The organism is Paracoccus benzoatiresistens (assembly GCF_026913015.1).
Lineage (GTDB): Bacteria > Pseudomonadota > Alphaproteobacteria > Rhodobacterales > Rhodobacteraceae > Paracoccus > Paracoccus benzoatiresistens.
Window position 1 is genome coordinate 1 of the sequence record NZ_JAPTYD010000021.1, and the last position, 55,460, is coordinate 55,460.

The following is a 55,460-nucleotide window of genomic DNA, read 5'->3' on the forward strand; positions in this document are numbered from 1 at the left end:
GGTGCGACTGGCGGGACTTCAACCGGCTGACGTCATTCAGGCGTCCTGAGAGACCAACACGATATGCGGACATCCCCTAAAAAAAACCGGCCCACCAGGGGCCGGTCAGTTGCGCGTGCAGGGGGATTGACGGACGCACAGGCGTGGCGCCGTCATCGCAACGCGGGGCAGAGTTCAGGCCTGCAGGATCGCAGGCAGCCACAAGACGATCAGGGTCGTGGTGGCAAGGGCAACAACACCAAGCAGGTCAGAAGCAAATTCGAGGGACATGGGCAACTCCTGTTTGTTGCCCTTTTGTTCTCATATTTCTGGCGTTCTGTAAAGAACATTTTAAGAACATTAGCCGACCGAGATCAAGCGGACCGCTTCATCCTGGCTCATCAGCCACATCAGCATGCGAATGGCCTGCCCCCTGGGGCTTTCCAGCGCGGGATCCCGATCCAGCAGCGCACGCGCATCCTGCCGCGCGACCGCCATCAGGCCGGCCTGATGTTCCAGATCCGCGATCCGGAACCGCGGCAGACCCGATTGCGCCGTGCCGATCACGTCGCCCGCGCCCCGCATTTCCAGATCGACCTCGGCAATGCGGAAGCCGTCTTCGGTATCGCGCAGGGTGGTCAGGCGCCGCGCGCCCGATTCGTTCAGCGGCGGATGATACATCAGCAGGCAGGTCGAGGCGCCTTGGCCCCGCCCCACCCGCCCGCGAAGCTGGTGCAACTGCGCCAGGCCGAAGTTCTCGGCGCGCTCAATCACCATGATCGTGGCCTGGGGCACGTCCACGCCTACTTCGATCACCGTGGTCGCGACCAGCAGTTGCGCCCTTCCGCTGGCAAAGTCGGCCATGGCCGTATCGCGCTGATCGGGCGGCATCTGGCCGTGGATCAGGCGCACCACCTCTCCGAACTGGGCGCGCAGCGACTGGAATCGCGCTTCTGCGGCGGTGAGGTCGCTGACTTCGCTTTCATCGACCAGAGGGCAGACCCAATAGGCGCGCGCGCCCTGGTCCAGCACCCGCCGCAGCCGCGCCGTCACCTCATCAAGACGCTGGTCGCTGATCATCACCGTGGTGATCGGCTGCCGCCCCGGTGGCTTTTCGTCCAGGATCGAGATGTCGAGATCGCCATATTGCGTCAGCGCCAGGGACCGGGGGATCGGTGTCGCGGTCATGATCAGCATGTCGGGCGGTACCTGTCCCTTGGCCGACAGCTCCAGCCGCTGCGCCACGCCGAAGCGGTGCTGTTCGTCGATGATCGCCAGCCGCAGATCGTGGAAATGCACGTCCTTCTGGAAGACAGCGTGGGTGCCGACCAGGATGTCGATGCGTCCTTCTGCCAGATCCTCCAGTAGTTGGGCGCGCAGCTCGCCCCGGTCGCGGCCCGTCAGCGCCGCCAGCCGGATACCAGCCGCACGGGCAAGGGGTTCCAGCGCACGGGCATGCTGGCGGGCGAGAATCTCGGTCGGGGCCATCAGCACCGCCTGCCCACCCGCCTCGACCGCGACAAGCGCGGCCAGCATCGCCACCAGCGTTTTGCCTGACCCCACGTCGCCCTGCAGCAGCCGGTTCATGCGGTGGTCGCTGGCCATGTCGGCCGCGATCTCCTCGACCGCGCGCCGCTGCGCGCCGGTGGGCGGCCAAGGCAGGCTGGCTAGAACCGCGCGACGCAGCCGTCCGTCGCCCTGGCTGGGCCGCCCCTTCAGGCGGCGCCTTTCCCGGCGAACCAAGGCCAACGTCATCTGGTGGGCGAGGAATTCGTCATAGGCCAGCCGCGCCCGTGCCGGCGCGTCGGGCGACAGGTCGCGCATCGATTGCGGATCATGCGCCTGCCGCAGCGCAGTCGCATGATCCGGCCAGCCGCGCTGCGCGACAAGCTGCGGGTCGATCCATTCCTGCAAGGGTGGCAAGCGGGTCAGCGCCGCCTCGACCGCCTTTGCCATGACCTTGCGCGTCAGCCCGGCCGCCAGCGGATAAACCTCCTCAAACTCGGGCAAGGAGGGCTCGTCCTCGCGCAGGATGTGGTCGGGATGGACCATCTGGGCCATGCCGTCGAACAACTCGATCTTGCCGCTGACGATGCGGCGCGCGCCGGTCGGAAGCTGGCTTTCGATCCATTCCTTGCGAGGGTGAAAGAAGACCAGCGTCAGATCGCCCGCGCCATCGCTGCAATGGACACGCCAGGGGCGGCCCTTGGCCAGGGGCGGATGGTGGCGGCCAACTGTGACGGCGATGGTCACTATTTCGGGCGGGCGGGCATCGCCGATGCGGGCGATGCGGCGGCGGGTGATGCCGCTTGCGGGCAGGGTCAGGATCAGGTCGCGTGGCCGTTCGATCCCCATCTGCGACAGCGCCGCGCGGCCTTTCGGACCCACGCCCGGCAGGGTATCGACGTCGGAAAACAGCGGGAAAAGCGCCGGCGGGCGCCCCTTGGGCTGCGTCATGCGCTGCCCGCGAGGCGCAGCCACTCATCCTCGTCGATGACCTTGACGCCCAAGTCGGCGGCCTTTGTGGCCTTGGACCCCGCGCCCGGCCCTGCGATCAGCAGATCGGTCTTGGCGCTGACCGATCCGGCGACCTTGGCGCCCATCGCCTCGGCCCGCGCCTTGGCCTCGGCCCGCGTCATGCGTTCCAGCGTGCCGGTGAAGACCAGGGTCTTGCCGCTGATCGCGGTTTCCCGGGCCTGGCGAGACTCGGCGGGAACCACCTCGATCCGGGCAGTCAGGCGGTCGATGCTGGCGCGTTCGGCTTCTTGCGTCAGGGTGGTGACAAGCGACTGCACCAGGACCGAGCCGATGCCGTTGATGGTCGTCAGTTCCGACCAGTTCGGGCTATCGGCCATCACCGCGCGTCGGGCCTTGTCGTCGGCCACAAAGGCAGGCTCCTGCGCCGCTGCATCCACCGCGGCGACAAGCGCGTCCCAGGTTCCGAAATGGCGTGCAAGTATGCCTGCCGCGACTTCGCCCACATGGCGGATGCCAAGTGCGAAGATCAGCCGCCCAAGGGGGATGCGGCGCTTGTCCTCGATGGCGGCGAACAGCTTTTCTGCGGATCTTGCGCCGAATCCCTCGCGATTCTTCAGTCTGGCAAGGTTGCGCGCGTCACGTTCGGCCAAGGTGAAGATATCGGCGGGTTCGCGGATCGGCAGGGTGGCATCGGTGAAGAACATCTCGATCTGCTTGGCGCCCAGTCCCTCGATGTCGAAGGCGGCGCGGCTGACGAAATGCTTCAGCTTCTCGACCGCCTGCGCAGGGCAGACCATGCCGCCGGTGCAGCGGCGGACCGAATCGCCCGGCTCGCGGATCGCGGCGGATCCGCACTGCGGACAGGTTTCGGGAAAGGCGTAAGGCTGGCTTTCCCCGGGGCGTCGGGCCAGATCCACGTCTGCGATCTTGGGAATGACATCGCCCGCGCGATAAACCTTGACCCAGTCCCCCTCGCGGATGTCGCGACCCTCGCGGATTGGGGCGCCAGTGCTGTCGCGTCCCGCGATGTAATCCTCGTTGTGCAGCGTCGCGTTCGAGACGACGACGCCGCCCACCGTCACCGGCTCCAGCCGGGCGACAGGGGACAGCGCGCCGGTGCGGCCGACCTGGATCTCGATCCGGTCAAGCCGTGTCCACGCTGTTTCGGCCGGGAACTTGTGCGCCAAGGCCCAGCGGGGCGTGGTCGAGCGATAGCCAAGCCGGGTCTGATAGGACAGATCGTTGACCTTGTAGACGACGCCGTCGATGTCATAGCCAAGCGTCGCGCGCTGCTGTTCGATCTCGGCCCAGACGGCGATCATCTGGTCGGCGTCATGGCACAGCCGGGTCAGAGGGTTGGTCTGGAAGCCAAGGGCCGCGAGGCGCTCGACAGCGCCGATCTGCGTATCAGCCAGCGGTTCGCCGAGCTGGCCCCAGCCATAGGCGAAGAAGCGCAGCGGGCGCGAGGCAGTCACCGCCGGGTCGATCTGGCGCAGCGAACCTGCAGCGGCATTGCGGGGATTGGCGAAGACGCGGCCACCCTCGGCGGCGTTCAGACGCTCGAAATCGGCATGGGTCATGTAGACCTCGCCCCGAACCTCCAGGATGGCCGGAACGTCGCCCGTCAACCGATGGGGAATGTCGGCGATCGTGAGGGCGTTGGCGGTGACATTCTCGCCCACGGTGCCGTCGCCCCGCGTGGCGGCCTGGACCAGCGCCCCGTCTTCATAGCGCAGGGAAAGCGACAGCCCGTCGATCTTGGGTTCCGCCGTGAAGGCGGGTGTCTCACGCAGCCCCAGAAAACTGCGGACACGTGTCACGAAATCGCTCACATCCTGGGCGCTGAAGCCGTTTTCCAGCGACATCATGCGTTGCGCGTGAACGACCTTGCCAAACCCTTCGGCCGGTGCGCCACCGATCTTTTGCGTGGGACTCTCGGGTCGGGCAAGCTGCGGAAAGGCCCGCTCAAGGGTTAGCAGCCGAAGTTTCAGGGCATCGTATTCGGCGTCGGACAGGACCGGGGCGTCGAGAGTATGATATTCCTCGTTCGCCTGCGCGATCCTGGCCGACAGATCCGCAATTTCATCGGCAGCGTGCCTGCCGTCCAGCGCAGCCACATCCGGCCGCGCTTCTGTGTCTTGCTCCTGTTTGCCGTCCGTCATCGCTGCCTCCGCCTTCGTCTGTCCGTTCTATACGACGTTTGGCAGAGGATTTTACAGAGGCCGCAGCTGCGCGCCACGGCCCCGCGATTTCAGGCGCCGATCGCCAGGCGTTCTGCATTCGGCATGGGTTCGCGCAGGACATAGCCCCTGCCCCAGACCGTCTCGATATGGCTGTCGCCGCCAAGCGCCTCGGACAATTTCTTGCGCAACTTGCAGATGAAGACGTCGATGATCTTCAGCTCGGGTTCGTCCATGCCGCCGTAAAGGTGGTTGAGGAACATTTCCTTTGTCAGGGTCGTGCCCTTGCGCAGGCTGAGCAGTTCCAGGATCTGGTATTCCTTGCCCGTCAGGTTCACCGTCTTGCCCCGCACCTCGACCGAACGCGCGTCAAGGTTCACGACAATCTCGCCCGTCTTGATGACCGCCTGGCTGTGGCCCTTGGACCGGCGGATGATCGCCTGGATGCGGGCCTGCAATTCCTCGCGATTGAAGGGCTTGGTCATGTAGTCGTCGGCACCGAAGCCGAAGCCGCGCAACTTGCTTTCGGTGTCGTCCGAACCGGTCAGGATCAGGATCGGCGTGTCTACGCGGGCCAGGCGCAGATGGCGCAGGACCTCCATCCCGTGCATGTCGGGGAGGTCCAGATCCAGAAGGATCAGGTCGTAATCGTAAAGCTTGGCAAGGTCGATCCCCTCCTCGCCCATGTCCGTGCGAAAGACATTGTAGCTTGCCGCAGTCAGCATCAGCTCGATGGCGCGCGCCGTACTGGGATCGTCTTCAACCAAAAGAATTCTCATGAAAGTTCACCCCGATTCTCAACTAACCTGGTCCAACCATCCGGCCATAAGGTTAATATGTGGTTACCTTATGACGAATTCGGAACATTGCAATCTAAGGTTGCCGGAATCGCTGAATTGCGGTCACTTTCAATGCGGCGCGACCGTGTTTCTGGACGGCTTTCGTCCAGCCATCGAACTCCTCCTCGGAGAGGCCGTAGCGGCGCAGGGCTTCCTCCTTGCGGATCAGCCCGTGCAGGACGGCGTTGACAACCGTTTCCTTGCGGCTGGCGACCCATCTTGTATCCTCCGGCGGCAGATCGGCCAGGCTCAGGACCCTGCCGTCGGGCAGCATCGCGGTTCGAGGAGCATCGGTTTTTTTCAAGAACATCCTACCTGTCCTATGTCGCGTGGGGCGACAGTGAGGGAAAGCCGTTAATCCTGAATTGAGCTTCGCAGCTTTTCAGCCCGCTGGCGTCTTGAGAATAGGCAGCATTTGCTTATATTTGGACGTATTCATCACCCGAGACCTGCCATGACGCTTCACCACCGCGCCTCGGCGCGCGCTTCCGACTTGAACAGCCTGGGTTTTGCCAAGCCTCCCGCGCAGACGCGGGTGGTGGTGGCGATGTCTGGCGGCGTGGACAGTTCCGTCGTGGCAGCCAAGCTGAAGGCCGAGGGCTATGACGTGATCGGCGTCACGCTGCAGCTTTACGACCACGGCGCGGCCCTGGCCAAGAAGGGCGCCTGCTGCGCCGGGCAGGACATCCATGATGCGCGGCGCGTGGCGGAACGCATGGGGTTTCCGCATTATGTCCTCGATTACGAGAACAAGTTCCGCGAATCGGTCATCGATGAATTTGCCGATGCCTATCTGGCCGGGGCGACGCCCGTGCCCTGCATCCGCTGCAACGAGCGGGTAAAGTTCCGCGACCTGCTGGAAACCGCGCGCGACCTGGATGCCGATTGCATGGCGACGGGCCATTATATCCAGCGCAAGGATGGCCCCGCCCGGGCAGAGCTTCACATGGCTGCCGATCCGAACCGCGACCAGAGCTATTTCCTGTTCTCGACCACGCAGGAACAGTTGGACTTCCTGCGCTTTCCCCTGGGCCATCTGGCCAGCAAGGCAGAAACGCGCGCCCTGGCCGCCGAATACGGGCTGGCGGTGGCGGACAAGCCCGACAGCCAGGACATCTGCTTCGTGCCGAACGGCAACTATGCCGCCGTGATCGAAAAGCTGCGCCCCGGCGCGGCGGATCCGGGCGAGATCGTGGATATGGACGGCAATGTCCTGGGCCGGCATCGCGGCGTGATCCACTATACCATCGGGCAGCGTCGCGGGCTGGGGATCGGGGGCCTGGGCGACCCGCTTTATGTGGTGCGCCTGGACCCTGACCAGCGCCACGTGGTGGTCGGACCGAAATCGGCCCTGGCCACGACCATCGTGCCGATCAGCGAGGTGAACTGGCTGGGCGACAAGCCTTTCGCGGGCGAGATCCCGGTGATGGTCCGCATCCGGTCAACCCGGCCACCCCGGCCGGCGATCCTGCGCGCCATCGACGCGACCCGGGCCGAAGTCGAGTTGCTGGATGCCGAGGAAGGCGTCAGCCCCGGCCAGGCCTGCGTGTTCTATGAGCCGGACAGCACCCGGGTTCTGGGCGGCGGCTGGATCACGCTGCGGCGGAGGAAAGCTGCCTGATCCGCTGGACCATCGCCCGCAGCCCGTTCGAGCGCTGCGAGGACAGGTGTTCGTCCAGGCCGAGCCGCGCCAGTTCGGCCTGTGCATCGATCCTGCCCACCTCGGCCACCGGAACGCCGGAATAGAGCGCGTGCAGCACGGCGATCAGGCCGCGCACGATCATCGCATCGCTGTCGCCCTGGAAATCGAAGCGGCCATTCTCGATCCTCGGCATGATCCAAACCTGGCTGGCGCAGCCCTCGACCTTTGTGGCGGGGACCTGCAGCGCCGGATCCATGGGCGGCATGGCCTTGCCAAGTTCGATCACGTGGCGATAGCGGTCTTCCCAATCGTCCAGAAAGTCGAAGGTGTCGGCGATGTCTTCGAAGGCTTGCGTTGCCATGGCGGGATCCTTTCGGCCTGTAGCTAGCGCGCTTGGGCGGCAAGGTCAAAGTGCCTTTATCCCCACGCGGTTTTCGCCTAACAGGACGAAAACGCCCAAGGGATGGTGACATGAGCAAACTGACCGCGCCCCTGCTGATCGCGACGATGGCCCTGGCATCATGCGGAGGCGGCGGCAGCGGCTGGAATCCCCTGTCCTGGGGCAGCCCGCCTGCAAGAACCCTGGAGCCCGAGGGGGGCTATTCTCAGGTTTCGGACAACCGCCCCGACATCCCGCAGATCACCTCGGCCCGGTGGGAGCCCTTGAACGAAGGTCGGCTGCTGGTGGTGAACGGATTTGCCCCGGTGCGCGGCTATTCCTCGGTCGCCTTGGTCACGGCGCGTCCGATGCCGGGCGACCGGATCTCTCCCGATGCCGATGGCGTCCTGCGCCTGCGCCTGGTTGGCGTCCCGCCCGCGCCCGGCAACGCAGCCGTCCTGCCCGCCCGTCCCGGCGTTGACGAGATCACGGCGGCGATGTCGCTGTCCCTGGTCCAGTTGGCGCGGATCACGGCGGTCGAGATCACCAGCGCCAGCAACGTGGTGACGCTGCGGCGGTGATCGCCGCAGGGTGCCTGATGTCACGCACCTTTGCGGAGTGCTGCGCGCGTGCGAGCACCCAGTGGAAAAGTTACTCCAGGTAACCAGCGCTTAACGTTTTCCTGTCACGAGAGGAAATCGCTTACCGCAGGAAACGGACATGCACCTGGACACTCAGCAACAAATCCTCATCGAACAACGTATTCAGAACGACGCCAAATCGCCCGTCGTGGCCTATCTGCTGCTTATCTTTCTAGGCATGATGGGCGCGCATCGGTTCTACCTTGGCAAGACAGGGACGGCCGTGACGATGCTGATCCTGACGATCCTTGGGATCGCAAGCCTTGTCGTAGCCGTCGGCGTGTTCCTGTTGGCTGCCGTCGGTATCTGGACCCTTGTCGACATCTTCCTGGTTCCGGGACTTATCCGGGAGGACAGGGAACAGATGCGTCAGCGTTTGACCATGGAGTCGATCAATCGCGGCGTTGCGCTCGCCGCATGAGATATGTCTGGGCCACCGGTTGGGTGGCCCTGCCTTACCGGCTCAGACCACCCGCCACACTCGGCACATCCCCCGCTGCAAATCCATAATGCCGCAGCCACCGCAGATCGCTTTCGAAGAACGCGCGCAGGTCGGGGATGCCGTATTTCAGCATCGCGACGCGGTCGATGCCCATGCCGAAGGCAAAGCCCTGCCACTGGTCGGGATCGATTCCCCCGGCGCGCAGGACCTTGGGATGCACCATTCCAGAGCCCAGGATCTCCAGCCAGCTGTCGCCTTCGCCGATCTTCAACTGGCCGCCCTCCCAGGAGCAGCGGATATCCACCTCGGCCGAGGGTTCCGTGAAGGGAAAGTGGCTGGCGCGGAAGCGCAGTTCGACCTCATCGACCTCGAAGAAGGCGCGGCAGAATTCCTCGAGCGTCCATTTAAGCTGGGCCATGCTGATGTCGCGGTCGATGGCCAGACCCTCGACCTGGTGGAACATGGGGGTATGGGTCTGGTCCATGTCCATGCGATAGACGCGGCCGGGGCAGATCACGCGGATCGGCGCCCCGTGGTCCTGCATCGCCCGGATCTGGACCGGGCTGGTATGGGTGCGCAGGACATGCGGCGGGCGGTTGTCGCCCGGCGCGCGGTGCATGAAGAACGTATCGTGCTCCTGGCGCGCCGGGTGTTCGGGCGCGATGTTCAGCGCGTCGAAATTGTACCAGTCGGATTCAACCTGCGGCCCTTCGGCGACCGAAAAGCCCATGTCGGCGAAGATCGCCGTCACTTCCTCGGTCACCTGGCTGATCGGGTGGATGGTCCCCTGCGGGCGCGGACGACCGGACAGCGTCACATCCAGCCACTCGCCCGCCAGACGGGCCTCCAATGCCGCATCCTCCAACGACAGCTTGCGGGCGCGCAGGGCGGCGTCCAGTTCGTCGCGAAGCTCGTTCAGCGCGCGGCCGGTAGTCTGGCGTTCCTCGGGCGTCATGCGGCCCAGTTCGCGCATCTTCAGGCTGATCTCGCCCTTCTTGCCCAGAGCGGCAAGGCGCACCTCCTCGATGGCGGCCGGATCGGCAGCGCCGTTGATGCGGTCAAGCCATTGCTGGCGGAGCGGGTTCAGGTCGTCCATCTTCATGCCTCGGGCGTGCTTGTCGGGTCTTGCGTTAGCACTTGTGGCGCCAGGGGGAAAGCCTTCAGCGCGGCGCGACATCCAGCCAGACCCCGCCATGCGGCCGCAGGGTCAGGATCATGCGGGGCTGCGGGTCGCGGCTTGCACCTGCGCTGAAGCGGAACCGCGCCAGCAGCGTCGCCAGGATGATGCCGGCTTCCTGCAGGGCAAAGCTGGCGCCGATGCAGATGCGAGGCCCCCCGCCGAAGGGCAGGAAGGCATAACGGTCGGGGGTGGTCAGGAAACGGTCGGGATCGAAGGTATCGGGGCGATCCCACAGCAGATGGTGACGGTGCAGCGCATAGATGGGCAGCATGATGGTGTCGCCCGGCAGGACCTCCCGGCCGCAAAGCCGGTCCGCGACCTGCGCGGTGCGCGACAGGAAGGCGGCGGGCGGATAAAGGCGCAGCGCCTCGTTGACGATGCGCTGGATCAGGGGCAACCTGTGCAGATCGGCCACCACGGCGGCGCGGTCGCCCAGCACGTGCCGGGCCTCGGCCGCGGCACGGTCCTGGACGTCGGGATCGAAGGCGCAGAGATACAGGGCCCAAGCCAGGGTCAGCGCCGTCGTCTCGTGCCCGGCCACGATGAAGGTCAGCAGGTTATCGCGCAGTTCGTCGCGGGTCATGGCCCGCCCGGTTTCGGGATCGGCGGCATCCAGCAGCAGATCCAGCAGATCCGGCGCCCCTTCCGTCCGGGGATGGGCCGCCCGGGCGTCGATGGCGCTGTCCGCGATCTCCTTCATCCGACCGAGGCCGGGGCGGGAAAACAGCCGCCGCGGTCGCGGGATCCAACCCGGCAGGCCCAGCACGTCCAGCAGCGAGACCTTGGCCGCCTGTTCGATATAGACATCGATGGCGCGATGCACCGCGTCGCGGTCAAAGGCCCTGTCGCCCGAAAAAGTCACGTCCGAGATCACGTCGAAGGTCGCGGCTACTGTCTCCTCGTACACATCGACAGTATTTCGCGCCAAGGCCAGACGGCGGGCCGATGCCTCGGCTGCGGCGGTCATGATCGGCCCAAGCGCCTCGACATGGCGCAGGGCGAAGGCGGGCGCCAGGGCGCGGCGCTGCCAGCGCCATTGCGCGCCTTCGGCCACGAACAGGCTGTCCCCGACGGCCGGTTCCAGGATCAGCTTGGTAACGATGGATTTCGGATAATCCTCGACACGCTCCTTCAGGATGTGGCGCAGCGTGGCCGGGTCCATGACCATGTGGAACCGCACCCCCGTTCGGCCCGAAACGATGGGCTGGCGCGTGGCGATCTCGGGGATCAGTTCCAGCAGGTTCCGCTGCGCGGTCAGGGCGGTGCCGATGATGCCCAGGGGCTTCCGCGCCAGCGCGACCTTGACGGGTTCGCGGGGGGGACGGCTGCCGGATGAGGCGGATTTAAGGCTGCGCATTCCAGAAGGATAGGAACGGCGCCGCCCGCAGGCAACGGGGCGGCGATCACAAGCGGGAAGGCGCCCACGAAAAAGGCCAGCGCGTCTAAGACGCCCTGGCCCTGAAGGTCGTGCTGCCCGAAGGATCAGGCGGCGGCTTTCGCCTTTTCCACGATCGCACCGAACGCTTCGGGTTCGTTCACGGCCAGGTCGGCCAGAACCTTGCGGTCAACCTCGATCCCGGCTTTCGCCAGCAGGTTGATGAAGCGCGAATAGGTCATTTCCGCATCGACCAGACGGACGGCGGCGTTGATCCGCTGGATCCACAGCGCGCGGAAGTTGCGCTTGCGGTTCTTGCGGTCGCGGGTGGCGTACTGGTTCGCCTTGTCCACGGCCTGGGTGGCGGTGCGGAAGTTGCGCGAACGGTTGCCGTAATAGCCTTTCGCCGCGTCAAGAACCTTCTTGTGGCGGGCGTGGGTGACCTTGCCGGATTTAACTCGTGCCATTGTTCAGTCCTCGCGATCAGCGGTTATAGGGCATGTATTTCTTGACGATCTTGGCGTCAGCGTCCGACAGGACGGTGGTGCCGCGCGCGTCGCGAATGAACTTCGTGGTCCGCTTGATCATGCCATGGCGCTTGCCGGCCTGAGCGGATTTCACCTTGCCCGAAGCCGTGAACGAGAACCGCTTCTTGGCGGCCGACTTGGTCTTCATCTTCGGCATTTTCATCTCCTTCATCAGAGTGAACGTGCGACTCGGCAATGCCATCTGGCCGGACACACGGGTAGGAAGCGCGCGGTATAAGCGCGCCTTGCGGTTTTGGCAAGGGTTCAGGGTGCGGTGGCCGCGCCGCCCGTCACACGCGCCCAGGCCTGCGGGATCTGTTCCAGGCTGAAGGGCTGCGGGCCCAGATAGGCCGCCGCGAAGATGCCGACGATGCCCAGGATCAGCAGGATCGCCGCCGCGCGTGGGGGGCGCGTCTGCAACAGCTGCACGATGGCCACGAGGACCGAGATCAGGCACAGCGCAATGCCGCCAAGCAGCAGAAGATCAGACATGGAAGTCCCCGTAGTGGTTTGCCTGATCCGCGCTTATTCTGGATCGGATGCGAAGATCAAGCGTTCGTCGCAAGGCGCGATGCGGACGATGTTCGTCGTTCCCGGCACGTTGAAAGGCACGCCAGCCATCACCACCACCTGCCGCGATTCGTCGGCAAAGTGGAACTCGCGCGCCGCGCGGGTCGCGTTCACCACGGCCTCCTTGAAGCGCGACAGTTGCGGCGTGATCACGCAGTGCGTGCCCCAGGTCAGGCACATGCGCCGCAGGACCGATTCGATGGGCGTCAGCGCGATGATCGGCACGCGGGGGCGTTCGCGGGCGATCAGGCTTGCGGTCTTCCCCGACTGGCTGAAGGCGCAGATCGCGGCGATGTCCGTGGTTTCGGCAATCTCGCGCGCAGCGGTCACGATGGCGTCCGCGATGCTGTGCCGGCTGATCTGGCGCGAGGCCTCGATGATCGCGCGATAGTTGCTGTCGGCCTCGACCGAGCGGGCGACGCTGTCCATGGTGCGCACGGCCTCGATCGGATAGGCGCCGGCGGCGCTTTCGGCGGACAGCATCACCGCGTCGGCGCCCTCATAGATGGCGTTCGCCACGTCGCTGACCTCGGCCCGCGTCGGCATGGGGCTTTCGATCATCGATTCCAGCATCTGGGTCGCGACGATCACCGGCTTGGCGGCGGACCGGCATTTGCGCACCAGCCGCTTCTGGATCGGCGGAACGGAATGGATCGGCAGTTCCACACCCAGATCGCCGCGCGCCACCATAATGCCGTCGGAGGCCGCAAGGATGTCGTCGAAGGCATCGACTGCGGCGGGCTTTTCGATCTTGGACAGGATTGCCGCGCGGCCCTTGGCCAGGGCGCGCGCTTCCTCGACATCGGCGACGCGCTGCACGAAGGACAGGGCCAGCCAGTCCACCCCCAACTCGCAGGCGAATTCCAGGTCCGAGCGGTCCTTGTCGGACAGCGCCGCCAGGGGCAGCACCACGTCCGGCACGTTCACGCCCTTGCGGTCGCTGATCGTGCCGCCGACCGTCACGGTGCAATCGGCGAAATCCGGTCCGCATTCTTCGACCCGCAGACGGATCTTGCCGTCGTTGACCAGAAGGTTGCTGCCGCGCACCAGGGCCGCGAAGATCTCGGGGTGGGGCAGTTGGACCCGCTGCGAATTCCCCGGCGCCGGGTCCAGGTCGAAGCGGAAGCGGTCGCCTTCCTCAAGGTCGTGGGCCCCTGCGGTGAACTGTCCCACCCGCAGCTTCGGCCCCTGAAGGTCGGCAAGGACCGCGATGGGGCGGCCGGTCTCGGCCTCGACCGCGCGGATCGCGTCATAGCGCGCGCGGTGGTCGGCATGGCTGCCATGGCTCATGTTCAGGCGGAACACGTCTGCTCCGGTGTCGAACAGCGCACGGATCATGTCCTTGGTGCTGGAGGCAGGCCCAAGTGTTGCCACGATCTTCACGTTGCGATGTCGTCTCATCCTGTCGCCCTCTTCAGCTTTAGCGCTAACTATGGTCCAGATCGCCAGCAGCCGCAACTGGCGTCCGGCGGCACCATGTCATAGACATTGGCAGAGATGAAAGACGACCGACCCATAACAGAGCGCGCCTTCTGGACCGAGGGTGGGGACCGACCGTCCCGCTGGCTGATCACCTGCGACCACGCGACGAACCGCGTGCCGGCCTGGGTCGGCGGCGGAACCCTGGGCATCGCCCCCGAGGACATGGCCCGCCACATCGCCTATGACGTGGGCGCGGCAGGGCTGGCCTCTCGCCTCGCGGCGCTGATGGATGCGCCGGCAATCTTTTCCGACTTCTCGCGCCTGGTAATTGATCCGAACCGGGGCGAGGATGATCCCACGCTGCTGATGCGGCTTTACGACGGCACGGTGATCCCGGCCAACAAGGACGCCGACCAAGCCGAGTTGCGGCGGCGTCTGGACCGACTGCATCGCCCTTATCACGACGCCCTTGAGGCGCTGGCCGACCGTCACCTGGACCGCTGCATCTGCGCGGTGCACAGCTTTACGCCGCAACTCCGCGGCCGACCCATGCGGCCTTGGCAGGTGGGGATCCTGTATTCCTGGCAGGATGTCCGGCTTGGTCCGCCAATGGTGCAGGCCTGCCGGGAAGCAGGCTGGATCACGGGTGAGAACCAGCCCTATGACGGCCATCTGGAAGGAGATTCGATCGACCGCCACGCATTGAAGCATGGCCGCCCGAACGTCCTGATCGAGGTGCGGAACGACCTGATCGCGGATGCGGCGGGCCAGGCGGAATGGGCAGGGCGGCTTGCGCCGGTGATCACCGCCACGCTGGCTGCGACGGGGCTATAGAACGGTGGGGTGAAACCCCCCGTCCTACGAGCGGATCGCAGGGGCTTTGCCCCACCCCGCCTCTTACCCGCACTTCGAATGCCCGCAGTTGGGGCAGGTCATGCAGCCCTCGTTCATGCGCATCCCGTATTGGCCGCAGTTCGGACAGGCCGGGCCCAGGGGACGTTCGCCAACTGCCACCGCTTCAAGATGGGGGTCGGATTTCAGGCCCATCCCCTCGCCCGCCAGGAAGCCGATGGCAATCATGTGGCGTTCGATCACCCCGCCGATGGCCGCAAGGATCGAGGGGACATAGCGCCCGTTCATCCAGGCCCCGCCGCGCGGGTCAAAGACGGCCTTCAACTCCTCGACCACGAAGCTGACATCGCCGCCGCGCCGGAAGACCGCGCTGATCATCCGGGTCAGGGCAACCGTCCAGGCGAAATGCTCCATGTTCTTCGAATTGATGAAGATCTCGAACGGGCGGCGATGGCCGGACTGCACGATGTCGTTGATCGTGATGTAGATGGCGTGCTCGCTGGCGGGCCATTTCAGCTTGTAGGTCGCGCCTTCCAGGGCGGCGGGGCGATCCAGCGGCTCGGTCAGGTAGACCACGTCGGCGCCGCTGTCGGATTGCGGCGCGGCCTCGGCCTTTTCGCTGACCGACAGCACGCTGCCCGTCACGTCGTTCGGGCGATAGGTTGTGCAGCCCTTGCAGCCCAGATCCCAGGCCGAGAGATAGACGTCCTTGAACGCCTCGAAGGAAATGTCGCGCGGGCAGTTGATCGTCTTCGAGATCGAGCTGTCCACCCATTCCTGCGCCGCCGCCTGCATGGCCACGTGATCCTGGGGCGCAAGCGTCTGGGCATTCACGAAATGATCCGGCAAGGGGGCGTCGCCATGCATGTCGCGCCACATCTGGACGGCGTAATCGACGACCTCTTCCTCGGTCCGGCTGCCGTCCTTCTGCAGGACCTTGCGGGTATAGGCATAGGCAAAGACCGGCTCGATGCCGCTGGACACATTGCCTGCGTAAAGGCTGATCGTCCCCGTCGGCGCGATGCTGGTCAGCAGCGCGTTGCGGATGCCATGTGCGGCCACCGCCTCGCGCACGTCGGCGTCCATCCGTTGCATGAAGCCCGAGGCGAGGTAAGCATCGCGGTCGAACAGCGGAAACGGCCCCTTCTCGCGCGCCAGATCGGCGCTGGCCAGATAGGCCGACCGCGCGATGGCCTTCATCCAGGCCCGCGTCTGGTCCACCGCGTCCGGGGCGCCATAGCGCAGGCCCAGCATCAGCAGCGCATCGGCAAGCCCCGTCACGCCCAACCCGATGCGCCGCTTGGCCTTCGCCTCGGCCGCCTGCTGCGGCAGCGGAAAGCGAGACGCATCGACCACGTTGTCCATCATCCGCACCGCGACACGGACCAGGTCGTCCAGCGCCGCCGTGTCCAGCCGCGCGCGCCGCGTAAAGGGATCGCTGACCAGCCGCGCCAGGTTCACCGATCCCAGCAGGCAGGCGCCATAGGGCGGCAGCGGCTGTTCGCCGCAGGGATTGGTGGCGCAGATCGTCTCGGCGTAGTGAAGGTTGTTCTGCCGGTTGATGCGGTCGATGAAGATCACGCCGGGTTCGGCATAGTCATAGGTGGCGCGCATGATCCGGTTCCACAGGTCGCGCGCGGGGACCGTGCGATAGACACGGCCGCCGAAGACCAGTTCCCAAGGGCCATCGTCCTTGACCGCCTCCATGAAGGCATCCGTCACCAGCACCGACAGGTTGAACATCCGCAGCCGGGCGCTGTCCTGCTTGGCCTGGATGAAATCCTCGATGTCCGGGTGGTCGCAGCGCATCGTGGCCATCATCGCGCCGCGCCGGCTGCCCGCCGACATGATCGTGCGGCACATCGAATCCCAGACATCCATGAAGGACAAGGGCCCCGAGGCATCCGCCGCCACCCCGCGCACCTCGGCCCCCTTGGGGCGCAGCGTGCTGAAGTCATAGCCGATGCCGCCGCCCTGCTGCATGGTCAGGGCGGCCTCCTTCAGGGCCTCGAAGATGCCCTCCATGCTGTCCCGGATGGTGCCCATGACGAAGCAGTTGAACAGCGTGACCAACCGGCCCGTGCCGGCGCCTGCCAAGATGCGGCCGGCGGGAAGGAACCTGAAATCCTGAAGCGCCGCGTAGAAGCGGTCCTCCCATCCGGCAGGATCGGCCTCGACCTGGGCCAGATCGCGCGCGACGCGGCGCCAACTGTCCTCGACCACCGCGTCGAGAGGGCGGCCTTCCGCATCCTTCAAGCGGTACTTCATGTCCCAGATCTGTTCGGCGATCGGCGCGGCAAAACGGGTCATGGCAGATTCCTTGGGGCAGCAAGTAAGGAACCTACAAGATATGGGCGTTTTTCCCGGCCGATCAAGCGATCAGACGACCAGCCCCCGGCGCACCGCGTTCTCGCAGGCGATGGACAGGGTCTTGCGGGTCTGTCCGGCCACCGGGATCGGGTCATGCAGGACCACGCTGGCCTGGCCCTGCCACCGTGCCGCCAATACCGCCAGCAGGTGCGGCCCCAGGTCCATGTCGCCCCACCAGCCATAGAAGCGCGGATCGCCCCCCGCAGGCGCCTGATAGATCGCGCTGACCGGCTGGACCGCCAGCCCCTCGGGCAGCGCGGGGTCCAGGAAGCCTTGGAACAGGGTGGGCTTGAAGGGCAGGATGCGCTGCCCGTCAGTCGAGGTGCCCTCGGGGAAGAAAAGCAGCCGGTGCCCTGCCCGGACGCGGGCCGCGAATTCGGCGGCTTGTTCCTGCGCCAGCCTGGGATCGCGGACGACGAAATGCGTATTGGTGACCCGGGTCAGGATATTAATACCGGGCCAGGTCGCGACCTCGGCCTTGCTGACGAAGAAGACCGGCATGGCGGCGTTCAGGACCAGGATGTCAAGCCAGCTGGAGTGGTTGGCGACCACCGCGCCCGGCCCCCGCATCGGCTTGCCCAGCCGTCGCCAGCGAATGCCCATGCAGGCCAGCGTCAGGCGACAGACCAGTTGCACATGCGGCCCGGTCCAGGGGCGGCGCTGGCCGTGCAGCAGGCGCTCGACCCCGCGCAGGGGCAGGATCAGCAGCACCCCCAGCAGCAGCACCAGCACGGCACCCCCGCCCCGGCGCATCACGCGCAGCCAGTCGCGCAGGCCATGGGGCCGCGCCACGGGCGGCGGCGACTGATCGCGCCAGGTCGCCTCGCCCCGTCCCGGATCGACAGCCAAGGTGCGGTTCATTGCGGCTGCCAGCGGCTTTCGTAGAACTGCCGGTGCTTGCCCGACATGGCGGCCGTATCCATCAGCAGAAACACGTCGGTGGTGTTGAAGGCATGGTCAATGAAGGCCCCCTCGCCCACCATGCCGCCAAGGCGCAGATAGGCCTTGATCAGCGCGGGCATTCCCACAAGCGCTTCGCGCCGGTCCAGGCGGTCGGCGGGGATCAGGTCCATGCGGTGAAAGCCGGGCTCCAGCGCCCTGGGCCGCAGATCGGCAGGCGAAAGATGGTGGTGGTGCAGCCAACTGAGCGCAGGCGCCAGCATCGCGGTGTCGGTGCCATGGAAGCTGGCCACGCCGAACAGGATCTCGATCCCGTGATCCAGAACGTAATCGGCCAGCGCGTTCCACAACAGGAACATGCCGGAGCCGCCCCGGAAGGCCGGATCGACGCAGGACCGGCCCAGTTCCAGCACCGGGCGGCCGCAACGGCGCAGGGGCGTCAGGTCGTATTCGGCGTCGCAGTAAAAGCGCCCAAGGCGCGCCGCGCGATCACCCGGCAGCAGGCGATAGACGCCGACGACATGGTCCAGATCCTCGGCCGAGCGGCGGTTGTCGATCAGACACAGGTGATCGACGACAGGGTCGAATTCGTCACGTTCCAGCCGCCGGTCGTGATCCACCAGGGGACCGTCGCCGCCCAGTTCCTCGACAAAGACGCGATAGCGCAGGCGCTGCGCGGCCAGCAGATCCTGTTCCGACACAGCCAGGCGGATGTCGAAGAAGGACGGATCGGACTTCATGCGGGAGGCAATGGCTGTCATGGGCATCACGTCCTCTCTAGGCAGCGGGGACCGGCATTGCAACAGCGCGGCAACCGACTGTGTGTCACGGCTTGCGCAAACAATCAAAGGTTGCAATCGTGGCACACGAACCGCTTCAGCCGCCCTGCGACCAGACAATGTCCAGCGAAACCCGTTTTCCATCGAGAACCTGCTTTCCCGCGTGGGAAAAGTTGACCGTGATGCGGTCGCCGATGCGCGATTGCACCTGCCCTTCCCCCCATTCGGGCGCGCCGGGGTGGCGGACGATCATTCCGGGTTCCAGGATCTCGTTCACGGCGGCGTCCCCTGCAAATTTATTGAAAGGTAATGCCCCATGACCCCGGACACAACGCGCATCCCACCGGGCGAGTTGTCGCAGCTTCTGGGGTCGCGGCTGTGCCATGACCTCGTTTCGCCCTTGGGGGCGATCGGCAACGGGGTCGAACTGCTGGAAATGTCGACGGATTTCCCCGGCATCGACGCCAGCCCGGAACTGAAGCTGATCGCCGAAAGCGTCTCGGCGGCACGCAGCCGCATCCAGATCTTCCGGGTGGCCTTCGGGCAGGTCCAGGGCGACCAGCGCATCGGCCGCGCCGGGCTGGCGCAATTGCTGGACGGCTTCTCGGCCCAGGGCCGGATGCAGATCCAGCTGGATGCCGAAGGCGATTTCGCACGGACGGACCTGCGGATGGTCATGCTGGCGATGATGTGCCTGGAAAGCGCGATGCCCTGGGGCGGCAAGGTCACGGTGCTGCACGGGCCTGCCGGCTGGCGCCTGGTGGCCGATGCAGAACGCACCAAACAGGAACCGGCGCTCTGGGCCTGGCTTGGGGGCGAGGGCCCGCGCAAGCCCCTGCCGTCAGAGGTTCATTTCCCCCTGCTGGCCGAGGCACTGGCCGAGGCAGGCCGCCCCGCCCGCTGGGAGGTCGATGACAAGGGGGCCGAGATCGCCTTCTGATCCCGGCCCGCAGACGTCAGACGCGAACCGCGCCGTCGCCCGTCACTAGATACTTGAAACTGGTCAGCTGCTCGGCACCCACCGGGCCGCGCGCGTGCAGCTTGCCGGTGGCGATGCCGATCTCGGCACCCATGCCGAATTCACCGCCGTCGGCGAATTGGGTCGAGGCGTTGTGCATCAGGATCGCGCTGTCCAGGCCCGCGAAAAAGCGCCGCACGGTTGCATCGTTCTCGGTCAGGATCGATTCGGTATGCTGGCTGCCATGGCGGCGGATATGGGCGATGGCCCCATCAACGCCATCGACCAGCTTGGCCGCGATGATCATGTCCAGGAACTCGCGCCCGAAATCGTCGGGTTCCGCCAGGACGGTGCCGGGAATCCGGGCCAGGTCGCCTTCGGCGCGGACCTCGACCCCCGCCTGCAGCAAGGCTTCCACCAGGGCGGGTCCGTGCTGGGTGTAATACTGCCGGTCGATCAGCAGGCATTCCGCAGCGCCGCAGATGCCGGTGCGCCGGGTCTTGGCGTTCAGGACCACGCGGCGCGCCTTTTCCGGGTCGGCGTCGCGGTCGACATAAATGTGGCAGATCCCCTCCAGATGGGCAAAGACCGGCACCCGCGCTTCTTGCTGGACAAGGCCGACCAGGCCCTTGCCGCCACGCGGGATGATCACGTCGATCAGCCCCTGCGCCTGCAGCATCGCCGTGACCGCCGCGCGGTCGCGGGTCGGAACCAGCTGGATCGCGGCCTCGGGCAGGCCCGCACGGCGCAGCCCCTCGACCATGCAGGCATGGATCGCCTGGCTGGAATGCAGGCTTTCCGATCCGCCACGCAGAATCACCGCATTGCCCGACTTCAGCGCAAGCGCCCCTGCGTCGGCCGTCACGTTCGGGCGGCTTTCATAAATGACGCCGATCACGCCGATGGGCGTGCGCACGCGCTGGATATGCAGCCCGTTCGGGCGGTCCCATTCGGTCACGACCTCGCCTACCGGGTCACGCTGCGCTGCCACGGCCCGCAACCCGTCCTCGATCCCCCGCAGGCGGGAGTCGTCCAGCCGCAGGCGGTCCAGCATCGAATCGGCCAGCCCCTTGTCGCGGCCGAACTGCATGTCCTTGTGGTTCGCCGCCAAAATCTCGGCCTGGCGGCGGCGCAGCGCATCAGCGGCGGTTGTCAGGGCGGTCTGCTTCTGCTGTGGCGTGGCCTGCGCAAGCTCTACCGCGGCGTCGCGCGCGGCTTCACCCATGGTCGCGATCAGCGCCGTTGCATCATCAAGGTCCGTCATGGCCGTATCCATTCGCTTTCATCCCCCAGATCGGGATTTTGTCTTAGCGAAGATGGAAACGAGGCGTTAGATCTGAAATGAGGGGAAATGGCGCGGTTGACGGGGCTCGAACCCGCGACCCCCGGCGTGACAGGCCGGTACTCTAACCAACTGAGCTACAACCGCGCATATATCCGGGCGAAGGTGTGTGTGGCGCGGTTGACGGGGCTCGAACCCGCGACCCCCGGCGTGACAGGCCGGTACTCTAACCAACTGAGCTACAACCGCACACTCACCACCCCGACCGTTTCGCCCGCCGGGGTGAGGGGCGGTTTACGCAGACAGCACGCCCCCGTCAAGGGCGCGTCGGAAAAAATCCGACCGAGCCGCGAGGATAACTGATCCGCCCCCCGCAACAGGGCGCGGGAACGTCGGTCGTGGTCGGCCCCGAGGTCGGAAGCCCCCGCATGACCCGCGCGGCCAGCCAGCCGAAGGCCTGCGCCTCCAGCATGTCGCCATCAAGGCCCGCCGCCTCGACCTGCTGCACCTCGCAGGGCAGCACCTGCGCCAGCCGCGCCATGATCGCAGGGTTGCGCCGCCCCCCGCCGCAGACCAGCACCGCGGCCGGGACTTGCGGAAGCCAGCGGAAGCCGGCGGCGACCGCGCTCGCCAGGGCGGCGACCAGGGTGGCTGCGGCATCGGCATCCGGCAGCGGCCCGACGGCGGCGGAGAGGCCCGCGAACTGGTCGCGGTCCAGCGACTTGGGCGGCGGGCGGTCAAACCAGGGGTGGCCCAGGAACTCGGCGACGATCGCGTCATCCACCCTGCCCGCCGCAGCGAACGCACCGTCCCGGTCATGGCTTTGCCGCAGCCTGCGACGCATCAGGTCATTGATCGGCGCGTTGGCCGGCCCGGTGTCGAAGGCAAGGCAGGCGCCCGGCGCTTCGGGGGCAGGCGCTGCCGGATCGACCCAGGTGATGTTGCCGACGCCGCCAAGGTTCAGGAAGGCCACCGGCTGGGGCGGCAGATGCCCCTGCCCCAGGGCCCACGCGGCGCAGGCCCAGTGGAAGAAGGGCGCAAGCGGCGCGCCCTCGCCGCCCTGCCGCACATCCTCGCTGCGGAAGTCCCAGACCACGGGGCGCCTTGTCCTGCGCGCCAGAAAGGCGCCGTCACCCGCCTGATGCGTGCCACGACCCTGCGGATCATGGGCCAGCGTCTGGCCGTGATAGCCGATCAGCTCCGCTTCGGGGAAATCCGCCGCCATCGCGGCATGGCTGGCCACCGAGATATCCGCAGCCTCGGTCACGCCCGGGTCGCCGGGCCAGCGGCCAAGCGCCGCGTGGAGCGCCGCCGATTCGTTGTCGGAATAGGCGCGAAAGGCGCTGCGCCCGAAACCGGCGATCCGCTCGCCATCCGTCTCGATCAGCGCCGCGTCCACCCCGTCCATCGAGGTGCCCGACATCATTCCCAGAACCCGGATCATCGCGCTTTTCCTTCCCTGCCGCAGCCGGTATATCCGCGCCGATCAGAAGGAAAAAGCCGATGACCTTTCAGCCCAAGTCCGAATTCCTGCGCGTGATGGTCGAGCGCGGCTATGTCGCCGACTGCACTGACTATGCCGCACTGGACCAGGCGCTGCTGGAGGGGCCGGTCACCGCCTATATCGGCTATGACGCGACGGCGGCGTCGCTTCATGTGGGCCATCTGTTGAACATCATGATGCTGCGCTGGTTCCAGAGGACCGGCAACCGCCCCATTACGCTGATGGGCGGCGGCACGACCAAGGTGGGCGACCCTTCCTTCCGGTCCGAAGAACGCCCCCTGCTGACCGAGGCCGCGATCCAGTCCAACATCGACGGGATGCAGCAGGTCTTTGCGCGCTACCTCGCCTATGGCGAGGGTGCGGCGCTGATGCTGAACAACGCCGAATGGCTGGACGGGCTGAACTACCTGGAGTTCCTGCGCGACATCGGCCGGCATTTCAGCGTGAACCGGATGCTGTCCTTCGAATCTGTGAAGTCCCGGCTGGACCGCGAACAGTCGCTGTCCTTCCTGGAATTCAACTACATGATCCTGCAGGCCTACGACTTCCTGGAACTGCACCGCCGCTACGACTGCCGGCTGCAGATGGGCGGATCTGACCAGTGGGGCAACATCGTCAACGGCATCGACCTGACCCGCCGGGTGGACGATGCGGTGATCTGGGGCCTGACCTCGCCCCTGCTGACCACCAGCGACGGGCGCAAGATGGGCAAGTCGGCGGGCGGCGCGGTCTGGCTGAACGGGGCGATGCTGTCCCCCTATGAATTCTGGCAGTTCTGGCGAAACACGACCGATGCCGATGTGGGACGGTTCCTGAAGCTCTACACCGAGCTTCCGGTCGAGGAATGCGACCGCCTCGCCGCCCTGCGGGGATCCGAGATCAACGCCGCCAAGATCCGGCTGGCCAACGAGGTGACGACCCTGCTGCACGGCGCCGACGCCGCCGCAAGCGCCGAGGCCACTGCGCGCGAGGTCTTCGAGCAGGGCGGCGCCGGCGGCGATCTGGAGGTGGCGACCATCGGGGCCGAGGCGCTGTCGGGCGGGCTGACCGTGGCGCAGCTTCTGGTGCAGACCGGAATCACCGCGTCGGGCAAGGAAGCCAAGCGGCTGATCGCCGAAGGCGGGCTGCGGCTGAACAACCAGGCTGTGTCGGATCCGCAGATGGCCGTGGATGCGGCGCTGATCGGGGACGGGCTGAAGGTATCGGTCGGGAAGAAGAAGCACCGCATGGTGACCGTGGCCTGATGCAGCCGCTGCATGGCAGCCTTGCAGGGTCGATTGACGCAAGGTCATCGGGCTGGACACCGTGGCATACCACTCCTATCTCCTGCGTCGGGAGGACCACTCCGACCCGGAAGACAGGACAATGGCACAGAATAACGCACAACCCCTCAGCCTCGCCGCCCGCAAGTTGCAGGCCGAAGCCGATGCCGTGCTTGATCAGATGTTTGGGTATTTCACCCGCGAGGAAGCACCACGCCAAGCGCTGGACGCTCAGCGCCGCGCTGCCTGACAAGCCAGACTGGCACAATATCTTCCGGGGGCGTTCGCGCCCCCTTTGCATGTCTGAGGGCCAAGACGAAGGCTATCGCGCCACCGCCCGCGGATAGCCACTGGCCCGCAACCGCGTCAAGGCCGCCACCAGCGCCTGCCGGTCGGCAAAGGGTCCGGCCAGCACAGCTTTCGTTGGCCGGTTCTGCGCGCGTTCGTTTCGCTGCGCTGTGCGATACCCCATTTCCGACAGGCGACGCAGGGCCGCAAGCGCATTGGCTTCATCCGCATAGCTGCCTATCTGGACATAGCGCGCATTGGCCGGGATCATCTCGACCGAAGCGGGCTTGGCCGCCTGCGCCGCCGCGGGCCGGCGCGCGACGATCGAGGCAGGCTTTTCGGGCGCGGCCTTCCGCGGCCGGGCCGCGGCGGACGTTCCAGTCTGCCCTGCCGACTTGGCGGGACGTTCGGCGGGGGCGGCGACTGGCGCAGCCGCCGGTGGCTCGGCAAGCGCGGCCACAATGCGGGAATCAAGCTCGGCAGCCGCCATGCCGGGGCACAACCCCTGCGTCACGTCCCCGCCGATGATGGGCGGGGCGTCCTTGGCCGGGCGATAGCCCAAGCGCGCAAAGTCCCTTGGGCGCGCTGCCTGCCAACGCGCTGCGCATGCGGGCGTCAAGCTCGACCTGCCGGGCAAGGGTCTGGTCCAGTTGCGCCTGCGCGGGATCGGGCGCGGCAGCGGCCAGCGGTGCCGCGGGCGCGTCGGTCAACAAGTCGCCGGACCGCAGGCCCTCCGCAAGAACCGCCGTCAACACCTCCTCGGGCGAGAGCGGGCTTTCCCGCGCCCCGGACGCCACTGCCGGCTGGCTGGGAGGGAAGCCGCAGATCGGCGCGCCTTCCTTGTCCAGCCGGGGCGACCAGTCGGCGCCGTCACGAACAAAGACGCAGCCGGAGCGGTCGATATACTGCGCGCCAGGAAAATCGCCCGGTGGAGGCGGTTCGGGCGCGGCCCAAACCCGCCCTGGAAGCCAGAGCACCAGAACCATCCAAGCCAAGACCCGCATCAGCCACCCGCGATTCGATTTCACGAACCACGGATAGACCCAAAGCCTGAAGCCTTGGTTAAGGCGGCTATTTCGTGCCGAACATCCGGTCGCCCGCATCGCCCAGGCCCGGCACGATATAGCCGTGTTCGTCCAGCCGTTCGTCCAGCGAGGCGGTGTAGATCGGCACGTCGGGATGGGCCTGGCGCATCCGCTCGACCCCCTCGGGGGCGGCCAACAGGCACAGGAAGCGCAGGTTCGTGGCACCGCGCGCCTTCAGCATGTCGATTGCCGCGACCGAGGAATTGCCGGTCGCCAGCATCGGATCGACCACGATCGTCAGCCGCGCGTCCAGTTCCTTCGGGACCTTGCAGTAATATTCGACGGGCATCAGCGTCTCGGGATCGCGATACATGCCGACGAAGCCCACCCGAGCCGAGGGAATCATCTCGAGGATACCGTCCAGAAGCCCGTTGCCCGCCCGCAGGATCGAGATCAGCGCCAGCTTCTTGCCTTCGAGCGTGGGCGCGTCCATCTCGCAGAGCGGGGTCTCGATCCGGGTCGAGGTCAGCTCAAGCTCGCGCGTGACCTCGTAGGCCAGCAACAGGCTGATCTCGCGCAGAAGGCGTCGGAAGCCTGCGGTGGAAACCTCTTTCTTGCGCATGATCGTCAGCTTGTGCTGGACAAGCGGGTGGTCGACGACGGTCAGGTGCTGGGTCACGGAAACTCCTTCAAAAGTCGGTCGCGGGTCGCCTGATCGCAGAATGCGGCCTCGGCAGCCCAGCGGTTGATCTGTGCGATCTCCGTATCGCCCCAACCGAAGGCATCGGCAAGCCGGTTGTATTCCTGACGCATCGTCGTATGGAAGAACGGCGGATCGTCGGTGGACACCGTGACGCGCACCCCGGCATCGGCCAGCCGCGCGATCGGATGCGCGGACCAGGACTGAAAAAGCCCAAGCACGACATTCGAGCCGGGGCAGACTTCCAGAGTGACGCCGGACCGGGCCAGCTCGCCGACAAGCGCCGGATCCTCGATGGCGCGAACGCCGTGGCCGATGCGCGTGACGCCAAGCGACAGGGCGTCGCGGATGCTGCCCGCGCCACCCCATTCGCCGGCGTGGCAGGTGAGGCCCAGACCTGACTCGCGCGCGCAATCGAAGCTCCAGGCATAGTCGGTCGCGCGGCCCACCGCCTCGGCCCCCCCCATGCCAAAGCCGGTGACCCAGGTGCCGGCGGTCTCTGCCGCGCAGATCGCGGTCTTCTTCGCCCGGTCAGGGCCGAGATGGCGGATGATGGTCAGGATGGCGCGGCTGTCGATGCCGTCCGCGCGGGCCTTGTCGGCGATCTCGGTCATCGCGGCCAGATAATCGCGCCAAGCCGACAGGTCCGCGCCCCCGCAGAACTCGGGCGAGATGAAAAGTTCGGTATAGATCACGCCCTGTTCGGCCGACCGCTCCAGAACCTCGGCCAGCAGGCGGGCGTAATCCTGCGGCGTCCGCAGCACGCTTGTCGCGGCCTCGTAGCAGCGCAGGAAGCCGTCGAACCCGTCATAGGCATAGCTGCCGCGCGCGTCGAAGACGCCGGTCAGATCCGCGCCCTTTTCCGCAGCAAGGCTGCGAATGAAGGCGGGCGGCGCGGCGCCCTCCAGATGCAGGTGAAGTTCGATCTTCTTCACAGGAAGGACCTTCCATGATCGGGCGGCGGCAAGCCCAGATACGCCAGAACCGAGGCGCCGATGTCACTGAATCCCACCAGGCCCACCGCGCGCGGGCCGACGCCCTGGCCCAGCACGGCCACCCGTTCGCGCGTGTGGTCGGTGCCGCGCCAGGACGGGTCGTTGCCATGATCGGCGGTGAAGATCGCCAGATCGCCGGGGCGCAGCGTGGCCAGGAACCGGCCCGCCACCCCGTCGAACCATTCCAGTTGGGCGGCGTAACCCGGAATGTCGCGGCGGTGGCCGAAATTCGTATCGAATTCCACGAAATTGGCAAAGGTCAGGCTGCCCGGTTCGGCTTCCGCCCCCAGGCGGACCAGATGCTCGGCCAGGTCGGCATCCGACTTGCCCTTGTGCAGGCGGGTAATGCCGCGGTGGCTGAAGATGTCGCCGATCTTGCCGATGGCATGGGTCACGCGCCCTGCCCCATGCGCGATATCCAGGATGGTGCGGCCAGGCGGAGCGATGGCGAAATCGCGGCGGTTGCCCGTCCGGCGGAACTGTCCCGGCCCGTCGCCCACGAAAGGCCGGGCGATCACGCGGCCCACGCGCATGGCGTGCAGCATGGGCGCCAGCGACTGGCACAGCCCGATCAGCCGATCCAGGCCAAAGCGTTCCTCGTGCGCCGCGATCTGCAGCACGCTGTCCACCGAGGTGTAGCAGATCGGCCAGCCGGTGCGCAGATGCTCGGACCCGAAATCCTCGATCACCTCGGTGCCCGAGGCGTGGCAGTTGGCGAGGACTCCATCGGTCCCGGCCAGTTCGCATATCCGCGCGGTCACCTCGGGCGGGAAGGCCGGGGTGGTTTCGGGGAAGTAGTGCCAGTCCCAGGGCACCGGCACGCCGGCGATTTCCCAGTGCCCCGAAGGGGTATCCTTGCCGCGAGAGATCTCGGTGGCAGCGCCCCACAGCCCCTGCGGCGGGACCATCAGGCCCGGAGCATCCTGCCCCGAGGCCAGCCTGACCGCCGCACCCAGGCCAAGGCGCGCCAAGTTCGGCATGTCCAGCGGCCGTGCCTGCGCGATGTGACCCAAGGTGTTGGCGCCGGTGTCGGGATGGTTGTCGTTGAGGAACTGGTCCGCGTCGGGCGCGCCGCCGATGCCGACGCTGTCCATCACGATCAGAAAGGCGCGCTTGTCCGTCATGGAGCGATCCTGTCGCGGACCAGGGGACCGGGTGCGCCGTCTTCTCCCAGACGATAGGCAGCGGTGACGGCAGCCACCGCGACATCGGCGGCGGTGTCGTCGGCGGCATGGACCAGCGCCAGGGGACGGCCGGGGCCGACTTCCTCGCCCAGCTTGGCCAGCATGGAGAGGCCCACGCGAGGGTCGATCGCCTCGCCCGCGCGCACGCGGCCGCCGCCAAGCGCGACCACGGCATGACCAAGGGCGGTCACGTCGATCTGAGCCACGCGGCCTTCAGGGGCAGGCACGGGCCGGGTCACTGGCGCGGGGGCAAGATGGGTGTCGGGGTGGTCCAGCAGATCGGCGGGGCCGCCCTGGGCTGCGACCATGCGGCCGAAAACCTCGGCGGCGCGGCCGGAATCCAGCAGGTCCGGCAGCCCGTGATCGCCCTGCCCGACCAGCCGCAGGATCTCGGACGCGAGGGCCAGCGTCAGGTCGCGCAGCGCGCCGGCCTCGCCCCGCAGGACGCGAATCGCCTCGGCCACCTCCAGCGCGTTTCCGGCGCTGCGGGCCAGCGGCTGGTCCATGTCGGTGATCAGGGCGGATGTCGCGCAGCCCGCGCCATTTGCGGTTTCCACCAGGGCCTCGGCCAGCCGCTGCGACGACTCCGCCTTGCGCAGAAAGGCGCCCGACCCTGCCTTCACGTCCAGCACAAGCGCCTGCAACCCCGCCGCAAGCTTCTTGGACAGGATCGAAGCCGTGATCAGATCGATCGATTCCACCGTCGCCGATTCGTCGCGGATGGCATAAAGCCTGCGGTCAGCAGGCGCGAAGTCGCCGCTGGCCGCGACAATGGCGCAGCCGACGGTGCGCACGATGCGGCGAAAGCCATCCTCGGACTGGTCGCAACGGTATCCGGGGATGGCCTCCAGCTTGTCCAGCGTGCCGCCCGTATGCCCCAGGCCGCGGCCCGAGATCATGGGCACGAACATCCCGCGCGCCGCCAGCAGGGGCGCCAGGACAAGGCTGACCGCATCGCCGATGCCGCCGGTCGAATGCTTGTCCACCACCGGCCCCGGCAGATCCCAGTGCAGCACATGCCCCGAGTCGCGCATCGCACGCGTCAGCGCCACGCGGCCCTTGACGCCTATGCCCCTGGTCAACACCGCCATCGCAAAGGCACCGGCCTGCGCGTCGCTGATCGAGCCGTTCGCCAACCCCTGCGCAATCAGCGCCGCGCCCGGCCCGTCCAGACCGCGACCGTCGCGGATCGCCGCAATGACCGGACGGGGGTCGGTCATTCTGCCTTGGCCATGTGCCCGGCATCGAAGCGGCCCGGCAGCAGTTCGCCCACCGTCGTGGCCAGCGTCGCGCCCTCGGTCGTGGCCAGAAGCACGGGGGTGTCGTGGCGGCCGAATTCCGCCAGCTTCTGGCGGCACCCCCCGCAGGGTGGGACGGGAGAGGGGCTGTCGGCGATCACCGCGACCTCGATCAGTTCCGTCTCGCCGGCCGCGACCATGGCGGAAATCGCGCCCGCCTCGGCGCAGGTGCCTTCGGGATAGGCCACGTTTTCCACGTTGCAGCCGCGATAGATGGCCCCCGACGCGCCACGGACCGCGGCACCGACCTTGAACCGGGAATAGGGAACATAGGCCATCTCGCGCACCTGACGGGCGGCATCCAGCAACGACATTCGGCGGCTCCTTCAGCTGATCACGACAGTTTTGCGCAGGGTTGCCGCTAACGCAAGGCGAAGCCTTCTGTTCCCCGCCGGGGAAATGGTTTAACGGTCAACTAATTCGCATACCTGGGGGCAATGATGGAAGAACGCAGACAGGATAACGCCCGGCAAGAGGCGCTGGATTATCACGAATTCCCGCGTCCGGGTAAGCTGGAAATCCGCGCGACCAAGCCGCTGGCCAATGGCCGCGACCTGAGCCGGGCCTATTCCCCCGGCGTGGCCGAGGCCTGCCTGGAAATCAAGGCCGATCCTGCCAGCGCCAGCCGCTATACCTCGCGCGGGAACCTCGTCGCGGTGGTGTCGAACGGCACGGCGGTGCTTGGCTTGGGCAATATCGGCGCCGCTGCCTCCAAGCCCGTGATGGAGGGCAAGGCCGTCCTGTTCAAGAAGTTCGCCAATATCGACTGCTTCGATATCGAGGTGAACGAATCCGATCCCGAAAGGCTGGCGGACATCGTCTGCGCGCTGGAGCCGACCTTCGGCGCCATCAACCTGGAAGACATCAAGGCCCCGGACTGCTTCATCGTCGAAAAGCTCTGCCGCGAGCGGATGAACATCCCCGTCTTCCACGACGACCAGCACGGCACCGCCATCGTCGTCGGCGCGGCGGCCACCAACGCGCTGCATGTCGCGGGCAAGCGGTTCGAGGACATCAAGGTCGTCTCGACCGGCGGCGGGGCGGCGGGGATCGCCTGCCTCAACATGCTGCTGAAGCTGGGCGTCAAGCGAGAGAACGTCTGGCTCTGCGACATCCACGGCCTTGTCTACAAGGGCCGGGTCGAGGACATGACCGTCCAGAAGGCCGCCTTTGCGCAGGAAACCGACGCGCGGAACCTGGCCGAGGTGATCGAGGGCGCCGACCTGTTCCTGGGCCTGTCCGGGCCCGGCGTGCTGAAGCCCGAGATGGTCGCGAAAATGGCCCGCCGGCCGATCATCTTCGCCCTGGCAAACCCCACGCCCGAGATCCTGCCCGACGATGCACGCGGCGTGGCCCCCGATGCGATCATCGCCACGGGGCGCAGCGATTTCCCGAACCAGGTGAACAACGTCCTCTGCTTCCCCTTCATCTTCCGGGGCGCGCTGGACGTGGGCGCGACCACCATCAACGCCGAAATGGAGCTGGCCTGCATCGAGGGCATCGCCGCCCTTGCCCGCGCCACCACCGCAGCCGAAGCCGCAGCGGCCTATCGTGGCGAGACGCTGACCTTCGGGGCGGAATACCTGATCCCCAAGCCCTTCGACCCGCGCCTTGTCGGCGTCGTCAGCTCTGCCGTGGCCCGTGCCGCGATGGAAACCGGGGTGGCGACCCGGCCGATCGCCGATCTGGAAGCCTACAAGCGCAAGCTGGACAGTTCGGTCTTCCGCTCCGCCATGATCATGCGCCCGGTCTTCGAGGCTGCGGCCACCGCCACCCGCCGCATCGCCTTTGCCGAAGGCGAGGATGAGCGCGTGCTGCGCGCAGCCAATGCCATGCTGGAGGAAACCACCGACGTTCCGATCCTGATCGGCCGCCCCGAGGTCATCGCCGTGCGCGCGGAACGCGCCGGGCTGCCGATCCGGCCCGAACGCGACTTCCAGATCGTCAACCCCGAGAACGACCCGCGTTATCGTGACTATTGGGAAACCTATCACCAGCTGATGGCCCGGCGCGGCGTCAGCCCGGACATCGCCCGCGCAATCATGCGCACCAATACCACGGCCATTGCCGGCGTCATGGTTCATCGCGGCGAGGCCGACAGCCTGATCTGCGGCACCTTCGGGCAGTACAGCTGGCACCTGCGCTATATCCGAGAGATCCTTGCGCGCGACGGCCTGTCGCCGATCGGCGCGCTGTCGATGATCATCCTGGAAGACGGGCCGCTGTTCATTGCCGATACCCAGTGCCACGACGACCCGACGCCGCATCAGGTGATGGAAACGGTGATGGGCGCGGCGCGCCATGTCCGCCGCTTCGGCCTGACGCCCAAGATCGCGCTGTGCTGCCATTCGCAGTTCGGCAATCTCGACACCTATACCGGCCGCAAGATGCGCGAGGCCCTGGCGCTTTTGGACGCCAGGAAGCCCGACTTCATGTATGACGGCGAAATGCACGTCGATTCCGCGCTCAATCCGGCGCTGCGCGAACGCATCTTCCCCGGCTCGCGGCTGGAAGGCGTTGCAAACGTGCTGGTCTTTGCCGGGACCGATGCCGCGTCGGGCGTCAGGAACGCACTGAAGATGCGCGCCAACGGGCTCGAGGTCGGGCCGATCCTGATGGGCATGGGCAACCGCGCCCATATCGTCACCCCGTCGATCACCACGCGCGGGTTGCTGAACATGAGCGTGCTCGCCGGAACCCCGGTCGCCCATTACAGTTGATCTCCTGCGCCGGGCGATTCGTTCTTGGATCGCCCGGCACGCCGCATCTGCATTGCTGCATTTGCAAAAACGTTGGTGCCGCATGGCTGGGTTTGCAGGCGTTTCCGCTTTGCAAATCCTCCATGCCCTCTTTTGCTAAAATCTGTCCCAAGCGCATTCCCGCTCTCGCTAACATTGTTGCGTGAAGCCGCCTCTGCTTCGTAACAAGACGAAGGGGAGTGAGGGAGAGAAGCATGTCGTATCGCGACACCTATGCCGCCTGGCAGGCCGACCCCGAGGGGTTCTGGATGGAAGCCGCCCGCAAGATCGATTGGGACCAGCCGCCAAGCCGGGCCTTCTTCGATCAGGGACCGGCAGGTGAATGGTTCGCCGACGGCATGGTGAACGCCTGCTGGAACGCCGTTGACCGCCATGTCGAAGCCGGGCGCGGCGACCAGCTTGCCATCATCCATGACAGCCCGATCACCCGATCATACCGAGGCGTCACCTATCGCGAGTTGCGCGACCGCGTGGCAAGTCTTGCCGGGGCGCTGCGGGCCAAGGGCGTCGGAAAAGGCGACCGGGTCATCATCTACATGCCGATGGTGCCCGAGGCGCTGGAAGCGATGCTGGCCTGCTCTCGGATCGGGGCCATCCACTCGGTCGTGTTCGGCGGCTTTGCCGCGCATGAACTGGCCGTCCGCATCGACGACTGCACCGCCAAGGCAATCATCGCCGCTTCCTGCGGGCTCGAGCCGGGGCGCGTCGTCCACTACAAGCCCCTGCTGGACCGCGCCATCGAGGAGGCGAAGCACAAGCCCGAGTTCTGCGTGATCCTCCAGCGCGAGCAGGAGGTCGCCAAGCTGACCCCCGGCCGCGACCATGACTGGCACAGTTTCCAGTACGGGGTCGAGCCCGCCGAATGCGTCCCGGTCGAGGGAAACCACCCGCACTATATCCTTTATACCTCGGGCACGACCGGCCAGCCCAAGGGCGTGGTGCGCCATACTGCCGGGCACATCGTCGCGCTGAACTGGACGATGAAGAACATCTACGGCATCGACGCGGGCGAGGTCTTCTGGGCCGCCTCCGACGTGGGCTGGGTCGTCGGCCACAGCTATATCTGCTATGGCCCCCTGCTTGCGGGCGCGACAACCATCGTGTTCGAGGGAAAGCCCGTGGGCACGCCCGACCCCGGCATCTTCGGCCGCATCATCCAGAATCACCGGGTCAAGGTATTCTTCACCGCCCCGACCGCCATCCGCGCCGTCAAGCGCGAGGATCCGGACTGCACCTACATCCGCGACTACAACCTGAAGTCGCTGAAGGCCGTGTTCCTTGCCGGCGAACGCGCCGATCCTGCCACCGTGCAATGGGTCGAACGGCATCTGGACGTGCCGGTGATCGACCATTGGTGGCAGACCGAAACCGGCTGGCCCATCGCCGCCAACCCCTTCGGGATCGAGACCCTGCCGGTCAAGCATGGCTCGCCCGGCGTGCCCATGCCGGGCTACGACGTGCAGGTTCTGGACGAAGGGGGACAACCGGTGCCGCGCGGCACGCTGGGCGCGGTCACGGTCAAGCTGCCCCTGCCCCCGGGCACGCTGCCGACGCTGTGGAATGCCGAAGAGCGTTTCCGGAAGGCCTACCTGACCACCTTCCCCGGCTATTACGAAACAGGCGACGCGGGCTATATCGACGAGGACGGCTATCTCTATATCATGGCGCGGACGGACGACGTGATCAACGTCGCGGGCCACCGCCTGTCCACCGGCGCCATGGAGGAGGTTCTTGCAGCCCATCCCGCCGTTGCCGAATGCGCGGTCATCGGGGTGACCGACAGCCTGAAGGGTCAGGCGCCGCTGGGGCTGCTGTGCCTGAAGAAGGGCACGGACATGCCGAACGCCCAGGTCGTGGCCGAGGTCGTCGGCATGGTTCGCGACCGGATCGGCCCGGTTGCGGCATTCCGGACGGCCTGCGTCGTGGACCGCCTGCCCAAGACCCGGTCGGGCAAGATCCTGCGCGCGACAATGGTCAAGATCGCCGATGGAGAGGCGTTCAAGACCCCGGCCACCATCGACGATCCCGCCATCCTGGACGAGATCGCCATGGCCCTGCGCGCCGCGGGCTATCCCCCGAGTGTTGCTTAATAAACATTTGCCGAACCAATGGGGCAGGCCCGCGTTCCGGTGCTGGAGGCGCGCCAATGATCGACAAGAACCTGCCCATCATCGACCACGTCCATCTTCGGTCTGTCAACCTCGACAAGGCCATCCTGTTCTACCAGGCCATCTTCCGCAGCTTGGGGCGGGACGAGGAACTGAAGGTCGGGCGTGACTGGCTGGAAATCGACGGGTTCTATCTGGACCAGGCCGATGAGGATTGCCCGCCCAGCCGGATTCATCTGGCCTTCGTTGCCCGGTCGCGCGACGAGGTGGACGCGTTCCACACCGCCGGCCTGAGTGCAGGCGGCAGAGACAATGGCGCGCCGGGCCTGCGCGACTATCACCCCGGCTATTACGCGGCCTATGTCTGCGACCCCGACGGCAACAATATCGAGGCGAAGTTCGACGAACGGCCTGCCTAGCCCAGATCCGCCCCAAGCCCCTGCATCAGCGGCAGGAAGCCGGGGAAGGAGGTGGCGATCGGGTCGCCATCGTCGATCGAGACCGGGGCAACGGTCGCAAGGCCAAGGACCAGGAAGGACATGGCGATGCGGTGATCCAGATGCGTCACCGCCGTGCCGCCTCCTGGCACCCTGCCCATGCCGTGAACGGTCAGGCTGTCCTTCGTCTCCTCGACGCGCACGCCGTTGGCTTCCAGCCCCCGCGCCATGGCGTCGATCCGGTCGCTTTCCTTGACGCGCAGCTCCGCCACGCCGTTCATCACCGTCGTGCCTTCGGCAAAGGCCGCGATGACGGACAGGATCGGGAATTCGTCGATCATGCTGGCCGCGCGTTCGGCAGGCACCGTCACGCCCTGCAGCGGGCCATGACGGACGACCAGATCGGCCACGGGTTCGCCCCCTTCCTCGCGCTCGTTCTCGAAGGCGATGTCGGCGCCCATGTCCAGCAGCGTGACATACAGCCCGTCGCGCGTCGGATTGCGGCTGACGCCCGGCACGCGGATCTCGGATCCCGGCACGATCAGGGCGGCGGCGACCGGGAAGGCTGCGCTGGAGGGATCGCGCGGCACGGCCACCGGCTGTGCGCGCAGTTCCGGGCGGCCTTGCAGCGTGATCACATGGCCTTCGTCGGTCGTCTCGGTGCGGATATCGGCGCCAAAGCCTGCCAGCATCCGTTCGGAATGATCGCGAGTGGGCTCGGACTCGATCACCACCGTCTCGCCCGGCACGTTGAGGCCCGCCAGCAGGATCGCCGACTTGATCTGCGCGCTGGCAACCGGCGTGCGATAGCGCACGGGCAGCGGATCGGCCGCGCCCTGGATGGTGATGGGCAGCCGCCCGCCTTCGCGCGCGGTGATCTGCGCGCCGAACTGCGCCAGGGGATCGGTCACGCGGGCCATCGGGCGGCGCGACAGGCTGGCGTCGCCCGTGAAGGTCGCGGTGATCGGCGTCGTGGCCACGGCCCCCATGATCAGCCGCACGCCCGTGCCCGAATTGCCGCAGTCGATCACGCCCTCCGGTTCGGAAAAGCCGCCGACGCCCACGCCGTGGACGGACCATTCGCCGTCGCCCAGACGTTCGACCTTCGCGCCAAAGGCCGCCATGGCCTTGGCCGTGTCCAGCACGTCCTGGCCTTCCAGCAGCCCGGTGATCCGGGTCTCGCCAACGGAAAGCGCGCCCAGGATCAGTGCGCGATGGCTGATGGACTTGTCGCCCGGCACCGTCGCCACGCCGGTCAGGGGCCCGCTGCGGCGGGCGGTCATCGGGCGGGGCTCGGACGAATGGGACATGGCGACACCTGTTGATTGCGCGGATCTTTTACCGCCAGCATCCCGGCGCTGCCACCCCGTTCTTGCGCCCGGCGGCCCGCCTTTCTAGAACCGGCGGAACGGAGGCTACGATGAACGAACTCGACGCGCTGCGGGCGCTGGCCGATCCCGGAAAGGCCGAACAGATGCTGGCCTATCACAAGGCGCCACGGACCTATCTGGGGGTTGCGAACCGGCAGATCGACGATCTGGTGGCGGAATGGCGCGCGGCGCTGGATCCGGATGGCCGGGTCGCGCTGGCATCCGCGCTGTGGGACAGCGACCTCCACGAGGCCCGCATCGCCGCCGCCAAGCTGCTGGTGCAGGCCCGCATTCGCCCGGACGATGCCGTCTGGTCGCTGATCGCCGCTTGGGTGCCGGACTTTGACGGCTGGGCGATTGCCGACACGGCGATGATCGCCGGGCAGAAGCGGCTGGTGGCCGATCCCGGCAGGCTGGATCAGGTCGAAACCTGGCTGGACCATCCAAACAAATGGACCCGCCGCGCGGCCCTGGTCGGCACCCTGCCCTGGGCCAAGATGAACAACCCCAAGGCCGATGACCTGGCGCAGCGCGAACGCGTGCTGGACTGGGCGGCGCGACTGGCGGAGGACCGCGACTGGTTCATCCAGAAGGCCATCGCGTGGTGGCTGCGGGATCTCTCGAAACGCGACGCGCCCCGCGTCAGGGCCTTCCTGGCCGATCACGGGGCGCGGATGAAGCCTTTCGCACGCAAGGAAGCCGCGCGGCTGGTTCAGGAGCGGTAAACCTCGATCGTCGGCAGGTCGGTCAGCGACACGCCCAGCAACTGCAGCGCGGGCAGCGAGACCTGCGAGCCGCCGCTGGCCGGGCCGTCCAGCGGGATCAGGTCCACCTTGGCCGACTTGCCGGTGGCAGGATCGACGATCCGGCCGATGCCGCGTTCCTTGACCAGCGGCGTCTTGATCCAGAACCCGCCCTCGGACGGATTGCCAAGCGAGGCGACGGTGCTGCCCAGCTTGGTCTCTGCCGCCTCGGCTGGTTTCGCGGCTGCGGCGCGTTGTTCCGGCGTGGTCGTGTCCAGTTGCGCAGCGGTCGCGCGTGCGGCCGGTCGCGGCGCGGGGGCGCGGGTGATGGCGGTCGCGGCGGCCACCTGTTCCGTCGTCATCTGCGTCTGCGGGGCTGCGGCGGCAGCGGTGCGGCCCGAGGTCATCGCCCCTTGGGTGCAGCCCGCCAGCACGGTCGCGGTCAGGATCAGCGCCGGCGCGACGGTGGTGATATGCATGAGTTTTCCCTTCTGTCCCGTTGTGCCCGCCAGCCTAGCCCGCGCCGCGTGGCCCCGTCCAGCCAGTCACCGCTTGTGTGCGGCCACCTGCGCGCCTAGATTGGGGACATGCAGCAAGCGGCACCTCTTATCGACCCCTTCGCGCGGCCGATCACCTATCTGAGGGTATCGGTGACGGACCGCTGCGATTTCCGTTGCGTCTATTGCATGGCCGAGCACATGCAGTTCCTGCCCAAGGCAGAGCTTCTGACGCTGGAGGAACTGGACCGTCTGTGCAGCGCCTTCGTGGACCTGGGCGTCAGAAAGCTGCGCATCACCGGGGGCGAGCCCCTGGTCCGCCGCAACATCATGTCCTTCTTCCGGGCCATGTCGCGCCACCTGAGCCAGGGCCTGGACGAGTTGACGCTGACCACCAACGGCAGCCAGCTTGGCCGGTACGCGGGCGAACTGGTCGATTGCGGGGTCAGGCGGGTCAATGTGTCGCTCGACACGCTCGACCCCGACAAGTTCGCGGCCATCACCCGCTGGGGCCGCCTGCCGCAGGTTCTGGACGGCATCCGCGCCGCCACCGCGGCCGGGCTGCGGGTCAAGATCAACGCGGTGGCGCTGAAGGGCGTGAACGACAGCGAACTGTTCGATCTGGTCCGCTGGTGCGGCGACGAGGGTCACGACCTGACCTTCATCGAGGTCATGCCGATGGGCGATCTTGGGAACGAGGATCGGCTGGACCAGTACTGGCCCTTGTCCGACCTGCGCGCCCGCGTGGCCGAGCGCTTTACCCTGGTGGACCTTGCCGAACGCACGGGTGGCCCGGCGCGCTATGTCCGCCTGCAGGAAACGGGCCAGAAGATCGGGTTCATCACGCCCCTGACCCATAACTTCTGCGAAAGCTGCAACCGCGTGCGCCTGACCTGCACCGGAGAGCTTTACATGTGCCTGGGGCAAGAGGATCGCGCCGACCTGCGCGCGCCCCTGCGGGCCTCACAAGAGGATGCGGTACTGAAGGACGCCATCCGCGCCGCCATCGCGCACAAGCCCAGGGGCCACGATTTCGACTATTCCCGCCAGGCTGTCGCTGGCCAGATGAGCCGTCACATGAGCCATACCGGCGGGTAGGGTGCGTGCTTGCACGCACCGTTCCTTGAGCATGGTGCGTGCAAGCCCACATCTGCTACTCGGCGGCAGTCTGCTCCGCGGCTTCCGCCTCGATCTTCTCGGCCCGCTGCTCGACCAGTTCGACGATATGGTCGATCATCTGGTCGTTGGTCATCTTGTGGCTTTGCCGCCCGGCCAGATAGACCATGCCGCTGCCCGCGCCGCCGCCGGTGAAGCCGATATCGGTCATCAGCGCCTCGCCAGGACCATTGACCACGCAGCCGATGATCGACAGCGAGATGGGCGTCTTGATGTGCTCAAGCCGCTTTTCCAGCTTCTCGACCGTCTTGATGACATCGAATCCCTGCCGCGCGCAGGACGGGCAGGAAATGATCTGCACCCCGCGTGTCCGCAGGCCAAGGGACTTGAGGATCTCGAACCCGACCTTGACCTCCTCGACCGGGTCGGCGGACAGGCTGACGCGGATCGTGTCGCCGATGCCCATCCACAGCAGGTTGCCAAGCCCGATGGCAGACTTGACCGTGCCGCCGACGAAGCCGCCGGCCTCGGTGATTCCCAGATGAATCGGCGCGTCGGCGGCGTCCGCCAGTTGCTGATAGGCGGCGGCGGCCAGGAACACGTCGCTGGCCTTCACGCTGATCTTGAACTCGTGAAAGTCGTTGTCCTGCAAGATTTTGATGTGATCCAGGCCGCTTTCGACCATCGCATCCGGGCAAGGCTCGCCATATTTTTCCAGCAGGTGCTTTTCCAGCGATCCTGCATTGACCCCGATGCGGATCGAGCAGCCGTGATCCTTGGCGGCCTTGATCACCTCTCGGACCCGGGTCGCGTCCCCGATATTTCCGGGGTTGATGCGCAGACAGGCCGCGCCTGCCTCGGCGGCCTCGATGGCGCGCTTGTAGTGGAAATGGATGTCGGCCACGATCGGCACCGGACTTTCGCGGCAAATCTCGCGCAAGGCCCGCGTGGTTTCCTGGTCGGGCGCGGAAATCCGCACGATATCCGCACCGGCATCGGCGGCGCGGATCACCTGATCCAGGGTGGCGCGCACGTCATGGCCGTCGGTGTTGGTCATGGTCTGCACGCTGATCGGAGCGTCGCCCCCCACGGGCACGCTGCCAACCATGATCTGTCGGGATTTCCGCCGCTCGATATTGCGCCAAGGACGGATGGGGTTCAGCGACATGGATGCCTCCGGGGTTCGCCCCTTGCAGATAAGCGATCCGGGCGGGGGCGGCAACTGCCGCACGGCGCTGTGATGAACGATCAGGCGGGCAGACGCAGCGCCGTCATGACGGTGCCCAGCGTGCCGCGCGGCAACACCAGCAGCATCCTGCCCTCGATCCGCAGGGTCACGACCCCGCTTGCCCGGTTCGAGGTCCCTACCCGTCCGCCCGGCGCGAACTCGATCCCCTCGATCGGCCATTCCAGCCCGGTACTGATCCCGCGCGCCGGCCCCATCGGATAAAGCGAAACCCGCGTCCCCGGCATCAGTGGCAGGGTCAACCGCGGCGGGGCCACGAAGACCACGTCGTCCGAGGTCAGCAGGATCACGAAAGGCCGGGGCGTGTTGGCCATGGTGGTCAGCGCCGACAGCGTATGATCCAGCCGCAGCCCGGCAAAGCCGACGGCCATCACGAAAGGGGCGGCGATCCGCGTCAGGCACTTGGTGAAATCGGTGCTGTCCTGTTCCGCCACATGGCAGATGCGCCCCGACGGGATCAGCCGGCGCGCGGCGGGCGTGATGCTGTCCAGATCGCCGATCACCCAGTCGGGCGACTGTCCCAAGGCCAGCGCCCGATCCGCCCCGCCATCCGCCGCCACCAGGGTCGGCGCGACCGTCAGGGCGGTCTGCAGGTCATAGGGCGTGGTCGCCCCCCCTCCGATCACGGTCACTCCCCGGTCCGAGATGACCAAGGGCGGGATCATTCCCCGCGCCCGATGCCGGAAAAGACGCGCTTGAAGGGCAGGATCCACAGGATGCCAAGGCCTACATAGATCGCGACCTCGACCAGGATCGACTGGCGACCAAAGCGCGCGTCCATCCAGTTGACCAGCGTGACCGCCGCGACGATGTAAAGTGGCAGGCCGATGACCAGGATCAGCAGCGACAACCTTTTGCGTGTCTTCAAGTTCATCGCCACATCCCCCATTCATCGTTGGCCCGAACATCCCACGGGGGTTCGGGGGGTATGAAACCCCCGGCCGCCGTCAATCCGCGAAGGGATCCGTCACCAGGATCGTATCGTCCCGCTCGGGGCTGGTCGAGAGCAGCGCGACAGGGCACTGGATCAGTTCTTCGACCCGGCGGACATACTTGATGGCCGCAGCCGGAAGGTCGGCCCAGCTGCGCGCCCCTTGCGTCGATTCCTGCCAGCCTTCCATTTCCTCGTAGATCGGCGTGACCTTGGCCTGCAAGGCGGCAGCAGTCGGCAGATAGTCGTAGCGGACCCCGTCGATCTCGTAGCCCACGCAGATCTTCAGCGTCTCGAAGCCGTCCAGAACGTCCAGCTTGGTCAGCGCGATGCCGTTCACGCCGCTGATCGCGCAGGTCTGGCGCACCAGAACGGCGTCGAACCAGCCGCAGCGCCGCTTGCGACCCGTGACCGTGCCGAACTCGTGGCCGCGTTCGCCAAGCCGCTGCCCATCCGCGTCGTGCAACTCGGTCGGGAACGGCCCTTCGCCCACGCGGGTGGTATAGGCCTTGACGATCCCCAGCACGAAGCCGATGGCTGAGGGTCCCATGCCGGTGCCCGAGGCCGCCATCCCCGACATCGTGGTCGAGCTGGTGACATAGGGATAGGTGCCGAAGTCGATGTCCAGCAGCGAACCCTGCGCGCCTTCGAAGAGGATGCGCTTTCCGGCCTTTCGGGCGTCCGCCATGATCTTCCAGACCGGCTGGGCATAGGGCAGCAGCTTCGGCGCGATCTCCATCAGCCTGGCCTTCAACTCGGCCCGGTCGATCGGTTCGGCGCCCAGGCCCTGGCGCAGCGGGTCGTGATGGGCCAGCAGCCGGTCCAGGCGCGCGTCCAGCGTTTCCTCGTCACCCAGATCCGCCACGCGGATGGTGCGGCGGCCGACCTTGTCCTCGTATGCCGGGCCGATGCCCCGGCCGGTGGTGCCGATCTTGGCCTTGCCCGCGGCTTCCTCGCGCAGCTTGTCCAGATCCTGGTGCAGCGGCAGGATCAGCGGCGTGTTTTCCGCGATCATCAGGTTCTCGGTCGAGATGCCGACGCCCTGGGCCGACAGCTTGTCGATCTCGGAAAACAGCGCCCAGGGGTCCAGCACCACGCCGTTGCCGATCACGGCCAGCTTGCCCTCGCGCACGATCCCCGAGGGCAGCAGCGACAGCTTGAAGACCTTCTCGCCGATGACCAGCGTGTGCCCGGCGTTGTGACCGCCCTGGAAACGGGCGATCACATCGGCCCGCTCGCTCAGCCAGTCGACGATCTTGCCCTTGCCCTCGTCGCCCCATTGCGCGCCGACAACCACCACATTGGCCATGAACGGTCCTTCCATTCCCCGAAAAATGTCCGGTGCAGGGTCTAGCGCAAGCTCAGGGCGGGGGAAAGCAGCGATTTGGTGGCCGCTCCTGATGTGCTGCCCTTTTCCTTTCCGGCCGCAGCGACTAGGTTCCCCGGCACAGGAAAAGGGTGCGAACCATGGCGTTTTTCTCGAAACTGCGCGAGCGGCTGACGCGATCTTCCTCGAAGATCGGCGAGGGGCTGGCCGATATCGTCGAGGCCGCGCCCGCCCCCGTCGCGGAACAACCGGCGCCCGCCGCCCCCGCGCCGGGCCTTGTCGGGCGCCTGTTCGGCACCGCCCCTGCCAAGCCCGAAGAACCGCGCCGCGCGCTGGACGACGAGATGCTGGAAGAACTGGAGGACATGCTCGTCCAGGCCGACCTGGGCGTGGATACCGCGCTGCGCGTGACGGCGAACATTGCCGAGGGCCGGATGGGCCGCCGTGTGTCATCGACCGAACTCAAGGAACTGCTGGCGGGCGAAATCGCCCGGATCATGACCCCTGTGGCCCGTCCCCTGCCCCTTTACCCGAAGAAACCGCAGGTGGTCCTGGTCGTGGGCGTCAACGGCGCGGGCAAGACCACCACCATCGGCAAGCTGGCCAGCCAGTTCCGCTCGGCGGGCAAATCCGTGATGATCGCGGCGGGCGACACCTTCCGCGCAGCCGCCGTGGAACAGTTGCAGATCTGGGGCCAGCGCGCAGGAGTGCCCGTGATGGTCGCGGCCCAGGGCAGCGACCCGGCCAGCTTGGCCTTCGACGCCATGACGCGGGCCGAAGCCGAAGGCGCAGACCTGCTGATGATCGACACGGCGGGCAGGTTGCAGAACCGCCAGGACCTGATGGAGGAGCTGGCCAAGATCGTCCGCGTGATCCGCAAGAAGGACCCCACCGCCCCGCACAACACCCTGCTGGTGCTGGACGCGACCACGGGCCAGAACGCGCTGAACCAGGTGGAAACCTTCCGGCAACTGGCCGACGTCTCGGGCCTGGTGATGACCAAGCTGGACGGCACCGCGCGCGGTGGGGTGCTGGTGGCCCTTGCCGACCGTTTCGGACTGCCGATCCACGCCATCGGCGTAGGCGAACAAATCGACGACCTGGACGCCTTCGACGCCAACGACTTCGCCCGCGCGCTCGTCGGCCTCTGACGCTTCTTCGTTGCTCAAATATCCTCGGGGGAACGCGCGAAGCGCGTGGGGGCAGACAGCCCCCGGCTACGCTTCCACCCCAAGCTGCGCCAGAAAGGGCCGCACATCGTCAAGCGCGGCGCGGTTGGCGAACAGCGTGGCCTGGGACTGAAGGATCGGCTCGGCTCCCAGGATCTTCAGGTTGTTGGCCCGCAGCGTTTCCCCGGACGAGGTGATGTCGGCCACGGCCTCGGCAGTCTGGTTGGCGACCGTGCCTTCGGTCGCGCCCTGGGAATCGACCAACTGGTAATCTGCGACCTCGTGATGGGCCAGCCAAGCGCGCACGAGCCGGTGATACTTGGTGGCAATGCGCAGGCGGAAGCCATGCGCCGCCCGAAAATCGCGGGCAATCGACGCGAAATCGTCCAGATCCTCGCAATCGCGCCAGCATTCCGGCACGGCCAGGATCAGGTCGGCATGGCCGAAGCCCATCGGCGCGACCTCGACCACATCCGACCGCCAGCCCGCCAGTTTCTCGCGCACCAGGTCGGTGCCGGTAACGCCCAGTTCGATCCGTCCTGCGGCAAGCTCTCGCGGGATCTCGCCCGCCGACAGCAGGACCAGCGACACACCGTCCGCGCCCTGGACCCGGCCGGCATATTCGCGATCGGATCCGCTGCGCGACAGGGCCACGCCGCGCGCGGCGAACCAGTCAAAGGTCTGCTCCATCAGCCGCCCCTTGGACGGCACCCCCAGCCGGATCATGCGGCCTCCAGTTCGGCGACAAGGCCGGGGCGGATGATGCCGCCCACGGCGGGGATCGCACGGCCACCGCGCCCCAGAACGGCCGTCAGCGCGTCATAGCGCCCGCCCGAGGCGACAGGCGGCCAGGCCGGGCGATCAGGTGCGACGAAGGTGAAGGTAAAGCCGTCGTAATATTCCATCGTCTGCCGCCCGTGGCTTGCGTCGAACAGGATCGCGTCGGGAACGACGCCCTGGGCCGACAGCATCGCCATCCGCTCCTCGATGCGCAGGACCGCCGGTCCCAGGTCAGTCCACTCCCCAACCAGGCCCCGCAGCTCTGCCAAGGTCGCCGGCAGCGGCGCACGAACCGCAAACAGCCGTTCCAGCCGCGCGATCCAAGCTGGATCAAGCGGCTGCGCGTCTCGGTCCGCCAGCAGCCGATCGATCCGGGCCTGCATCTCATCCTCGCCACGAAGCCCGGCCCAAGGGACGCTTGTCGCGGGAAGATCACGCGCCTCGGCGGGCCGAGAGAACCGTTCAAGCAGCCGCGCAAAGCGGCGGGGCCGCCACAGGTGATGCAGCAGGGCATCGCGGCGAGCAGTCGACAGCGGCAATGCGCGCACCGCATCCATCAGCAGACCTGAATCGCCGGTGATCGCCTGCAGCCGGTAGGGCGCCAGCAGACGATGGAACAGCCCGAACACCTCGGCATCGGCCTGCGGGTCATGGGCGAACAGCTCAAAGCCTGCCTGAAGGTATTCGTTGTCGCGCGGATTGGCGGGGCGTTCGTCACCCGGATCCTGCTTGCGGAACACCTCGCCCAGATAGCAGTAGCGCGCGGGTTCCGCCCCATTCGCCATGTGCATCTGCACCACCGGCACGGTAAAGTCGGGCCGCAGCATCACCTCGCCCCGAAGCGGATCGGTCGAGGTATAGGCACGGGCACGAATATCTTCTCCGTACAGATCCAGAAGCGTGTCGGCGGGCAGCAGGATGTCGGGCGCGACCTCGGCCGCACCGGCCTCGCGGAAGGCTTGCAGGAAACGCTGCCCGATGGCCTGCTTGTCGCGCTTGGGGATCATGAAAGGATCCGCCTGACTTCCGCCACCAAGTCGGCACGGGAAACCTCTGTCTGGGCAGGCTGGGCCTTCCATTCGTCAAGGCTGGCCTCGGCCGCGATGCGCGCGCCCAGGACCAGATCCTTGACCTGCACGACGCCGCGCGCAGCCTCGTCCCCGCCCTGGATGATCGCCACCGGAGCACCGCGCTTGTCGGCATATTTCAACTGGTTGCCAAAGTTCTTGGGATTGCCCAGATAAACCTCGGCCCGGATGCCTGCCGCCCGCAATTCGGAGGCCATGGCCTGGTAATCTGCCATCCGGTCCCGGTCCATGACCGTGACAACCACCGGCCCCTGCGCCTGCGTGCCCGCAAGCCCCTTGGCGCGCAGCGCGGCCAGCAGCCGGTCCACGCCGATGGACACGCCTGTCGCGGGCACCTTCTGGCCGGTGAAGCGTTCCACAAGCCCGTCATAGCGCCCGCCACCCGCGACCGATCCGAACTGCCGCTTGCGACCCTTCTCATCCAGGATCTCGAAGGTCAGTTCGGCCTCGAAGACCGGACCGGTGTAATAGCCAAGCCCGCGCACGACCGATGGGTCGATGACCACCCGATCCTCGGCCGCGCCCGTGGCGGCCAGCATCCCCGCGATCTCCGCCAGTTCGTCCACGCCCTCGGCGCCGATGGCCGATGTGCCGACCGCCGCCCGGAGGTTCGCCAGCGTCTCGGCGTTGTCCGCGCCCTTCGAGGTCAGGAAGGCCAGCACCGGCTGTGCCTGCGCCCCGGTCAGGCCGACGCCCTCGATCATCGCGCCGCTGTCATCCTTGCGGCCGGTGGTCAGCAGTGCCAGCACGCCGTCGCGGCCAACCTTGTCGAACTTGTCGATCTGGCGCAGCACATCGTCGGCCTGGTCCGCACGAACCTCGGCCGCCTCCAGCACGCCGTTCAGCACCTTGCGGTTGTTGATCCGCACCAGATAGTCGCCGCGTGCAATCCCCACGGCTTCCAGTGCGTCGGCCAGCATAGCGCAGATCTCGGCATCCGCCGCGACGGATGCAGACCCCACCGTATCCGCGTCGCATTGATAGAACTGCCGGAACCGCCCTGGCCCCGGTTTCTCGTTCCGCCAGACCGGCCCCATTGCATAGCGGCGATAGGGCGACGGCAGGTCATTGCGGAACTGCGCCGCGACACGTGCCAGGGGCGCCGTCAGGTCATAGCGCAGCGCCAGCCAGTCGCCCGATCCGCCGCCCGGCACGGCTTCCTCCTGCCAGGCAAAGACCCCGGCATTCGGACGATCCACGTCGGGCAGGAACTTGCCCAGAGCCTCGACCGTCTCGACGGCGCTGGTTTCCAAAGGATCGAAGCCATGGCGATGATAGATTTCGGCGATCCGGTCCAGCATCGCCTTGCGTTCGGTCACGTCCGCGCCGAAATAGTCCCGGAAGCCCTTGGGCGTTTCCGCCTTGGGACGGGGCTGTTTTTTCTGATCTTTCGCCATGGTCCTGCCTTTCCGGCCAAATCCGTGGCTGCCTTAACCGAAGGGGCCGATATGGACAAGGATACCGAGGCGCGAATCCAGCAGCTTGAGGAAACGCTGGCCCACATGACGCGCGTGACCGACGACCTGCACGAGGTCATCGCACGCCAGGACGCCGACATCGCGCTTTTGACCCGTCGGGTCGAAATGCTGATGCGTTTCGCCGCCGAACAGCAGGCCCATGCCGAAGGCTCGATCCCCTTGGCCGATCAACGCCCGCCGCACTGGTAGGGCTTCTTCACTCAAATATCCGCCGGGCTTCGGTGCGCCCGGAAAAAGGTCCAGTAGACCTTTTTCAGCGCCGAAGGGGCCGGCAGGCCCGAAGCGGGGGGCAGACAGCCCCCAGCCTGTTTAGCCCCGCATCTGCCGGAACAGCCCCGCCAGATTCTCGGTGGACGCATCGTGGCCCGGCGCCGCTTCACCCTTCAGCAGCGGCTCCACCTTCAGCGCCAGTTCCTTGCCCAGCTCGACCCCCCACTGGTCAAAGCTGTTGATGCCCAGGATCACCCCCTCGACGAACACGCGGTGTTCGTAAAGCGCGACGATCTGGCCCAGGGCGAAGGGCGTCAACTGTTCGATCAGCAACGTGGTCGAAGGCCGGTTTCCGGGGAACACGCGGTGACGCGCCTGCCGGTCCAGTTCGGCGCCTTCCAGACCCTTGGCCGCCATCAGCGCACGCGCTTCCTCCAGCGTGCGGCCGCGCATCAGGGCTTCGGACTGGGCAAGGCAGTTGGCGGCCAGCAGGATGTGATGGTGCGCCAGGTCGTCCTCGTGCCCCTTTGCGGCCAGGATGAACTCGCAGGGCACCGGTGTCGTCCCCTGATGGATCAACTGATAGAAGGCGTGCTGTCCGTTGGTGCCGGGTTCGCCCCAGACGACCGGCCCGGAAACGACGGTCAGGTCGCTGCCATTCATGGCGACGCGCTTGCCGTTCGACTCCATCTCGAGTTGCTGCAGATAGGCGGGCAGCCGCAGCAGCCGGTTGTCATAGGGCAGAACGGCGCGGGTCGGATAGCCGCAGACCTGGTGGTGCCAGATGCCCACCAGGGCCAGCAGCACGGGCAGGTTTTCAGCCAGGGGCGCGTCGCGGAAATGCGTGTCCATCGCGGCGGCGCCCGCCAGGAATTCGTCGAAGCGCTGATCACCGATGGCCAGCATCAGCGACAGCCCGATCGGTCCCCAGACGGAATAGCGCCCGCCGACCCAATCCTCGAATCCGAAGACGCGCGAACGGTCGATGCCGAAGGCTGCCGTCTTGTCCGCAGCCGAGGACAGGGCGACGAACTGCGCCGCCGGATCGGCCACGACCTTGCCCATCCACTCGCGCGCGGTCTGCGCATTGGTCATCGTCTCAATGGTGGTGAAGGTCTTGGACGCGACGATCACCAGCGTGGTCGCGGGGTCCAGTCCCTTCAGCGTGTCGGCGATATCGGCGCCGTCCACGTTGCTGACGAAATGCGTGCGCGGACCGTCATGGTAAGGCGCCATCGCCAGCACCGCCATGTAGGGGCCGAGGTCAGACCCGCCGATGCCGATATTGACGACATCGGTGATCTTGCCGCCCTGCCCCGTGAAGGCGCCGGATCGCACGTCGCGGGCGAAATCGGCCATGCGGTCATGCGTCTCCCGCACGGCGGGCATCACGTCCTGGCCGTCCACCGTCACGCTGCCGCGCAGGTTGCGCAGGGCGGTGTGCAGGACAGCACGGTTCTCGGTCTCGTTGATCTTCTCGCCGGTGAACATCGCCTCGCGGCGAGCCGCCAGATCCGCGCCGTCCGCCAGTTCGACCAGCAGGTCGCGGGCTTTCGCGTCGATGGTGGTCTTGGACCAGTCGAAGACCATGCCGTTTGCCTGGGTCGCAAAGGCGCGCGCGCGGTCGGGATCGGCGTCGAACAGGTCGGTGATGCGGGTCGCCCCCTGGGCCTCGCGGCAGGACTTGAGACGGGTCCAGATGTCGGTCATTCGGGAAGGCTCCTTCGGGCTGCTTATTCCGCCCAGTGAACGGTCGCATTGTCCAGAAAGGCGCGGATCGGCGCCTCGGTGGCGTCCAGCTTCTGGGCGCGTTCCAGGGCCTCGCGCTTTTCCGGGCCCATGATCAGGACGTGGAGATTCATCGCGTCGGCCAGGGCCGGGCGGGTCAGGGTGATGCGCGGCTCCTCGGCTCCCTCGGCCCGGATCGGCAGGACCAGGGGGGCGTCGCTGGCCAAGGCATCGGCCAGCCGGTCCGCGCCGGGGAAAAGGCTGGCGGTATGCATGTCGTTGCCCATGCCCAGCAGCACGACGCTGATCGGCAGATGCGGACGGATCGCCTCGGCCAGGGATTCCGCAGCCTCGTCCGGTGTTTCCGTGCCCGTGTAAAGGTCAATGTAATTCGCAGCCGCCGCACGGTCGCGCAGCAGGTGGCGGCGCAACAGGCGGCTGTTGGACCGCTTGTGTTCGCCGTCTACCCAGCGTTCATCACCAAGGAAGATCGTGACGCGATCCCAGTCCAGATCGGCGCCGCTCAGCGTCTCGAAGACCGGGGTGGGCGAGGTTCCCCCGGGCACGCAGAGGCTTGCCGTGTCGCTGCTGCGCAGCTGCTGCGCCAGTTGCGAGGCGATCTGGTCGGCTAGCGACAGGCACAGCATTTCCCGGTCGGGATATTCCTTGAAGGTCATGGTCATCCGCGGATTTCTCTCCATCGACGGTTGTCGCGATGCAGAAGGCGCAACGCTTCCTCGGGGCCCGAGGATCCCGCGTCATAGGGTTCGGGGCGGCGTTTGCTGTCTTCCCAGGCGGCGATGATGGGGTCGGTCCAGGCCCATGCGGCCTCGACCTCGTCGCCGCGCATGAACAGGGTCTGGTTGCCCCGGATCACGTCCATGATCAGCCGTTCATAGGCATCGGGCATGTCGCTGCCATCCGCGCCAAGCGCATCGGCGAAGGACATGTCCAGCGGCACCTGCACCAGCCGCATTCCTCCCGGCCCCGGTTCCTTGATCATCACCTTGAGGTTCATACCCTCGTTCGGCTGCAGGCGGATGACAAGCTCGTTCGCCTTGGGTGCGCCGGTGTCGTCAAAGATCGAATGCGGCGGTTCGCGGAAGACAACGGCGATCTCGCTGGTGCGGGCGCGCAGCTTCTTGCCGGTGCGCAGATAAAAAGGCGTGCCCTGCCAGCGCCAGTTCGAGATGCAGACCTTCATCGCGACATAGCTTTCGGTCCGCGAATCCGGGTTCTCGGAATCCTCCAGATAGCCGCTCGACTTGCCGTCACCCTGATACTGGCCGCGGACGATGTCGCCGGGTTCCACGGCTTGCAGGGCGCGGATGACCTTCAGCTTTTCATCGCGCACCGCGTTCGGGTCGAAATGATAGGGCGGCTCCATCGCGATCAGGCAAAGAAGCTGCATCATGTGGTTCTGGATCATGTCCCGGATCGCGCCGGACTTGTCGTAATAGCTGCCGCGCCCGGCCACGCCCACGGTTTCGGCCACCGTGATCTGGACGTGATCGACGTATTGGGAATTCCACAGCGGCTCGAACAGGATATTGGCAAAGCGGACGGCCATCAGGTTCTGGACGGTTTCCTTGCCCAGGTAATGGTCGATCCGGTAGATCTGCTCTTCCCCGAAATGCTGCGCCAGCGTGGCATTCAGCGCGCGCGCGGTCTGCAGGTCGCGCCCGAAGGGCTTTTCCACGACGATCCGGCTTTTCTCGTCGGCGATGCCGTGGCTGGCCAGCCGGCTGGCGATGTCGCCGAACAGCGACGGAGCCACCGAGAAATAGAAGGCATGGACCGCACCGCGACGCATCCGCGATTTCAGCTCGGTCCACCCGCCCTCGCCCTGGGCATCGATGGGCGTATAGCCCAGCAGATCCAGGAAGTGCGACAGGCGCGGGTGGTCGGCAGGGATGCCGCCGAATTCCTCGATGGACTTTCTTGCCTCGGCCCGGAAGGCCGCGTCGTCCTGTTCGGTCCGCGCCGCGCCGATGATCCGCGATGTTTCGGGAATCTGGCCCGCGACAAAGCGCCGGAACAGGCCGGGCAGGATCTTGCGCTGCGCGAGGTCGCCCGTGGCACCGAAAATGACCAGATCGAAGTCATCGACCGGAATGACGCGCGAGACCATGCTGTCCTCCTTGCGGTTGGGGATCGCCATATCTCTTGTTAGCGTTAACAGCAACTCGGTTCAACCTCTCATGGCTTTGGCCAGCCGGGGCAGGCGACAGCGTTTGAGCATTTCGGCGGCAGTCATGGCGCCTCCCATGGCAGCCGCCTTGTCGCGAGCCGCCCGGACTGCCGCCCTCACGGCTTCCGGATCATCTGCCAGAAGATCCAGCAGGAACGCATCGGGATGGATGGCCCGCAGACCCAGGCTTGCCATCAGGTGGCGGGGGAAATCGCGCAGGTTCGCTGTGACGATCTGCGATGCGTTCCCGGCAAGCGCCGCCTCGACCACGTGGCGGTCAGCGGGGTCGGGAAAATGCAGGTCGATGCCGCGGGTTCCATCATCGGGCATTTCGGCGCCGGGGAAGCGGTCGCGCAGCAGCGCGATTTCGGCCCCCGCGACGGCATCCTGATCGGGACCAAGCCGGGCAGCCGCATGGCGCCATTCGGCCAGGATGCGCGGCGACCACAGCGGCACGAACAACCCGGCCGCTGCCAGATCGGTCAGGATCTCTCGCAGGATGGTGGGAAACAGGACATTGGCGTCAAGAACGGCGCGCATCAGTCCAGCCGGAAGAACAGCGCCTTGAGATAGCCCGTTTCGGCCAGTTGCGGCAGCATGGGATGATCCGGCCCGGCCTGTCCGGTATGGATCAGCACGCTTCGCCGCCCGCCGCGCCCGATGCCCCGCGCGCTGACATTGCGGAACGCCGTAAGGTCGGCGGCATGGGAACAGCTGCACAGCCCCAGATACCCGCCGGGCGCAACCAGCGGCGCAGCCATCTTCGCCACGCGCTCATAGGCGCGCAGCCCCGCCTCCAGCGCCGGTTTCGAGGGTGCGAAAGCGGGCGGATCGCAGACGATCAGATCGAAGCGGCGGCCTTCCGCGACCATTTGCTCCATGGCCTTGAAGGCGTCGGACTGGATGGTTTCCAGCCTGTCCGCGGCGTCCATCCGCCCTGCCCCGCCCCTGGCCAGCTCCAGAGCCGCAGCGCTGCCATCCACGCAAGTGGCGCTTGCAGCCCCCGCCGCCAGCGCCGCAAGCCCGAAGCCGCCGACATGGCTGAAGACGTCCAGCACCGCAGCACCCCTTGCGAGCCTTTGCGCAAAGGCGTGGTTCGGCCGCTGGTCGAAGAACAGCCCCGTCTTTTGTCCGCCCATCAGGTCGGCCAGATAGGTCGCGCCGTTCATCGGCACCGGGATCGGCGCAGACGGAGCATCGCCGCGCAGGACCTCCATCCTTTCATCCAGTCCCTCCAGCCCGCGCGCGCGACCCTGGCCATTCAGGATCACGTTCTGGACGCCCGTCACCTGAACCAGCGCATCGGCCAGATCATCCACCATCCGGTCGGCCCAGGCGGCGTTCGGCTGGATCACGGCGGTATCCCCGAAACGGTCGATCACCAGGCCCGGCAGGCCATCCGCCTCGGCATGGATCAGGCGATAGAAGGGCGCGTCGTAAAGCCGCTCGCGCATCTGCAAGGCCCGTTCCAGCCTGGCCCGCAGCCATGCGCTGTCGATCACGGCTTCGGCGTCGGCATCCATTACCCGCGCGACGATCTTGGAGTTGGGATTGACCGTCACCAAGGCCAGCGGCTTGCGCTCGGCATCCTCCAGCACCGCGAAGCTGCCTGCGGCCATGGCGCGGCTGCGGCGGTCCAGCACGGCCTCGTCCGCGAAGACCCAGGGAAAGCCGTGGCGGATCGCCTGAGGCTTGGATTTCGGGCGCAGGCGCAGCACGGGCAGGTCGGTCATGGGATCATCCTTTCGCGCCCGGATCTGGCATGCCGACCCGCGCGGCACAAGCCTGCCTCCGTGCAAACTGCGCGTCACAACAAGCCTTGTTGAATTGTTAACGCTAACAGATTATCTTGCCCCTACGCAGAAGGAGCCAGCCCATGACCCTGCAAGCCACCATCGACCGTGTGACCGACCGGATCCGCACCCGTTCCCGCACCACGCGGGAAGCCTATATGGACAAGATCGCCCGCGCGGCCGCGGACGGCCCCCGTCGCGCGCACTTGTCCTGCGGCAACCAGGCCCATGCCTATGCGGCCATGCCGGACAAGGACGACATGGCCCTGACGCGAAAGCCGAATATCGGGATCGTCACCGCCTATAACGACATGCTCTCGGCCCATCAGCCCTACGAACGTTACCCGGACCTGATCCGCCGCGCCGGCAATGCCGCCGGTGCCACCGTTCAGGTCGCAGGCGGCGTCCCTGCGATGTGCGACGGCGTGACGCAAGGCCGGGCGGGGATGGAACTGTCGCTGTTTTCCCGCGACGTGATCGCGCTCGCGGCTGGCGTGGCGCTGTCGCACGATTGCTTCGACTCCACACTGTATCTGGGCGTTTGCGACAAGATCGTTCCCGGCCTGGTCATGGCCGCCGCGACCTTCGGCCATATCCCCGCGGTCTTCCTGCCCGCCGGCCCAATGCCGTCCGGCCTGCCCAATGACGAGAAATCCAGGGTCCGCCAGCAATTCGCCGCGGGCGAGGTCGGCCGCGACGCGCTTATGGCGGCGGAAATGGCCTCCTACCACGCGCCCGGCACCTGCACCTTCTACGGCACGGCCAACAGCAACCAGATGCTGATGGAGTTCATGGGCCTGCACCTGCCCGGCTCCAGCTTCGTTAACCCCAACACCCCCCTGCGCGATGCCCTGACCGTGGCCGGCGTCCTGCGTGCCGCTGCCATCACCCGCTTGGGCAACGACTACCTGCCGGCGGGCGAGGTTCTGGATGAGAAGGCCTTCGTGAACGGCATCGTCGGCCTGATGGCGACCGGGGGATCGACGAACCTCGTCATGCATATTCCCGCCATGGCCAAGGCTGCGGGCATCCTCATCGACATCGAGGATTTTCACGACATCTCGGAATCCGTGCCGCTGATGGCCCGCGTTTATCCCAACGGACTGGCCGACGTGAACCATTTCCATGCGGCGGGCGGCATCGGCTACATGATTGGCCAGCTGCTGGACGCCGGGCTGCTGCACCCGGATGTCAAGACGATCAACGGCACCGGGCTTGAAGGCTACACCGCCGAGCCGAAGCTGGACGGCGACCGTCTTTGGTGGGAGGAAGGGTCCCGCGACACCCTGAACGACAGGATCCTGCGCCCGGCCCACGATCCCTTTGCCAGGACCGGCGGCTTGAAGCAGCTTCAGGGCAACATCGGGCGCGGCGTCATCAAGGTCAGCGCCGTGTCCGAGGAACGCCATGTGATCGAGGCCAAGGCGCGCGTCTTCAGCGACCAGGACCAGGTCAAGGACGCCTTCAAGGCGGGCGAGTTCACCGAGGACACGATCGTCGTCGTCCGCTTCCAGGGTCCGCGCGCGAACGGCATGCCCGAGCTGCACTCGCTGACGCCGATCCTTGCGGTGCTTCAGGATCGGGGTCTGAAGGTGGCCCTGCTGACCGACGGCCGCATGTCGGGCGCCTCGGGCAAGGTTCCGTCTGCCATCCACATCTCGCCCGAGGCTTCGGTCGGTGGTCCGCTGGCCCGCGTCCAAGACGGCGACCTGATCCGGCTGGATGCAACCCACGGCACCATTGACTGCCTTGCCCCGGACTTCGAATCCCGCCCCGCCGCAGCCTATGACCCCCGCCCCAGCAGCGAGGGCATGGGCCGCGAGCTATTCGCCGCCTTTCGGGCGGTCGCCGGCCCCGCTACCGAGGGCGCGGGCGTCGTGGTGTGACAGTTGGATCTTGGCAATCCTGCCGCCAAGGGTTACGCACGCCGACGGAGCAGTGGCCGAGCGGTCTAAGGCAGCGGTCTTGAAAACCGCCGGGCCAGAGATGGTCCCGTGGGTTCGAATCCCACCTGCTCCGCCAACCAGTATCAACAATCCTTTGGATTATACTAATAATTTTAGTTAGGATGCCTAGCCTTTCCCCACTGCTTCCCCCATTCTGTTCTGGAACATGCAGGACGCTTAGCCGTAACGGCGGGGGTTAGTCCATTTCCCTATGTCGTCAAAAGCGCCGACCCGCCGCCTTCTCATGCCGAGTTTTTGTTGCCGTCTTTGATTTCGGCGCATCTGTGCTGCGAGCGGCGGGAAAATTGTCGCGGTTTGGCGAAGGCGGCTGATGCCAACGGTCCTGTCCGCGAACTACCGCCAGCTTTGAGCCACCCCCAGACGCTTTTTTTTGAATTGAGGATGCACGCACATTCCGAGGGTGCCGGTCCTTACGCAGGTCGCGCCTAACTTCCGGATGCCCCCCATCAATCTTAAAGCCTCCGGTCCAATTGTTGACGGCGACCCGTGGGGATGGTTCATTTTCAGACTCAGCGCGTCAGATCCGGGCGGTAGGGGTGCGACCCTCACGCGCGCATGAGAATGCAAAAGCTGTGTTAGCAAATGCGGCGTAGGCCTGTATCGGTCCCGTCCGCAACAGGCTTCAGACTTTGACCCGCCCCGTGACGACACCTTCCTCAGCGCCATCGCCATCGCTGCAATCGTCGTCTATGGGCCTGATGTTTATAAGAAGTGAGCCTATAGGTCAGCCAGTGCTATCTAGCTATTTGTAGAGTTGTGTGGTCGCGTGGTTATGAATGCAGCTGGTGTTGGCCACCTGACGTATGGTTCCCAGTCTGTCGCCTGATCGCCCTTAGTGTAGCAAGTTAAGTTTCGAGAGGCAGCAATGCAGACCGAGTTGCCGTTTGCACATGCAGCGCGGAGAAGGATTACATTGCTTCAGGATCTACCAGCAGGGCGGTTCGCGGGAGTTCGCTGCCGGATGGTCAATAGACCGAATTGCCGCCGAGGGCTGCCGTTCGTACCGCATACTGCGGGCGGTCACTCGGACCAATGGCGCTCCCGCCCTTAGTCTGCTTCGGTCAGGGTCGTTGAACGAGGGTTCTTCGGACCGGTCTTCAAGTCCTCGACCATCGCCCGCTTGCGCCACTTCGCCATTGACTTCGGGTTGATGCCCAGTTTCCCGGCTCAGAGTCCCGAGCGAAGCTTGCGATCGTTATCTTGCAGCTCTGACGGTGTGCGTGGTCGTGGCGCTTCCGTGACGAACTTGGCCCATAATGCTTCCTTCCATTCCCAAGAAAGGGTCGCACCATCAAACCGTGGGATCGAACACTTAAAATGGTAGTTGCTGGACCGACCAGTCCTTCTGGTCAGGTCCACGTTGCAAGGAAAGAATTAACGAAGCAAGCGTCAACGCCACGCTAAAGAATGAAGTCTCCGCTCAAGTAGTCGGTTGCGTCGTCTAGCTCATCGAGAATGTGCACCGTCATCT

General features: G+C 66.4%; 54 protein-coding genes, 3 tRNA genes and 1 pseudogene (1 of these 58 running past the window's edge). 16 read left to right on the forward strand and 42 right to left on the reverse strand.

What is annotated here, in order from left to right:
* Window positions 1-339: 339 nt before the first annotated feature.
* The 4 genes from recG to sciP all read right to left on the reverse strand — a co-directional run bounded on the left by recG (window position 340) and on the right by sciP (window position 5,786).
* On the reverse strand, window positions 340-2,436 hold the full coding sequence (recG, locus tag OU682_RS13720; RefSeq protein WP_268942721.1) for an ATP-dependent DNA helicase RecG: 2,097 nt from the start codon (window positions 2,434-2,436) through the stop codon (window positions 340-342).
* Entirely contained in the window at window positions 2,433-4,619 is a 2,187-nt protein-coding gene (gene ligA / locus OU682_RS13725) for an NAD-dependent DNA ligase LigA (protein WP_268942723.1), read from the reverse strand. Before ligA ends, recG begins: the two co-directional genes overlap by 4 nt.
* A gap of 89 nt (window positions 4,620-4,708) precedes the next feature.
* Window positions 4,709-5,416: a response regulator transcription factor CtrA gene (gene ctrA / locus OU682_RS13730; RefSeq protein WP_268942724.1), complete on the reverse strand. Its 708-nt coding sequence runs from the start codon at window positions 5,414-5,416 to the stop codon at window positions 4,709-4,711.
* Between the two features lie 94 nt (window positions 5,417-5,510).
* Window positions 5,511-5,786: a CtrA inhibitor SciP gene (gene sciP / locus OU682_RS13735; RefSeq protein WP_268942725.1), complete on the reverse strand. Its 276-nt coding sequence runs from the start codon at window positions 5,784-5,786 to the stop codon at window positions 5,511-5,513.
* Between the two features lie 144 nt (window positions 5,787-5,930).
* Between sciP and mnmA the strand changes: the two genes are divergently transcribed.
* The gene (gene mnmA / locus OU682_RS13740) at window positions 5,931-7,097 is read left to right on the forward strand and encodes a tRNA 2-thiouridine(34) synthase MnmA (protein WP_268942726.1); all 1,167 of its coding nucleotides are present in this window, start codon (window positions 5,931-5,933) and stop codon (window positions 7,095-7,097) included.
* Here the strand turns inward: mnmA and OU682_RS13745 are convergent.
* Window positions 7,069-7,479, reverse strand: coding sequence for a SufE family protein (locus tag OU682_RS13745; RefSeq protein WP_268942727.1), 411 nt, complete (start codon window positions 7,477-7,479; stop codon window positions 7,069-7,071). The two genes, mnmA and OU682_RS13745, sit on opposite strands and share 29 nt — an antisense overlap.
* Before the next feature lie 110 nt (window positions 7,480-7,589).
* Between OU682_RS13745 and OU682_RS13750 the strand changes: the two genes are divergently transcribed.
* Window positions 7,590-8,078 carry a hypothetical protein gene (locus OU682_RS13750; RefSeq protein WP_268942728.1) on the forward strand — a complete coding sequence of 163 codons (489 nt, stop codon included), beginning with the start codon at window positions 7,590-7,592 and terminating at the stop codon, window positions 8,076-8,078.
* A gap of 139 nt (window positions 8,079-8,217) precedes the next feature.
* Window positions 8,218-8,559, forward strand: a complete 342-nt coding sequence (locus OU682_RS13755) for a TM2 domain-containing protein (protein WP_268942729.1) — start codon at window positions 8,218-8,220, stop codon at window positions 8,557-8,559.
* Window positions 8,560-8,593: 34 nt separating this feature from the next.
* On the opposite strand, the gene pheS is transcribed toward OU682_RS13755, so the two are convergent.
* The 6 genes from pheS to pyk all read right to left on the reverse strand — a co-directional run bounded on the left by pheS (window position 8,594) and on the right by pyk (window position 13,633).
* The gene (pheS, locus tag OU682_RS13760; protein WP_268942730.1) at window positions 8,594-9,676 is read right to left on the reverse strand and encodes a phenylalanine--tRNA ligase subunit alpha; all 1,083 of its coding nucleotides are present in this window, start codon (window positions 9,674-9,676) and stop codon (window positions 8,594-8,596) included.
* A 64-nt stretch (window positions 9,677-9,740) separates the two neighbouring features.
* Window positions 9,741-11,117 (reverse strand): cytochrome P450, encoded by a 1,377-nt coding sequence (locus OU682_RS13765; protein WP_268942732.1) that lies wholly within the window; start codon window positions 11,115-11,117, stop codon window positions 9,741-9,743.
* 125 nt (window positions 11,118-11,242) lie between these two features.
* Entirely contained in the window at window positions 11,243-11,602 is a 360-nt protein-coding gene (gene rplT / locus OU682_RS13770; RefSeq protein ID WP_268942733.1) for a 50S ribosomal protein L20, read from the reverse strand.
* Window positions 11,603-11,618: 16 nt separating this feature from the next.
* A complete protein-coding gene (gene rpmI, locus OU682_RS13775) occupies window positions 11,619-11,819 on the reverse strand; it encodes a 50S ribosomal protein L35 (protein WP_187793478.1) in 201 nt (66 codons plus the stop codon).
* 107 nt (window positions 11,820-11,926) lie between these two features.
* Entirely contained in the window at window positions 11,927-12,154 is a 228-nt protein-coding gene (locus OU682_RS13780; RefSeq protein WP_268942735.1) for a hypothetical protein, read from the reverse strand.
* Between the two features lie 33 nt (window positions 12,155-12,187).
* Window positions 12,188-13,633: a pyruvate kinase gene (gene pyk, locus OU682_RS13785; RefSeq protein ID WP_268942736.1), complete on the reverse strand. Its 1,446-nt coding sequence runs from the start codon at window positions 13,631-13,633 to the stop codon at window positions 12,188-12,190.
* A 114-nt stretch (window positions 13,634-13,747) separates the two neighbouring features.
* Between pyk and OU682_RS13790 the strand changes: the two genes are divergently transcribed.
* Window positions 13,748-14,488 (forward strand): N-formylglutamate amidohydrolase, encoded by a 741-nt coding sequence (locus OU682_RS13790; protein WP_371832247.1) that lies wholly within the window; start codon window positions 13,748-13,750, stop codon window positions 14,486-14,488.
* Between the two features lie 63 nt (window positions 14,489-14,551).
* Here the strand turns inward: OU682_RS13790 and OU682_RS13795 are convergent, their stop codons facing one another.
* The 4 genes from OU682_RS13795 to OU682_RS13810 form a co-directional block, all read right to left on the reverse strand.
* A complete protein-coding gene (locus OU682_RS13795; RefSeq protein ID WP_268942738.1) occupies window positions 14,552-16,816 on the reverse strand; it encodes an adenosylcobalamin-dependent ribonucleoside-diphosphate reductase in 2,265 nt (754 codons plus the stop codon).
* A gap of 69 nt (window positions 16,817-16,885) precedes the next feature.
* On the reverse strand, window positions 16,886-17,737 hold the full coding sequence (gene olsA, locus OU682_RS13800) for a lyso-ornithine lipid O-acyltransferase (protein WP_268942739.1): 852 nt from the start codon (window positions 17,735-17,737) through the stop codon (window positions 16,886-16,888).
* Window positions 17,734-18,537, reverse strand: coding sequence for an L-ornithine N(alpha)-acyltransferase (gene olsB / locus OU682_RS13805; RefSeq protein ID WP_371832246.1), 804 nt, complete (start codon window positions 18,535-18,537; stop codon window positions 17,734-17,736). Before olsB ends, olsA begins: the two co-directional genes overlap by 4 nt.
* Before the next feature lie 115 nt (window positions 18,538-18,652).
* Window positions 18,653-18,832, reverse strand: a complete 180-nt coding sequence (locus tag OU682_RS13810; protein WP_268942740.1) for a DUF3553 domain-containing protein — start codon at window positions 18,830-18,832, stop codon at window positions 18,653-18,655.
* 39 nt (window positions 18,833-18,871) lie between these two features.
* Between OU682_RS13810 and OU682_RS13815 the strand changes: the two genes are divergently transcribed.
* Window positions 18,872-19,495, forward strand: coding sequence for a histidine phosphotransferase family protein (locus OU682_RS13815; protein WP_268942741.1), 624 nt, complete (start codon window positions 18,872-18,874; stop codon window positions 19,493-19,495).
* Window positions 19,496-19,511: 16 nt separating this feature from the next.
* On the opposite strand, the gene OU682_RS13820 is transcribed toward OU682_RS13815, so the two are convergent.
* From OU682_RS13820 to OU682_RS13835, 4 genes are all read right to left on the reverse strand, one after another.
* Window positions 19,512-20,777 carry a glutamate-5-semialdehyde dehydrogenase gene (locus OU682_RS13820; RefSeq protein WP_268942742.1) on the reverse strand — a complete coding sequence of 422 codons (1,266 nt, stop codon included), beginning with the start codon at window positions 20,775-20,777 and terminating at the stop codon, window positions 19,512-19,514.
* An 88-nt stretch (window positions 20,778-20,865) separates the two neighbouring features.
* A tRNA-Asp gene (locus OU682_RS13825) sits at window positions 20,866-20,942 on the reverse strand.
* 25 nt (window positions 20,943-20,967) lie between these two features.
* Window positions 20,968-21,044 (reverse strand) — tRNA-Asp (locus OU682_RS13830).
* Window positions 21,045-21,111: 67 nt separating this feature from the next.
* A complete protein-coding gene (locus tag OU682_RS13835) occupies window positions 21,112-22,239 on the reverse strand; it encodes an anhydro-N-acetylmuramic acid kinase (RefSeq protein WP_268942743.1) in 1,128 nt (375 codons plus the stop codon).
* Window positions 22,240-22,298: 59 nt separating this feature from the next.
* Here OU682_RS13835 and tyrS point away from each other — a divergent pair, with 59 nt between their 5' ends.
* Together tyrS and OU682_RS13845 are read left to right on the forward strand one after the other, a co-directional pair.
* Entirely contained in the window at window positions 22,299-23,543 is a 1,245-nt protein-coding gene (gene tyrS, locus OU682_RS13840; protein ID WP_268942744.1) for a tyrosine--tRNA ligase, read from the forward strand.
* 121 nt (window positions 23,544-23,664) lie between these two features.
* A complete protein-coding gene (locus OU682_RS13845; RefSeq protein ID WP_268942745.1) occupies window positions 23,665-23,811 on the forward strand; it encodes a hypothetical protein in 147 nt (48 codons plus the stop codon).
* Between the two features lie 72 nt (window positions 23,812-23,883).
* Here the strand turns inward: OU682_RS13845 and OU682_RS13850 are convergent, their stop codons facing one another.
* The 7 genes from OU682_RS13850 to OU682_RS13880 all read right to left on the reverse strand — a co-directional run bounded on the left by OU682_RS13850 (window position 23,884) and on the right by OU682_RS13880 (window position 29,365).
* Entirely contained in the window at window positions 23,884-24,363 is a 480-nt protein-coding gene (locus OU682_RS13850) for an SPOR domain-containing protein (protein WP_268942746.1), read from the reverse strand.
* Window positions 24,320-24,826: a hypothetical protein gene (locus tag OU682_RS13855; RefSeq protein ID WP_268942747.1), complete on the reverse strand. Its 507-nt coding sequence runs from the start codon at window positions 24,824-24,826 to the stop codon at window positions 24,320-24,322. The genes OU682_RS13850 and OU682_RS13855 overlap by 44 nt, the downstream gene beginning before the upstream one ends.
* Window positions 24,827-24,920: 94 nt before the next feature.
* Window positions 24,921-25,553, reverse strand: coding sequence for a uracil phosphoribosyltransferase (upp, locus tag OU682_RS13860; RefSeq protein WP_268942748.1), 633 nt, complete (start codon window positions 25,551-25,553; stop codon window positions 24,921-24,923).
* Entirely contained in the window at window positions 25,550-26,509 is a 960-nt protein-coding gene (locus OU682_RS13865; RefSeq protein WP_268942749.1) for an adenosine deaminase, read from the reverse strand. The genes upp and OU682_RS13865 overlap by 4 nt, the downstream gene beginning before the upstream one ends.
* Window positions 26,506-27,693, reverse strand: coding sequence for a phosphopentomutase (locus tag OU682_RS13870; RefSeq protein WP_268942750.1), 1,188 nt, complete (start codon window positions 27,691-27,693; stop codon window positions 26,506-26,508). The genes OU682_RS13865 and OU682_RS13870 overlap by 4 nt, the downstream gene beginning before the upstream one ends.
* Entirely contained in the window at window positions 27,690-28,973 is a 1,284-nt protein-coding gene (locus OU682_RS13875) for a thymidine phosphorylase (protein ID WP_268942751.1), read from the reverse strand. The genes OU682_RS13870 and OU682_RS13875 overlap by 4 nt, the downstream gene beginning before the upstream one ends.
* Complete coding sequence (locus tag OU682_RS13880) at window positions 28,970-29,365, reverse strand: cytidine deaminase (RefSeq protein WP_268942752.1); 396 nt, start codon at window positions 29,363-29,365, stop codon at window positions 28,970-28,972. The genes OU682_RS13875 and OU682_RS13880 overlap by 4 nt, the downstream gene beginning before the upstream one ends.
* A gap of 126 nt (window positions 29,366-29,491) precedes the next feature.
* Here OU682_RS13880 and OU682_RS13885 point away from each other — a divergent pair, with 126 nt between their 5' ends.
* The 3 genes from OU682_RS13885 to OU682_RS13895 all read left to right on the forward strand — a co-directional run bounded on the left by OU682_RS13885 (window position 29,492) and on the right by OU682_RS13895 (window position 34,337).
* On the forward strand, window positions 29,492-31,771 hold the full coding sequence (locus OU682_RS13885) for an NADP-dependent malic enzyme (RefSeq protein WP_268942753.1): 2,280 nt from the start codon (window positions 29,492-29,494) through the stop codon (window positions 31,769-31,771).
* Between the two features lie 233 nt (window positions 31,772-32,004).
* Window positions 32,005-33,900 carry a propionyl-CoA synthetase gene (locus OU682_RS13890; RefSeq protein ID WP_268942754.1) on the forward strand — a complete coding sequence of 632 codons (1,896 nt, stop codon included), beginning with the start codon at window positions 32,005-32,007 and terminating at the stop codon, window positions 33,898-33,900.
* A 56-nt stretch (window positions 33,901-33,956) separates the two neighbouring features.
* Window positions 33,957-34,337: a VOC family protein gene (locus OU682_RS13895; RefSeq protein ID WP_268942755.1), complete on the forward strand. Its 381-nt coding sequence runs from the start codon at window positions 33,957-33,959 to the stop codon at window positions 34,335-34,337.
* Here the strand turns inward: OU682_RS13895 and aroA are convergent.
* Window positions 34,334-35,665, reverse strand: a complete 1,332-nt coding sequence (aroA, locus tag OU682_RS13900; RefSeq protein WP_268942756.1) for a 3-phosphoshikimate 1-carboxyvinyltransferase — start codon at window positions 35,663-35,665, stop codon at window positions 34,334-34,336. The genes OU682_RS13895 and aroA overlap by 4 nt on opposite strands.
* A 110-nt stretch (window positions 35,666-35,775) precedes the next feature.
* Between aroA and OU682_RS13905 the strand changes: the two genes are divergently transcribed.
* On the forward strand, window positions 35,776-36,450 hold the full coding sequence (locus OU682_RS13905; RefSeq protein ID WP_268942757.1) for a DNA alkylation repair protein: 675 nt from the start codon (window positions 35,776-35,778) through the stop codon (window positions 36,448-36,450).
* On the opposite strand, the gene OU682_RS13910 is transcribed toward OU682_RS13905, so the two are convergent.
* Entirely contained in the window at window positions 36,438-36,947 is a 510-nt protein-coding gene (locus OU682_RS13910) for a hypothetical protein (protein WP_268942758.1), read from the reverse strand. The two genes, OU682_RS13905 and OU682_RS13910, sit on opposite strands and share 13 nt — an antisense overlap.
* A 108-nt stretch (window positions 36,948-37,055) precedes the next feature.
* Between OU682_RS13910 and moaA the strand changes: the two genes are divergently transcribed.
* Window positions 37,056-38,063: a GTP 3',8-cyclase MoaA gene (moaA, locus tag OU682_RS13915; protein ID WP_268942759.1), complete on the forward strand. Its 1,008-nt coding sequence runs from the start codon at window positions 37,056-37,058 to the stop codon at window positions 38,061-38,063.
* 55 nt (window positions 38,064-38,118) lie between these two features.
* Here the strand turns inward: moaA and ispG are convergent, their stop codons facing one another.
* From ispG to OU682_RS13935, 4 genes are all read right to left on the reverse strand, one after another.
* Window positions 38,119-39,249, reverse strand: coding sequence for a flavodoxin-dependent (E)-4-hydroxy-3-methylbut-2-enyl-diphosphate synthase (ispG, locus tag OU682_RS13920; protein ID WP_268942760.1), 1,131 nt, complete (start codon window positions 39,247-39,249; stop codon window positions 38,119-38,121).
* Window positions 39,250-39,329: 80 nt separating this feature from the next.
* Window positions 39,330-39,992, reverse strand: coding sequence for a thiamine diphosphokinase (locus tag OU682_RS13925; RefSeq protein WP_268942761.1), 663 nt, complete (start codon window positions 39,990-39,992; stop codon window positions 39,330-39,332).
* Window positions 39,989-40,201 (reverse strand): DUF2842 domain-containing protein, encoded by a 213-nt coding sequence (locus OU682_RS13930; protein WP_268942762.1) that lies wholly within the window; start codon window positions 40,199-40,201, stop codon window positions 39,989-39,991. The genes OU682_RS13925 and OU682_RS13930 overlap by 4 nt, the downstream gene beginning before the upstream one ends.
* 73 nt (window positions 40,202-40,274) lie before the next feature.
* Entirely contained in the window at window positions 40,275-41,567 is a 1,293-nt protein-coding gene (locus tag OU682_RS13935) for an adenylosuccinate synthase (RefSeq protein ID WP_268942763.1), read from the reverse strand.
* A 158-nt stretch (window positions 41,568-41,725) separates the two neighbouring features.
* On the opposite strand from OU682_RS13935, the gene ftsY reads away from it, so the two are divergent.
* The gene (ftsY, locus tag OU682_RS13940) at window positions 41,726-42,736 is read left to right on the forward strand and encodes a signal recognition particle-docking protein FtsY (protein ID WP_268942764.1); all 1,011 of its coding nucleotides are present in this window, start codon (window positions 41,726-41,728) and stop codon (window positions 42,734-42,736) included.
* Between the two features lie 66 nt (window positions 42,737-42,802).
* Here ftsY and hisG read toward each other — a convergent pair whose 3' ends face one another.
* The 3 genes from hisG to hisS are packed head-to-tail and all read right to left on the reverse strand — an operon-like array spanning window position 42,803 to window position 46,019.
* Window positions 42,803-43,480, reverse strand: a complete 678-nt coding sequence (gene hisG, locus OU682_RS13945) for an ATP phosphoribosyltransferase (protein ID WP_268942765.1) — start codon at window positions 43,478-43,480, stop codon at window positions 42,803-42,805.
* Window positions 43,477-44,538 (reverse strand): ATP phosphoribosyltransferase regulatory subunit, encoded by a 1,062-nt coding sequence (locus tag OU682_RS13950; protein WP_371832248.1) that lies wholly within the window; start codon window positions 44,536-44,538, stop codon window positions 43,477-43,479. Before OU682_RS13950 ends, hisG begins: the two co-directional genes overlap by 4 nt.
* The gene (gene hisS, locus OU682_RS13955) at window positions 44,538-46,019 is read right to left on the reverse strand and encodes a histidine--tRNA ligase (RefSeq protein WP_268942767.1); all 1,482 of its coding nucleotides are present in this window, start codon (window positions 46,017-46,019) and stop codon (window positions 44,538-44,540) included. Before hisS ends, OU682_RS13950 begins: the two co-directional genes overlap by 1 nt.
* A gap of 51 nt (window positions 46,020-46,070) precedes the next feature.
* Here hisS and OU682_RS13960 point away from each other — a divergent pair, with 51 nt between their 5' ends.
* Window positions 46,071-46,289 (forward strand): SlyX family protein, encoded by a 219-nt coding sequence (locus tag OU682_RS13960; RefSeq protein WP_268942768.1) that lies wholly within the window; start codon window positions 46,071-46,073, stop codon window positions 46,287-46,289.
* 120 nt (window positions 46,290-46,409) lie between these two features.
* On the opposite strand, the gene pgi is transcribed toward OU682_RS13960, so the two are convergent.
* From pgi to OU682_RS13985, 5 genes are read right to left on the reverse strand one after another with little or no spacing between them, the layout of a single operon-like run.
* On the reverse strand, window positions 46,410-48,020 hold the full coding sequence (gene pgi, locus OU682_RS13965) for a glucose-6-phosphate isomerase (protein ID WP_268942769.1): 1,611 nt from the start codon (window positions 48,018-48,020) through the stop codon (window positions 46,410-46,412).
* A gap of 23 nt (window positions 48,021-48,043) precedes the next feature.
* Entirely contained in the window at window positions 48,044-48,715 is a 672-nt protein-coding gene (gene pgl, locus OU682_RS13970) for a 6-phosphogluconolactonase (RefSeq protein WP_268942781.1), read from the reverse strand.
* A 2-nt stretch (window positions 48,716-48,717) separates the two neighbouring features.
* Window positions 48,718-50,169: a glucose-6-phosphate dehydrogenase gene (gene zwf / locus OU682_RS13975; protein ID WP_268942782.1), complete on the reverse strand. Its 1,452-nt coding sequence runs from the start codon at window positions 50,167-50,169 to the stop codon at window positions 48,718-48,720.
* A 60-nt stretch (window positions 50,170-50,229) separates the two neighbouring features.
* A complete protein-coding gene (locus OU682_RS13980; protein ID WP_268942770.1) occupies window positions 50,230-50,769 on the reverse strand; it encodes an RSP_2648 family PIN domain-containing protein in 540 nt (179 codons plus the stop codon).
* A complete protein-coding gene (locus OU682_RS13985) occupies window positions 50,769-51,962 on the reverse strand; it encodes an RSP_2647 family RNA methyltransferase (RefSeq protein WP_268942771.1) in 1,194 nt (397 codons plus the stop codon). Before OU682_RS13985 ends, OU682_RS13980 begins: the two co-directional genes overlap by 1 nt.
* Window positions 51,963-52,105: 143 nt before the next feature.
* Between OU682_RS13985 and edd the strand changes: the two genes are divergently transcribed.
* Together edd and OU682_RS13995 are read left to right on the forward strand one after the other, a co-directional pair.
* On the forward strand, window positions 52,106-53,908 hold the full coding sequence (gene edd, locus OU682_RS13990) for a phosphogluconate dehydratase (protein WP_268942772.1): 1,803 nt from the start codon (window positions 52,106-52,108) through the stop codon (window positions 53,906-53,908).
* A 46-nt stretch (window positions 53,909-53,954) separates the two neighbouring features.
* Window positions 53,955-54,044 (forward strand) — tRNA-Ser (locus OU682_RS13995).
* Between the two features lie 995 nt (window positions 54,045-55,039).
* Here the strand turns inward: OU682_RS13995 and OU682_RS24485 are convergent.
* Together OU682_RS24485 and OU682_RS14000 are read right to left on the reverse strand one after the other, a co-directional pair.
* Window positions 55,040-55,244: pseudogene (locus OU682_RS24485) on the reverse strand (IS481 family transposase); the annotation flags it as partial.
* Window positions 55,245-55,389: 145 nt separating this feature from the next.
* Window positions 55,390-55,460: the final stretch of a calcium-binding protein gene (locus OU682_RS14000; protein WP_268942773.1), read on the reverse strand. Its footprint extends 967 nt past the window's final position; the window shows 71 of its 1,038 coding nt (coding positions 968-1,038); the start codon falls outside the window, past its right edge; it ends in the stop codon at window positions 55,390-55,392.

Excerpts from the sequence above, each read along its gene's own strand:
- recG (WP_268942721.1), bottom strand. The coding sequence starts at position 2,436 with ATGACGCAGCCCAAGGGGCGCCCGCCGGCGCTTTTCCCGCTGTTTTCC.
- ligA (WP_268942723.1), bottom strand. The coding sequence starts at position 4,619 with ATGACGGACGGCAAACAGGAGCAAGACACAGAAGCGCGGCCGGATGTG.
- ctrA (WP_268942724.1), bottom strand. The coding sequence starts at position 5,416 with ATGAGAATTCTTTTGGTTGAAGACGATCCCAGTACGGCGCGCGCCATC.
- sciP (WP_268942725.1), bottom strand. The coding sequence starts at position 5,786 with ATGTTCTTGAAAAAAACCGATGCTCCTCGAACCGCGATGCTGCCCGAC.
- mnmA (WP_268942726.1), top strand. The coding sequence starts at position 5,931 with ATGACGCTTCACCACCGCGCCTCGGCGCGCGCTTCCGACTTGAACAGC.
- OU682_RS13745 (WP_268942727.1), bottom strand. The coding sequence starts at position 7,479 with ATGGCAACGCAAGCCTTCGAAGACATCGCCGACACCTTCGACTTTCTG.
- OU682_RS13750 (WP_268942728.1), top strand. The coding sequence starts at position 7,590 with ATGAGCAAACTGACCGCGCCCCTGCTGATCGCGACGATGGCCCTGGCA.
- OU682_RS13755 (WP_268942729.1), top strand. The coding sequence starts at position 8,218 with ATGCACCTGGACACTCAGCAACAAATCCTCATCGAACAACGTATTCAG.
- pheS (WP_268942730.1), bottom strand. The coding sequence starts at position 9,676 with ATGGACGACCTGAACCCGCTCCGCCAGCAATGGCTTGACCGCATCAAC.
- OU682_RS13765 (WP_268942732.1), bottom strand. The coding sequence starts at position 11,117 with ATGCGCAGCCTTAAATCCGCCTCATCCGGCAGCCGTCCCCCCCGCGAA.
- rplT (WP_268942733.1), bottom strand. The coding sequence starts at position 11,602 with ATGGCACGAGTTAAATCCGGCAAGGTCACCCACGCCCGCCACAAGAAG.
- rpmI (WP_187793478.1), bottom strand. The coding sequence starts at position 11,819 with ATGCCGAAGATGAAGACCAAGTCGGCCGCCAAGAAGCGGTTCTCGTTC.
- OU682_RS13780 (WP_268942735.1), bottom strand. The coding sequence starts at position 12,154 with ATGTCTGATCTTCTGCTGCTTGGCGGCATTGCGCTGTGCCTGATCTCG.
- pyk (WP_268942736.1), bottom strand. The coding sequence starts at position 13,633 with ATGAGACGACATCGCAACGTGAAGATCGTGGCAACACTTGGGCCTGCC.
- OU682_RS13795 (WP_268942738.1), bottom strand. The coding sequence starts at position 16,816 with ATGACCCGTTTTGCCGCGCCGATCGCCGAACAGATCTGGGACATGAAG.
- olsA (WP_268942739.1), bottom strand. The coding sequence starts at position 17,737 with ATGAACCGCACCTTGGCTGTCGATCCGGGACGGGGCGAGGCGACCTGG.
- olsB (WP_371832246.1), bottom strand. The coding sequence starts at position 18,537 with ATGACAGCCATTGCCTCCCGCATGAAGTCCGATCCGTCCTTCTTCGAC.
- OU682_RS13815 (WP_268942741.1), top strand. The coding sequence starts at position 18,872 with ATGACCCCGGACACAACGCGCATCCCACCGGGCGAGTTGTCGCAGCTT.
- OU682_RS13820 (WP_268942742.1), bottom strand. The coding sequence starts at position 20,777 with ATGACGGACCTTGATGATGCAACGGCGCTGATCGCGACCATGGGTGAA.
- OU682_RS13835 (WP_268942743.1), bottom strand. The coding sequence starts at position 22,239 with ATGATCCGGGTTCTGGGAATGATGTCGGGCACCTCGATGGACGGGGTG.
- tyrS (WP_268942744.1), top strand. The coding sequence starts at position 22,299 with ATGACCTTTCAGCCCAAGTCCGAATTCCTGCGCGTGATGGTCGAGCGC.
- OU682_RS13845 (WP_268942745.1), top strand. The coding sequence starts at position 23,665 with ATGGCACAGAATAACGCACAACCCCTCAGCCTCGCCGCCCGCAAGTTG.
- OU682_RS13870 (WP_268942750.1), bottom strand. The coding sequence starts at position 27,693 with ATGACGGACAAGCGCGCCTTTCTGATCGTGATGGACAGCGTCGGCATC.
- OU682_RS13875 (WP_268942751.1), bottom strand. The coding sequence starts at position 28,973 with ATGACCGACCCCCGTCCGGTCATTGCGGCGATCCGCGACGGTCGCGGT.
- OU682_RS13880 (WP_268942752.1), bottom strand. The coding sequence starts at position 29,365 with ATGTCGTTGCTGGATGCCGCCCGTCAGGTGCGCGAGATGGCCTATGTT.
- OU682_RS13885 (WP_268942753.1), top strand. The coding sequence starts at position 29,492 with ATGGAAGAACGCAGACAGGATAACGCCCGGCAAGAGGCGCTGGATTAT.
- OU682_RS13890 (WP_268942754.1), top strand. The coding sequence starts at position 32,005 with ATGTCGTATCGCGACACCTATGCCGCCTGGCAGGCCGACCCCGAGGGG.
- OU682_RS13895 (WP_268942755.1), top strand. The coding sequence starts at position 33,957 with ATGATCGACAAGAACCTGCCCATCATCGACCACGTCCATCTTCGGTCT.
- aroA (WP_268942756.1), bottom strand. The coding sequence starts at position 35,665 with ATGTCCCATTCGTCCGAGCCCCGCCCGATGACCGCCCGCCGCAGCGGG.
- OU682_RS13905 (WP_268942757.1), top strand. The coding sequence starts at position 35,776 with ATGAACGAACTCGACGCGCTGCGGGCGCTGGCCGATCCCGGAAAGGCC.
- OU682_RS13910 (WP_268942758.1), bottom strand. The coding sequence starts at position 36,947 with ATGCATATCACCACCGTCGCGCCGGCGCTGATCCTGACCGCGACCGTG.
- moaA (WP_268942759.1), top strand. The coding sequence starts at position 37,056 with ATGCAGCAAGCGGCACCTCTTATCGACCCCTTCGCGCGGCCGATCACC.
- ispG (WP_268942760.1), bottom strand. The coding sequence starts at position 39,249 with ATGTCGCTGAACCCCATCCGTCCTTGGCGCAATATCGAGCGGCGGAAA.
- OU682_RS13925 (WP_268942761.1), bottom strand. The coding sequence starts at position 39,992 with ATGATCCCGCCCTTGGTCATCTCGGACCGGGGAGTGACCGTGATCGGA.
- OU682_RS13930 (WP_268942762.1), bottom strand. The coding sequence starts at position 40,201 with ATGAACTTGAAGACACGCAAAAGGTTGTCGCTGCTGATCCTGGTCATC.
- OU682_RS13935 (WP_268942763.1), bottom strand. The coding sequence starts at position 41,567 with ATGGCCAATGTGGTGGTTGTCGGCGCGCAATGGGGCGACGAGGGCAAG.
- ftsY (WP_268942764.1), top strand. The coding sequence starts at position 41,726 with ATGGCGTTTTTCTCGAAACTGCGCGAGCGGCTGACGCGATCTTCCTCG.
- hisG (WP_268942765.1), bottom strand. The coding sequence starts at position 43,480 with ATGATCCGGCTGGGGGTGCCGTCCAAGGGGCGGCTGATGGAGCAGACC.
- hisS (WP_268942767.1), bottom strand. The coding sequence starts at position 46,019 with ATGGCGAAAGATCAGAAAAAACAGCCCCGTCCCAAGGCGGAAACGCCC.
- OU682_RS13960 (WP_268942768.1), top strand. The coding sequence starts at position 46,071 with ATGGACAAGGATACCGAGGCGCGAATCCAGCAGCTTGAGGAAACGCTG.
- pgi (WP_268942769.1), bottom strand. The coding sequence starts at position 48,020 with ATGACCGACATCTGGACCCGTCTCAAGTCCTGCCGCGAGGCCCAGGGG.
- pgl (WP_268942781.1), bottom strand. The coding sequence starts at position 48,715 with ATGACCTTCAAGGAATATCCCGACCGGGAAATGCTGTGCCTGTCGCTA.
- zwf (WP_268942782.1), bottom strand. The coding sequence starts at position 50,169 with ATGGTCTCGCGCGTCATTCCGGTCGATGACTTCGATCTGGTCATTTTC.
- OU682_RS13980 (WP_268942770.1), bottom strand. The coding sequence starts at position 50,769 with ATGCGCGCCGTTCTTGACGCCAATGTCCTGTTTCCCACCATCCTGCGA.
- OU682_RS13985 (WP_268942771.1), bottom strand. The coding sequence starts at position 51,962 with ATGACCGACCTGCCCGTGCTGCGCCTGCGCCCGAAATCCAAGCCTCAG.
- edd (WP_268942772.1), top strand. The coding sequence starts at position 52,106 with ATGACCCTGCAAGCCACCATCGACCGTGTGACCGACCGGATCCGCACC.